56 protein-coding genes and 1 rRNA gene (1 of these 57 running past the window's edge) are annotated in these 57347 nt (G+C 39.5%); 29 read left to right on the top strand and 28 right to left on the bottom strand.

The window, feature by feature from the left end; translation table 11 throughout:
* Nucleotides 1-71: 71 nt before the first annotated feature.
* The 3 genes from rrf to IQ31_RS12025 all read left to right on the top strand — a co-directional run bounded on the left by rrf (nt 72) and on the right by IQ31_RS12025 (nt 2165).
* A 5S ribosomal RNA gene (gene rrf, locus IQ31_RS12015) occupies nt 72-183 on the top strand.
* Nucleotides 184-766: 583 nt separating this feature from the next.
* On the top strand, nt 767-1657 hold the full coding sequence (locus IQ31_RS12020; protein ID WP_244294465.1) for a DUF4886 domain-containing protein: 891 nt from the start codon (nt 767-769) through the stop codon (nt 1655-1657).
* A 7-nt stretch (nt 1658-1664) separates the two neighbouring features.
* Nucleotides 1665-2165, top strand: a complete 501-nt coding sequence (locus IQ31_RS12025) for a DinB family protein (RefSeq protein ID WP_145328157.1) — start codon at nt 1665-1667, stop codon at nt 2163-2165.
* Nucleotides 2166-2243: 78 nt separating this feature from the next.
* On the opposite strand, the gene sucD is transcribed toward IQ31_RS12025, so the two are convergent.
* Together sucD and IQ31_RS12035 are read right to left on the bottom strand one after the other, a co-directional pair.
* Complete coding sequence (gene sucD / locus IQ31_RS12030) at nt 2244-3116, bottom strand: succinate--CoA ligase subunit alpha (RefSeq protein ID WP_070564656.1); 873 nt, start codon at nt 3114-3116, stop codon at nt 2244-2246.
* Nucleotides 3117-3206: 90 nt separating this feature from the next.
* On the bottom strand, nt 3207-3740 hold the full coding sequence (locus IQ31_RS12035) for an RNA methyltransferase (protein WP_070564659.1): 534 nt from the start codon (nt 3738-3740) through the stop codon (nt 3207-3209).
* 113 nt (nt 3741-3853) lie between these two features.
* Between IQ31_RS12035 and rpsT the strand changes: the two genes are divergently transcribed.
* Nucleotides 3854-4108: a 30S ribosomal protein S20 gene (gene rpsT / locus IQ31_RS12040; RefSeq protein ID WP_046671646.1), complete on the top strand. Its 255-nt coding sequence runs from the start codon at nt 3854-3856 to the stop codon at nt 4106-4108.
* A 148-nt stretch (nt 4109-4256) separates the two neighbouring features.
* Here rpsT and IQ31_RS12045 read toward each other — a convergent pair whose 3' ends face one another.
* Together IQ31_RS12045 and IQ31_RS12050 are read right to left on the bottom strand one after the other, a co-directional pair.
* The gene (locus tag IQ31_RS12045; RefSeq protein WP_075991192.1) at nt 4257-5108 is read right to left on the bottom strand and encodes a 3-keto-disaccharide hydrolase; all 852 of its coding nucleotides are present in this window, start codon (nt 5106-5108) and stop codon (nt 4257-4259) included.
* A 39-nt stretch (nt 5109-5147) separates the two neighbouring features.
* Nucleotides 5148-5981: an AraC family transcriptional regulator gene (locus IQ31_RS12050; protein ID WP_075991193.1), complete on the bottom strand. Its 834-nt coding sequence runs from the start codon at nt 5979-5981 to the stop codon at nt 5148-5150.
* A 433-nt stretch (nt 5982-6414) separates the two neighbouring features.
* Between IQ31_RS12050 and IQ31_RS12055 the strand changes: the two genes are divergently transcribed.
* Complete coding sequence (locus tag IQ31_RS12055) at nt 6415-7911, top strand: succinyl-CoA:acetate CoA-transferase ScpC (RefSeq protein WP_145328158.1); 1497 nt, start codon at nt 6415-6417, stop codon at nt 7909-7911.
* 347 nt (nt 7912-8258) lie between these two features.
* Here the strand turns inward: IQ31_RS12055 and IQ31_RS12060 are convergent, their stop codons facing one another.
* Nucleotides 8259-8756 (bottom strand): DinB family protein, encoded by a 498-nt coding sequence (locus tag IQ31_RS12060; RefSeq protein WP_145328159.1) that lies wholly within the window; start codon nt 8754-8756, stop codon nt 8259-8261.
* Nucleotides 8757-9071: 315 nt separating this feature from the next.
* Between IQ31_RS12060 and IQ31_RS12065 the strand changes: the two genes are divergently transcribed.
* The 5 genes from IQ31_RS12065 (at nt 9072) to IQ31_RS12080 (ending at nt 13977) form a co-directional block, all read left to right on the top strand.
* Entirely contained in the window at nt 9072-10118 is a 1047-nt protein-coding gene (locus IQ31_RS12065; RefSeq protein WP_145328160.1) for an alpha-L-fucosidase, read from the top strand.
* Nucleotides 10119-10297: 179 nt separating this feature from the next.
* Nucleotides 10298-10609 (top strand): EthD family reductase, encoded by a 312-nt coding sequence (locus IQ31_RS12070; protein ID WP_244294466.1) that lies wholly within the window; start codon nt 10298-10300, stop codon nt 10607-10609.
* 184 nt (nt 10610-10793) lie between these two features.
* Entirely contained in the window at nt 10794-13184 is a 2391-nt protein-coding gene (locus tag IQ31_RS12075; RefSeq protein ID WP_145328161.1) for a PDZ domain-containing protein, read from the top strand.
* 168 nt (nt 13185-13352) lie between these two features.
* Nucleotides 13353-13502 (top strand): hypothetical protein, encoded by a 150-nt coding sequence (locus IQ31_RS27345; protein ID WP_158638872.1) that lies wholly within the window; start codon nt 13353-13355, stop codon nt 13500-13502.
* Nucleotides 13503-13545: 43 nt separating this feature from the next.
* The gene (locus IQ31_RS12080; protein ID WP_145328162.1) at nt 13546-13977 is read left to right on the top strand and encodes a DoxX family protein; all 432 of its coding nucleotides are present in this window, start codon (nt 13546-13548) and stop codon (nt 13975-13977) included.
* 88 nt (nt 13978-14065) lie between these two features.
* On the opposite strand, the gene IQ31_RS12085 is transcribed toward IQ31_RS12080, so the two are convergent.
* From IQ31_RS12085 to IQ31_RS12120, 8 genes are all read right to left on the bottom strand, one after another.
* Nucleotides 14066-15358: a DUF3108 domain-containing protein gene (locus IQ31_RS12085; RefSeq protein WP_145328163.1), complete on the bottom strand. Its 1293-nt coding sequence runs from the start codon at nt 15356-15358 to the stop codon at nt 14066-14068.
* A 269-nt stretch (nt 15359-15627) separates the two neighbouring features.
* Entirely contained in the window at nt 15628-16521 is an 894-nt protein-coding gene (locus IQ31_RS12090) for a discoidin domain-containing protein (protein ID WP_075991200.1), read from the bottom strand.
* 22 nt (nt 16522-16543) lie between these two features.
* Nucleotides 16544-18376, bottom strand: a complete 1833-nt coding sequence (locus tag IQ31_RS12095; RefSeq protein WP_075991201.1) for a RagB/SusD family nutrient uptake outer membrane protein — start codon at nt 18374-18376, stop codon at nt 16544-16546.
* Nucleotides 18377-18426: 50 nt separating this feature from the next.
* On the bottom strand, nt 18427-21801 hold the full coding sequence (locus IQ31_RS12100; RefSeq protein ID WP_145328164.1) for a TonB-dependent receptor: 3375 nt from the start codon (nt 21799-21801) through the stop codon (nt 18427-18429).
* 217 nt (nt 21802-22018) lie between these two features.
* Nucleotides 22019-23164, bottom strand: coding sequence for a FecR family protein (locus IQ31_RS12105; RefSeq protein ID WP_070564691.1), 1146 nt, complete (start codon nt 23162-23164; stop codon nt 22019-22021).
* 148 nt (nt 23165-23312) lie between these two features.
* Nucleotides 23313-23915: an RNA polymerase sigma factor gene (locus tag IQ31_RS12110; protein ID WP_070564694.1), complete on the bottom strand. Its 603-nt coding sequence runs from the start codon at nt 23913-23915 to the stop codon at nt 23313-23315.
* 462 nt (nt 23916-24377) lie between these two features.
* On the bottom strand, nt 24378-25781 hold the full coding sequence (locus IQ31_RS12115; RefSeq protein ID WP_145328165.1) for a M56 family metallopeptidase: 1404 nt from the start codon (nt 25779-25781) through the stop codon (nt 24378-24380).
* Complete coding sequence (locus IQ31_RS12120; protein WP_070564700.1) at nt 25778-26152, bottom strand: BlaI/MecI/CopY family transcriptional regulator; 375 nt, start codon at nt 26150-26152, stop codon at nt 25778-25780. Before IQ31_RS12120 ends, IQ31_RS12115 begins: the two co-directional genes overlap by 4 nt.
* A 371-nt stretch (nt 26153-26523) precedes the next feature.
* Between IQ31_RS12120 and IQ31_RS12125 the strand changes: the two genes are divergently transcribed.
* Nucleotides 26524-27099: a 2,3-bisphosphoglycerate-dependent phosphoglycerate mutase gene (locus tag IQ31_RS12125; protein WP_070564703.1), complete on the top strand. Its 576-nt coding sequence runs from the start codon at nt 26524-26526 to the stop codon at nt 27097-27099.
* A 196-nt stretch (nt 27100-27295) separates the two neighbouring features.
* On the opposite strand, the gene IQ31_RS12130 is transcribed toward IQ31_RS12125, so the two are convergent.
* A complete protein-coding gene (locus IQ31_RS12130) occupies nt 27296-27955 on the bottom strand; it encodes a metal-dependent transcriptional regulator (RefSeq protein ID WP_075991207.1) in 660 nt (219 codons plus the stop codon).
* 116 nt (nt 27956-28071) lie between these two features.
* Between IQ31_RS12130 and IQ31_RS12135 the strand changes: the two genes are divergently transcribed.
* Nucleotides 28072-30387, top strand: coding sequence for a TonB-dependent receptor (locus IQ31_RS12135; protein WP_145328166.1), 2316 nt, complete (start codon nt 28072-28074; stop codon nt 30385-30387).
* A gap of 67 nt (nt 30388-30454) precedes the next feature.
* On the opposite strand, the gene IQ31_RS12140 is transcribed toward IQ31_RS12135, so the two are convergent.
* Nucleotides 30455-30979 (bottom strand): hypothetical protein, encoded by a 525-nt coding sequence (locus tag IQ31_RS12140; RefSeq protein ID WP_070564708.1) that lies wholly within the window; start codon nt 30977-30979, stop codon nt 30455-30457.
* 324 nt (nt 30980-31303) lie between these two features.
* Between IQ31_RS12140 and IQ31_RS12145 the strand changes: the two genes are divergently transcribed.
* Together IQ31_RS12145 and IQ31_RS12150 are read left to right on the top strand one after the other, a co-directional pair.
* Nucleotides 31304-31543 (top strand): hypothetical protein, encoded by a 240-nt coding sequence (locus IQ31_RS12145; RefSeq protein ID WP_070564711.1) that lies wholly within the window; start codon nt 31304-31306, stop codon nt 31541-31543.
* Nucleotides 31521-31817 carry a hypothetical protein gene (locus tag IQ31_RS12150; protein WP_145328167.1) on the top strand — a complete coding sequence of 99 codons (297 nt, stop codon included), beginning with the start codon at nt 31521-31523 and terminating at the stop codon, nt 31815-31817. The genes IQ31_RS12145 and IQ31_RS12150 overlap by 23 nt, the downstream gene beginning before the upstream one ends.
* A 36-nt stretch (nt 31818-31853) precedes the next feature.
* Here IQ31_RS12150 and IQ31_RS12155 read toward each other — a convergent pair whose 3' ends face one another.
* Nucleotides 31854-32219 carry a response regulator transcription factor gene (locus IQ31_RS12155; protein WP_145328168.1) on the bottom strand — a complete coding sequence of 122 codons (366 nt, stop codon included), beginning with the start codon at nt 32217-32219 and terminating at the stop codon, nt 31854-31856.
* A 487-nt stretch (nt 32220-32706) separates the two neighbouring features.
* Between IQ31_RS12155 and IQ31_RS12160 the strand changes: the two genes are divergently transcribed.
* Nucleotides 32707-35220, top strand: a complete 2514-nt coding sequence (locus IQ31_RS12160) for a cation-translocating P-type ATPase (protein WP_145328169.1) — start codon at nt 32707-32709, stop codon at nt 35218-35220.
* Between the two features lie 61 nt (nt 35221-35281).
* On the opposite strand, the gene IQ31_RS12165 is transcribed toward IQ31_RS12160, so the two are convergent.
* From IQ31_RS12165 to IQ31_RS12180, 4 genes are read right to left on the bottom strand one after another with little or no spacing between them, the layout of a single operon-like run.
* Nucleotides 35282-36220, bottom strand: coding sequence for a glycerophosphodiester phosphodiesterase family protein (locus tag IQ31_RS12165; RefSeq protein WP_075991209.1), 939 nt, complete (start codon nt 36218-36220; stop codon nt 35282-35284).
* Nucleotides 36221-36223: 3 nt separating this feature from the next.
* On the bottom strand, nt 36224-36739 hold the full coding sequence (locus IQ31_RS12170) for a shikimate kinase (RefSeq protein WP_075991210.1): 516 nt from the start codon (nt 36737-36739) through the stop codon (nt 36224-36226).
* A 5-nt stretch (nt 36740-36744) separates the two neighbouring features.
* Entirely contained in the window at nt 36745-37929 is a 1185-nt protein-coding gene (locus IQ31_RS12175; RefSeq protein WP_075991211.1) for a BT_3928 family protein, read from the bottom strand.
* 7 nt (nt 37930-37936) lie between these two features.
* On the bottom strand, nt 37937-38479 hold the full coding sequence (locus IQ31_RS12180; protein ID WP_088163452.1) for a DUF1599 domain-containing protein: 543 nt from the start codon (nt 38477-38479) through the stop codon (nt 37937-37939).
* 305 nt (nt 38480-38784) lie between these two features.
* On the opposite strand from IQ31_RS12180, the gene IQ31_RS12185 reads away from it, so the two are divergent.
* The 4 genes from IQ31_RS12185 to cysM all read left to right on the top strand — a co-directional run bounded on the left by IQ31_RS12185 (nt 38785) and on the right by cysM (nt 41752).
* On the top strand, nt 38785-39582 hold the full coding sequence (locus tag IQ31_RS12185) for a HipA family kinase (protein ID WP_075991212.1): 798 nt from the start codon (nt 38785-38787) through the stop codon (nt 39580-39582).
* The gene (locus tag IQ31_RS12190; protein ID WP_075991213.1) at nt 39560-39943 is read left to right on the top strand and encodes a DUF3037 domain-containing protein; all 384 of its coding nucleotides are present in this window, start codon (nt 39560-39562) and stop codon (nt 39941-39943) included. The genes IQ31_RS12185 and IQ31_RS12190 overlap by 23 nt, the downstream gene beginning before the upstream one ends.
* A gap of 121 nt (nt 39944-40064) precedes the next feature.
* Complete coding sequence (locus tag IQ31_RS12195; RefSeq protein WP_075991214.1) at nt 40065-40874, top strand: serine O-acetyltransferase; 810 nt, start codon at nt 40065-40067, stop codon at nt 40872-40874.
* A 5-nt stretch (nt 40875-40879) separates the two neighbouring features.
* Nucleotides 40880-41752 (top strand): cysteine synthase CysM, encoded by an 873-nt coding sequence (cysM, locus tag IQ31_RS12200; protein ID WP_145328170.1) that lies wholly within the window; start codon nt 40880-40882, stop codon nt 41750-41752.
* Nucleotides 41753-41828: 76 nt separating this feature from the next.
* Here cysM and IQ31_RS12205 read toward each other — a convergent pair whose 3' ends face one another.
* On the bottom strand, nt 41829-42188 hold the full coding sequence (locus IQ31_RS12205; protein WP_120335287.1) for a bleomycin resistance protein: 360 nt from the start codon (nt 42186-42188) through the stop codon (nt 41829-41831).
* Between the two features lie 245 nt (nt 42189-42433).
* Here IQ31_RS12205 and IQ31_RS12210 point away from each other — a divergent pair, with 245 nt between their 5' ends.
* Complete coding sequence (locus IQ31_RS12210; RefSeq protein WP_145328171.1) at nt 42434-43408, top strand: YeiH family protein; 975 nt, start codon at nt 42434-42436, stop codon at nt 43406-43408.
* Here IQ31_RS12210 and IQ31_RS12215 read toward each other — a convergent pair.
* From IQ31_RS12215 to IQ31_RS12225, 3 genes are all read right to left on the bottom strand, one after another.
* Nucleotides 43405-43869 (bottom strand): GNAT family N-acetyltransferase, encoded by a 465-nt coding sequence (locus tag IQ31_RS12215; protein WP_088160361.1) that lies wholly within the window; start codon nt 43867-43869, stop codon nt 43405-43407. The genes IQ31_RS12210 and IQ31_RS12215 overlap by 4 nt on opposite strands.
* Nucleotides 43870-43909: 40 nt before the next feature.
* On the bottom strand, nt 43910-44368 hold the full coding sequence (locus IQ31_RS12220; protein ID WP_046673910.1) for a MaoC family dehydratase: 459 nt from the start codon (nt 44366-44368) through the stop codon (nt 43910-43912).
* Nucleotides 44369-44537: 169 nt separating this feature from the next.
* Nucleotides 44538-44969 carry an SRPBCC domain-containing protein gene (locus IQ31_RS12225; protein ID WP_075991220.1) on the bottom strand — a complete coding sequence of 144 codons (432 nt, stop codon included), beginning with the start codon at nt 44967-44969 and terminating at the stop codon, nt 44538-44540.
* A 178-nt stretch (nt 44970-45147) separates the two neighbouring features.
* On the opposite strand from IQ31_RS12225, the gene IQ31_RS12230 reads away from it, so the two are divergent.
* The 7 genes from IQ31_RS12230 to IQ31_RS12260 all read left to right on the top strand — a co-directional run bounded on the left by IQ31_RS12230 (nt 45148) and on the right by IQ31_RS12260 (nt 51437).
* Nucleotides 45148-45954 (top strand): alpha/beta hydrolase, encoded by an 807-nt coding sequence (locus IQ31_RS12230; protein ID WP_145328172.1) that lies wholly within the window; start codon nt 45148-45150, stop codon nt 45952-45954.
* A gap of 146 nt (nt 45955-46100) precedes the next feature.
* Nucleotides 46101-46505: a hypothetical protein gene (locus tag IQ31_RS12235; RefSeq protein WP_145328173.1), complete on the top strand. Its 405-nt coding sequence runs from the start codon at nt 46101-46103 to the stop codon at nt 46503-46505.
* Between the two features lie 173 nt (nt 46506-46678).
* Complete coding sequence (locus IQ31_RS12240; RefSeq protein ID WP_075991223.1) at nt 46679-47560, top strand: DUF3347 domain-containing protein; 882 nt, start codon at nt 46679-46681, stop codon at nt 47558-47560.
* Nucleotides 47561-47571: 11 nt separating this feature from the next.
* Nucleotides 47572-48003 carry a hypothetical protein gene (locus IQ31_RS12245; protein ID WP_088160365.1) on the top strand — a complete coding sequence of 144 codons (432 nt, stop codon included), beginning with the start codon at nt 47572-47574 and terminating at the stop codon, nt 48001-48003.
* 12 nt (nt 48004-48015) lie between these two features.
* Nucleotides 48016-48681 carry a DUF3347 domain-containing protein gene (locus IQ31_RS12250; protein ID WP_088160366.1) on the top strand — a complete coding sequence of 222 codons (666 nt, stop codon included), beginning with the start codon at nt 48016-48018 and terminating at the stop codon, nt 48679-48681.
* A 4-nt stretch (nt 48682-48685) separates the two neighbouring features.
* Entirely contained in the window at nt 48686-49150 is a 465-nt protein-coding gene (locus tag IQ31_RS12255; RefSeq protein WP_075991226.1) for a DUF2231 domain-containing protein, read from the top strand.
* Nucleotides 49151-49160: 10 nt separating this feature from the next.
* Nucleotides 49161-51437 carry a multicopper oxidase family protein gene (locus tag IQ31_RS12260; protein ID WP_088163453.1) on the top strand — a complete coding sequence of 759 codons (2277 nt, stop codon included), beginning with the start codon at nt 49161-49163 and terminating at the stop codon, nt 51435-51437.
* Nucleotides 51438-51816: 379 nt separating this feature from the next.
* Here IQ31_RS12260 and IQ31_RS12265 read toward each other — a convergent pair whose 3' ends face one another.
* Together IQ31_RS12265 and pdxR are read right to left on the bottom strand one after the other, a co-directional pair.
* Complete coding sequence (locus tag IQ31_RS12265; RefSeq protein ID WP_046673918.1) at nt 51817-52815, bottom strand: beta-ketoacyl-ACP synthase III; 999 nt, start codon at nt 52813-52815, stop codon at nt 51817-51819.
* Between the two features lie 306 nt (nt 52816-53121).
* Nucleotides 53122-54555: a MocR-like pyridoxine biosynthesis transcription factor PdxR gene (pdxR, locus tag IQ31_RS12270; RefSeq protein WP_145328174.1), complete on the bottom strand. Its 1434-nt coding sequence runs from the start codon at nt 54553-54555 to the stop codon at nt 53122-53124.
* Between the two features lie 219 nt (nt 54556-54774).
* Here pdxR and IQ31_RS12275 point away from each other — a divergent pair, with 219 nt between their 5' ends.
* Both IQ31_RS12275 and IQ31_RS12280 read left to right on the top strand, forming a co-directional pair.
* The gene (locus IQ31_RS12275; RefSeq protein WP_145328175.1) at nt 54775-55932 is read left to right on the top strand and encodes an aspartate aminotransferase family protein; all 1158 of its coding nucleotides are present in this window, start codon (nt 54775-54777) and stop codon (nt 55930-55932) included.
* Between the two features lie 135 nt (nt 55933-56067).
* The gene (locus tag IQ31_RS12280) at nt 56068-56481 is read left to right on the top strand and encodes an NUDIX hydrolase (protein ID WP_088160369.1); all 414 of its coding nucleotides are present in this window, start codon (nt 56068-56070) and stop codon (nt 56479-56481) included.
* 14 nt (nt 56482-56495) lie between these two features.
* Here the strand turns inward: IQ31_RS12280 and IQ31_RS12285 are convergent, their stop codons facing one another.
* Both IQ31_RS12285 and IQ31_RS12290 read right to left on the bottom strand, forming a co-directional pair.
* Complete coding sequence (locus tag IQ31_RS12285; protein WP_112373688.1) at nt 56496-57023, bottom strand: hypothetical protein; 528 nt, start codon at nt 57021-57023, stop codon at nt 56496-56498.
* A gap of 112 nt (nt 57024-57135) precedes the next feature.
* Nucleotides 57136-57347: the final stretch of an AsmA-like C-terminal region-containing protein gene (locus IQ31_RS12290; protein WP_145328176.1), read on the bottom strand. It continues 1789 nt past the right edge of the window; 212 of the gene's 2001 nt are visible here — the last part of the coding sequence; its start codon lies off the right edge, out of view; it ends in the stop codon at nt 57136-57138.

A 57347-nucleotide genomic window follows, 5' to 3' on the forward strand; every position in this document is an offset into this window, starting at 1 on the left:
CTCTTTCAATACATATGTCATTTGGCATGAATCACATGATAAGAATATCATAGATCATCCAATAAAGATTTTTAGGTGCCTATATCGGCGGTGTCTACCTCTTCCCATTCCGAACAGAGCAGTCAAGCCCGCCAGAGCCGATGGTATTGCCGTAACAGGTGGGAGAGTAGGTCGGTGCCTTTTTTTACACGGAAGCCCTTGCTGGAAACAGTCAAGGGCTTCTTTCGTTTAAGTACTTCCGTATTTCCATGTACAGGCTATTGCATATCCTCCGCCTAGTGGTTATCGCAGCACAGGACCGTCGGTGAGCCTGCTCCATCGGAAGCTGTTCCGCAACTATCCTTTACTAGCCTTGTCAAACGCTATTGCTTTTCAGCAGTATCCTATAGCTGCATATCGACAAGTACAGCAAGAGCTACTCGTAATGATTTTAGGAATACTCCTGTCCTGCTACTAGCCTTGTCAAGCTATATTGTTTTTCGTCTGTATCGTATTGCAGTATATCAATTGGCCTTGCAGTAGTTACTTGTCATAACTAATTTTATATGTTATCTGACTGTTGGGAAGTATACTGGTAGTGGTTAAAGATATAGCTATCAGAATTACATGTTATACAGCTATTTTCCACTATTATTAAGTTTTATGAGCAGATATCCCTGTCCCAGCTGCTGTCTCGATAACTTACAGATGGGAGAAAATCTCCCTTTCTAGGTATATCATTCGTATTTCTACGAGATATTATCTAATTTAGTTGTTATTGCATTATATGATGATAAAAGTAAAACAGGTATTGGTTTTTGGTTTTTTAATCGTATTCTTTTTGAGGAATAATCGATTAAATGCGCAAAATAAGTCTTTGGATGATGGTGTGCTACGAATATTGGCCATCGGTAATAGTTTCTCGGAAGATGCTATTGAACAGAATTTATATGAATTGGCGAAAGCCGGCAAGAAAAAGATAGTGATCGGCAATCTCTATATTGGGGGAGCTCCTCTAAGTTTACATGTAAGTAACGCAAAAGATGATAAGCCAGCTTATCGCTACCGGAAAATAAATCTTGACGGGCAAATGTCCGAGAAAGCAAATGAGCGCTTATCTGAAGCGCTTATCGATGAGGCTTGGGATTATATTAGCTTTCAGCAAGCAAGTCCGCTATCAGGAGATTATGATTCGTATGCGAAGGATCTGCCACCTTTATATGATTATGTAACAAAACATATTCTATTTCCTGAAACTAAGTATATATTGCATCAAACTTGGGCATATCAGAACGGTTCATCGCATGAAGGTTTTGTTCGTTATAACCGTAGCCAAGATAGTATGTATAGGGCTATTGCCAATACTTCGCAAGAGGTGTTTAACTGGGGTAATTTCGATCTGTTGATTCCTTCGGGTACAGCTGTTCAGAATGCACGTTCGAGTTTTGTGGGGGATAATTTTACACGTGATGGTTATCACCTAAATCTGAACTATGGACGTTTCGTTGCTGCCTGTACCTGGTATGAGGCGTTATTCCATGAAAATATACTGAACAATACATTTTTACCGCTCAAAGTAACCTATGTAGAGGGAGAAATTGCGCGAGCAGCAGCACATAAGGCAGTGGAATTCCCCTATGCTGTTACCGTATTAAAAGATTTTCAATTAATGAACTAGTATTTATATGAGTATCAAAAAGAGCTATTTGATCGAATTGGATCACGAAACAAAAAATACCAAACGTATTCTAGATCGGATACCGGACGATAAATTGGATTGGCGCCCGCACGAAAAATCGATGAGTTTGGGCGAATTGGCTGCTCATGTTGTCGAGTTACATAACTGGGTACACAAGGCAATACCAAAGGACGTATTTGATTTTAAAGTAGATTATAAGCCTCTCAAAGTATCCTCTGTCGAAGAGTTGAAAACAATCCTCACTCTTGGACTGGAAGAGAACAAGGCAACACTAGCGGATATCGCCGAATTGGATTGGTTTAATGAATGGGTGCTTAAAGCTGGGGACCATGAGATTGCCCGTTTGCCACGAGCGGGAGCGATACGTTTTATTGTCAATAATCATATCGTTCATCATCGTGGTCAGTTGACTGTTTATTTGCGATTATTGGATATTGCTGTACCGGGCTTATATGGACCGTCGGCAGACGAAGCAATGTCTAGTTAATGTTGTCATCTAATTATTAGGTATAAAAAAAAGGGAATCAAATTTGATTCCCTTTTTTTTATATGCTCGATGGTCTAATTATTTAGCCAATTCTTCTGCGATTGCTTTTCCAATTTCAGCTGGAGATTCAACAACACGAATACCACACTCACGCATGATTTTCATTTTTGCAGCAGCAGTGTCATCTGCACCACCTACAATTGCACCAGCGTGTCCCATACGACGTCCTGGAGGCGCTGTTTGACCTGCGATAAATCCAACAACAGGTTTAGTACCGTGTTCTTTGATCCAACGAGCAGCTTCAGCTTCCATTCCACCACCAATTTCACCGATCATGATGATCGCTTCAGTTTCAGGGTCATTCATTAATAATTCAACAGCTTCTTTCGTTGTTGTACCAATGATAGGGTCACCACCAATTCCGATTGCTGTTGTGATACCTAATCCTGCTTTTACAGTTTGATCTACGGCTTCGTAAGTTAAAGTTCCTGATTTAGAAACAACACCTACATTACCTTTTTTGAAGATAAATCCTGGCATGATACCGATTTTAGCTTCGCCTGCAGTGATGATACCTGGGCAGTTAGGACCGATCAAACGAGAGTTTTTGTCGCTCAAGTAAGATTTTACTTGGATCATATCTTTTGTTGGGATACCTTCTGTAATACAAACAATCACTTCGATACCAGCAGCGGCAGCTTCCATGATCGCATCTGCAGCAAATGCTGGAGGTACAAAAATAATAGAAACATTAGCTCCTGTAGTGTCAACTGCATCTTGCACAGTATTGAATACAGGACGGTCTAAGTGTTGTTGACCACCTTTACCAGGAGTAACACCACCAACTACATTTGTTCCGTACTCAATCATTTGAGTAGCATGGTAAGTACCTTCGTTTCCAGTGAAACCTTGAACGATTACTTTTGAATCTTTATTAACTAATACACTCATTTCTTCTTTAAATTTTGCACACAAATCTACTATTTTGCTTTCTAAAATGGAAGCAATGTGAATAGGAATGTGACCTTTATTGATAAATTTTTAATTGAAATTGCGTTTTTGGATAAAATCCCAAAGAATAATGCCAATTGCGACAGATACATTTAAGGAATGTTTGGTTCCGTATTGGGGGATTTCGATGCAGGTATCAATTTTTTCCATGACATCTTCATCTACTCCATTGACCTCATTTCCAAAAATCAATGCATACTTTTTGTCATTTTCTGGTTCAAACTGATGTAACATAACACTATCATCTGCTTGCTCGATGGCAATAATGACATAACCTTCTGACCGAAGCTGATCAACAACAGCTGTGGTATCTTTGTGGTATTCCCAAGCAACTGATTGAGTAGCCCCGAGGGCGGTCTTTTCGATTTCGCGATGGGGAGGTGTGCCCGTAATGCCACACAAGTATATTTTTTCAATAGCAAATCCGTCTGCAGTACGGAAGGCCGAGCCTACATTATGCATGCTCCGTACATTGTCCATAACGATTGTGATAGGAGTTTTTTCTTGTTTTTTAAACGATTCAACATCTGTACGTTGAAGTTCATCCATCGATAATTTTTGCATGTCGCAAATATACTAAACCTAAAAAATAAAATAGATTTTGAATATTGAAAATAAGGTGTTATTTTTGCAGTCCGAATTACAAGAAAAAATTGAATAAAAATTAGCTAAAAAAAATGGCAAATCATAAATCAGCGATCAAAAGAATTAGAGCAAACGCTACTAAACGTTTAAGAAACCGTTACCAAGCAAAAACTACACGTAACGCAATCAAAAAATTACGTCACACTACTTCTGCAGAAGAAGCAAAAACATTGTTACCACGCGTAATTTCTATGCTTGATCGTTTGGCAAAGAAAAATGTGATCCACAAGAAAAAAGCTTCTAACAACAAATCTAAGTTAACAAAATTTGTTAACGGTTTAGCGTAAGCTTTTCGTATAGATATAGAGGGGTACAGCTCGCTGTATCCCTTTTCTTTATGTTATATACTTTGGATTTCTCTTTCCAAGCGAATGGTAAATAAAAAAGCATCGATATTCGATGCTTTTTTATTTTAAAACTGACTTGGAGTGTTTTTTATTGTTGCAAATTTGGAAGTAGCTCCGCGATGACCTTTTTCAATTTGTTGGGATCTTTCATGTAAGGTTCTAAATCGTAAAGTTCCACTTTTTTAAAGTCAATGGGATGACTCTCACTCTGCAGTGAAATAGTCCCCTTACTTAAAAGCTGACCATCCTTTTTCACTTTAGGATCGAAACCACTTACATTGCCGCCACCAATTTGGGGTTTATTATACTGTAATACGACCTTGTTTTCAAGGATATGCTGCACAAGTGAGTCTCCCAATACTAAGAAATCAGCAGTTACCCATTGATCTCCAGCATAGGTTTTTGATGTTGAGCTGATGCAATGTGGTGTAAATAGCTTATTGTCGATTACAACGTTTGTGCCTGGTGTACAAAGGTTACTTGTGGTCCGTTCGTCCTTGCCATTTCCACCCAACAGTTGCCCTTCGATCGATATTGGAAAGTCTTGATCCACCCCCATGGTATTAGGATCCTGTCCATGTAGCATGGCTCCGCTATTACGCCAGGCCCAACCTTCTCCACCATTTACCTGTTCACCAACAAATCTGTAAGTGACGCGCAATAAATAAGCTGAGAATTCTTTATTGTAGAATAGATGGCCATACTGAAAATTAAAATTATCATAACCATCATATCTTACTTTGAGTAAACCGTCTTCTACACGAAATGTATTTTTATAATTATCCCCAACTTTGTGGTTTCTGATTTTTGGGGTCCAGTTCTTCAGATCTTTCCCATTAAATAACTGAATGGGTTTGGGTTTCTTATCTTGAGATTTGGCAAATAAAGAAGTGCTGAGCAATAAAATTCCAGCACTATAAATGATATGTTTGAATTTCATCCTGAATTAGGTTTATTGACCTAAATTAGGTAAACATTTTTAAATAAGCAATTCTTTTTGTTTGACGTATTCGCTTGGACGGATACCGACGACCTTATTGAATGTGTTACTAAAGGTGGGGAGACTATTGTATCCAACTTTGAGTGCAACTTCATTTACACTTAGTTTTTCGTCTAAAAGGAGCTTAAGAGCAGTCAGCATTCTGAGAATCGTGTAGTACTGGATAAAAGACATATTTAATTCTTTTTGAAATAGTCTGGCTAATGTACGTTCACTAATGTTAAATAATCCGGCAAGTTTTTTAAAGCTGACATTTTCCTCTATATTCTCTTCGAGGTAAGTAACGATATCCTTTAATTTCTGATGATTAGGATAGGGTAAGGCCAATGGAAGCTCATGCAGCGATAATTCCGGCAAGATAAGTTTAAATGCTGTAGCGATACTATATTTAGGTTCTTCGACCGGAAAGATATTGCCATTCCAGCGGTTGGTAAACATAATCAGCTCTATCAAAAGATCATTTACTGGATAGATTCCCATTTTGCTATAGAAGGGTGCGTCATTATTGGTTTTGGGAAAGTACAAATTACGCATAACGACCTCCGGTGTACTTGGATGAATACTATGTTTTATTCCAGCGGGAATCCACAAATAATGTCGGGCAGGTAGAAAATATGATTTTTCCTCTGTCTTAACAAATACGACACCGCCTTCTGTATATAAAAATTGGTCCTTATCGTGGCAATGTTCGGAAATATGATTCTCTGCAATAATGGCGTGGTGACAGTAAATGCTATCTTCAAATGAGTCTACTTCCGTCATATAATAACGGTTGACATATTTAGCATCTGTCGTTATATCTTGTGTATTCATTTTAACCTATAATACTATGTCACAAAGGTAAGACTTTTTTACTAGACCCCACCTTTACTTCTTGAAAGTGAGTGTATGCTTACGTTAAAATGGCAATTAATCGACGAGAGAGTTAGTCTTTACTTACTTTAGTTTTGCCTTTGTTATTGTAAGTTGTTTGTTATCAGTGTGATATATATTATCGATCAGTGTGATATAAAATATTTTTTTATTATGATTTGTTGTATATTTTTGATTTGTAGCGAGTTGTGTCTTTTTAGTCTCGTTTGGATAATTTTGTGTCGAATGGTAATAAATATGCAGTTTAAAAAAATGCTAAAATTGTTTGGTTAAGAGGTGGGAAAATATAACAAAGAACTTTACAAATAAGGGAAATATATAGGTTTCAATTTCTTAAGTTTACAATAATGGAATAAAATCAAACTATAACAATATGGCTTACGAAAGAATAAAAGTTCAAAGCTTACATGATAAAGTGATTACAGCGGAAGAAGCTGCTAAGCTATTTCAAAACGGAATGGTCGTTGGATCGAGTGGTTTTACTAAGGCTGGAGACAGTAAGGTTGTGTTACCAGCCTTGGCTGAACGTGCAAAAGTGGATCCATTGAAAATAACCTTGATTACTGGGGCTTCGTTGGGACATGGAACAGACGGTAAATTGGCGGAAGCGGGGGCACTATCCAAGCGGATGCCTTTTCAGGTAGATCGTATTTTACGTAATAAAATTAATGCCGGGGATGTGCTGTTTATTGATCAGCATCTAAGCGAAACAGCCGAATTGCTGCACAATAAGAATTTGCCTCAGGTGGATATTGCTGTTTTGGAAGTAGCAGCAATAGAATCAGACGGAAGTATTGTTCCAACGACTTCTGTGGGAAATTCGGCTACTTTTGCTGCATTGGCTAAGCAGGTTATTTTGGAGGTCAATACTGCGATACCGATGACGATTAAAGGGATACATGATATTTACCAAGCAGAAGATTACCCTCGCCGTAATGTTATTCCGATTGTAGCACCTGAAAATAAAATTGGGCGTAAAACTATTCCTTTGGACGCAAGCAAGGTGGTGGGAATTGTGTTTACGAATGAGCTTGATAGCCCAGCCGATATTGCTGAACCGGATACCAAAACTACAGCGATAGCGAAGCATATTTTACAGTTTTTCGAAAATGAAGTAGAGCTAGGTCATTTGTCAGAAAGCTTGATGCCCCTCCAAGCGGGTATTGGAAAAGTAGCTAACGCTGTTCTAACTGGATTTATACATAGTAAGTTCCGTAATCTAACGATGTTTTCTGAAGTGTTGCAAGATAGTACCTTTGACCTTATCGATGCTGGAAAACTGGATTTTGCTTCTGCTTCTTCAATTACTGTTTCGGAAGAGTGTTATTCAAGAGTGTTCGATCATTTGGATCGATACCGCGATAAAATTGTATTGCGCCCACAGAACATTTCCAATACACCTGGACTGATCAAACGTTTGGGAATTATAGCAATTAATACAGCCATAGAGTTTGATATTTATGGAAACGTAAATTCTACCCATACTTCGGGAACAAATATCATGAATGGTATCGGTGGATCGGGTGACTTTGCACGTAATGCTTATTTGAGCATCTTTGTTACACAGGCAGCCTCTAAAGGGGATGCAATTTCTCATATTGTTCCTATGGTTTCTCACGTAGATCATACCGAACATGATGTCGATATTTTGGTAACAGATTATGGTTTGGCAGATTTGCGTGGTTTAGCGCCTCGTGAGCGAGCGAAAGTAATTATTGAGAACTGTGTACATCCCGATTATAGGGAGCAGCTATCAGACTATTATAACCGCGCTTGTAAAAGGGGAGGGCATACACCACATTTGTTAGAAGAGGCTTTTAGCTGGCATATTAATCTTCGTGAAAAAGGAACAATGAAAAAAGATCACTAACCGAGGGCGCGCGGTTATATATAGATTAAATGTATAAAGAAAGGCGAGGTTTAATGGTAGACTTCGCCTTTCTTGATGTATAACTATCACAAAGAAAATCACGTATTCATTTTATTGGCACGTTCGCCGATGATATCACAGACGTACCATTGATTGCCCATGGTAGCATAATTTCCCTGGCCGCAAACTCCAGAAGTGGAAATCGAACTTTCTTTTTCAGTAAACACTCTTGTAAGCTTAATATAAGGCATTCAATACTGGATTGCTGTCCTTGCTGTTTCGCCGCTGCGACAATTTCTCGGATTTGTACTTTACTGGTAATTTGGTCCATAGCGCTGCTCGAATCCCTATTGTTGATCTTTATAAATATTCCAATAATTAAAGTCTGTCATTGGGGCATCCGCAATTCCAATAGCTCGGCCCATTGTAACGATCTGTCCCCTATGATATGTTCCGTGGAGGATCAGCTGTTGTATGTATTCGTACTTTGTGAAATCGCATTGAAACCATGGTGATTCCACTTTGATATTTTTTTCAAGATCCAACTCAGATAGCTTGTGTACATAATCCACAAGTTGAACTGAATTTCTTCTTAGTGCTTCAAATATTTCTTCTTTTGTGGTTCGCTTTTTTTCAAAATCGAAATCATTGCTTTCTGAAATGTGGCTCCACCAATATTCTTGTGTCTGCAAGATGTGGTTTAAGGTTTTCAAAATGGTCGGGAAGCTTGAAGGTACCTCCTGGTTAAGTTGGTCGTCCGATTTATCAGCCAGCCAATTGATGTATTTATTGACAACCCAGTCGTTATACTCGGCACTTTTTGTGATTAAGGTCTTTAAACTCATAATTTCAATCTATAGTATGGTTTTTAATGAAATATTTACTAAATATAAATCCTTTTTGGAAAGAATTTATATTAAATTTCATAGCAGATAGACTGTTTGAAAAGCTGCTTTGGAAGTTTTCATTTTTGTAAAATTGAGGCAGGTATAGCCCTATAAGCTAAGCGTAACTTCTTTGCAATAAATAAAAAGTGTTGTTCATATTTTTTATATTTATTTTGCAATAGCAGAATGGTTTAGCATTTGTCGAATGCGCAAGATACCAATAGAAGATTCGACAGCCGCTTGAGCTTGTTGGATTAACCAATTATAATAAATATGATAAAAGCAACGCATTGTATTCTTTCTCTACTAGCCATGTTGTTTATGAACATGGGAAACGCCCAAGTTAATAATTTACAGGAATCCAAAAAGGATTTTGATGAACGGATGCATTGGTTTAGGGAAGCAAAATATGGAATGTTTATTCATTTTGGGCTTTATAGTCAACTTGGAGGGATATATAAAGGGAATTCAACCAAAGGATATGCCGAGTGGATACAATCGGAAATGAATATTCCGAAGGCAGCCTATTCGGAGCTGATTAACACATGGAACCCCAAGGACTTCAATGCAGATCGTATTGTTCAATTGGCTAAGGATGCTGGAATGAAGTATATCGTCCTGACGACCAAACACCATGAGGGCTTTTGTCTGTGGGATTCCCCCTACACAGATTATGATATAGCTTCGACCCCAATGAAAGGAAGAGATCTCGTGCGGGAGTTGTCCACAGCTTGTAAGAAAGCTGGGATCAGATTTGGTACCTACTACAGTATTATCGATTGGCATCACGATTCGCAATATGTCGATCCCAATGGTAAAGGAGATTGGGGCCAGATCCTCATCAAGCCAGAACAGAAAGCTGCTTATATTCAATACATGAAAAATCAATTGAAAGAATTGGTTGTAAAGTATGATACTGACATCCTTTGGTTTGATGGGGACTGGGTGAACTGGTGGGATATGGCCGCAGGAGAAGATCTTTATCAATATCTACGCAAATTGAAGCCCTCTCTTATCATTAATAACCGCGTAGCAAAGCGTGATCAATTTAAGCGAGATTTTGGAACGCCTGAACAAGAACATCCTGGAGCATTACTGGATTACGATTGGGAAGCCTGCTATACCCTGAACAATTCTTGGGGATATAAAAAATCAGATAATAATTGGAAATCTCCCACAGAAGTAAATACTAAGCTACGAGAGATAAATGAAAAAGGTGGAAATTTGTTGCTCAATATTGGACCTGATGCTAACGGAAACGTGCCGGTTGCTAGTAAAGAAATTTTGTTGAAAGCAGCCACAGAGCGCAAAAAGAACTAATCTAAGCAATATTCGCTGCTTGTTGACTCATGGCAAATGTTTTTGGAAAAAAGAGTGTTATTTAATCTTACTTATCAACAAATATGAAAACAAAGATCATTTTAGTTATGGTTTTGATAACCATGCTGTAGGGCTTTCAGTGCAATGTAAAGGCAGATCCACCTTTTCATAAAAAAGGGATGATCAAGGTATCGATTTTTTATCGTAATGGACCTGGAAAGACATTTGATTGGGATTATTATCTCTCGAAACATATTGCGCTTGTCAAAAAAGTTTACGGTAAAGCACTGAAAGGCGTAACCATTGATAAAGGGCTTTCGGGACGTAGCTCAGCAGAAGGTCCGATTTATTTGGCCATTTGCCATTTGTATTTTGATGCTGTTGCAGCCTATCAGGATCCTTTAAAAGAAAATGGGAAAAAGTTTGCTGAAGATTTTCCAAAGTACACGAATATTGCGCCAGAGGTACAGATTAGTGAAGTGATTCAATAGACCCTTCGTTAATTAGGCGAAATACTATTGTTTTGTGAAATATAAATCTGATTGAATGAAACACGAACTGAAAAAGTCGTTTGTGCATAGCAAACGACTGTATTTTTATGGACTTATAGACCTAACTATATAGCAGGTTTATAGTCGATGTAATCTAGCTAAAACTATATGAACGATTAAAATTATGAAGATATCTTGTATGCTATTTCCTAAATTATTATTTATTGGCCTTACCGGTGTCACTTCGCTTAGTGTGCATGGGCAACAGGCTGGCTCGGTCAAACGTATTTATGTCAGTACAAAAGGAAGTGATAGAAACCAAGGAACTATGGCCAGTCCCTATGCCACAGCTGAAGCCGCATTCCGATCGGTAGAAAAACAGAAGCAAGGGAAAAATACACCAGGCATCGAAATCATCTTTATGGCAGGCACCTATCAGCTGGATAAACCGATTGAATTGTCTGCTGGGATATCGGGTACAAGAAGGCAACCCTTGCGGATTAAAGCTGAGGATGGAGCACAAGTTACGCTGAGTGGTGCCAAATCGCTTAACCTCAAATGGAAACAGGGCGATCATGGTATTTGGGAGGCTAAGGTCCCAAGAGGATTAAACTTCCAAAGTCTATATGCTAATGATAAGCATCTTGTCCGAGCACGTTATCCAAACTACGACCCCACTGTCTTGCCATTTCAAGGCTATGCTGCAGATGCATTAAGTCCCGAACGTGTTGCAACCTGGAAAAACCCTAAGGGGGGAATTGTACATGCTTTGTATGCTGGTCGCTGGGGAGGATTCCATTATAAGATTACCGGAAAAGATGGCTTATCAACAGTTACACTTGAAGGTGGACAGCAAAATAATCGTCCCAGCAAAATGCACGAGACCTATCGCTTTGTAGAAAATATCTTTGAAGAACTCGATACCTTTCAGGAGTGGTATTTGGATGAGGAGAAGGCACTCTTGTATTATATGCCTGCTAAAGGAGTTGATCCCAACCAGCTGAAGTTTGTAGCGCCACAATTGGAAAATCTAATCTATCTTTCAGGTTCATCTTCCAGACCAGTGCATGATATTGAGGTTAGTGGCCTTCGCTTCATGTATACTGCTCCTACCTTTATGAAAACAAGCGAACCACTCTTACGTAGTGATTGGACGATCTATCGACAGGGAGCCGTAAAGATTGAAGGTGCGGAAAACTGTATCTTCCGCGCGAATGATTTTATCGCTTTGGGTGGCAATGCAATATTTGTTAATAATTACAATCGCGGGGTCAAAATCGAAGGCAACCGGATTGAACAGATCGGTGCCGGAGCGATCAATTTTGTAGGAGATCCAGCAGCAGTACGCTCACCGGAATTTCGATATGAAAAATTTGTTCCGTTTGACCAAATGGATACCATCAAAGGGCCAAAAACCGATAATTATCCTATGGACTGTGAGGCGAGTGACAATCTGATTCATAACATTGGATTGATCGAAAAACAAGTAGCAGGTGTACAGGTCTCTATGGCTGAATCTTTACGAATTTTGCATAATACCATTTACAATGTGCCTCGAGCAGGTATTAATGTAGGTGATGGAACCTGGGGCGGTCATGAGATAGCTTACAATGATGTTTTTAATACAGTCCTGGAAACCAGTGATCATGGAGCCTTCAACTCATGGGGGCGCGACCGATTTTGGCATCCCAATCGAAAGGAGATGGATGAACTGACGGGGAAACATCCCAATTTAATATTGCTGGATGCCGTCAAAACAACTAAAATTCATGATAATAGATTTCGCTGTGATCACGGTTGGGATATTGATTTGGACGACGGATCGTCCAACTATGAAATTTACAACAATCTTTGTTTAAGTGGGGGACTAAAACTAAGAGAAGGATTTTATCGCAAAGTGTATAACAATGTGATGATCAACAATGGTTTTCATCCACATGTCTGGTTTCAGAATAGTCACGATGTATTCCGTAATAATATTGTGATGGAGTCCCATCAGGATATACAGGTCAAGTATTGGGGGGAAGAGGTAGACCATAATATCTACGGAAGGCAGGATGACCTAGACAAGGATCGGGCGAAAGGCATAGAAAAACATGGTCGTGTTATTCAATTGAACTTTACGAATCCTGCAGATGGCGATTTCCGATTGAAGAACTGGAAAGATCAGGATTTTAAAAATTTTGACATGCTGCATTTCGGGGTTATGAGTAAAAGACTTAAAACTCTTGCCGCTAGTCCTGAAATACCTCAGTTGATCCAATCCGAAGCAGAGGAACAGGGGAGCAGATGGGCCTGGAAGTCGGGCTTATTTAAATCAGTGGAGACTTTGGGAGAGCAGTCGGCTGCGGGCCTACCCTCGATAAACGGCGTGCTGCTACTTCAGTTGGATGAAAAAGGCAATCTTTATAAAAGCGGTTTGCGTGTCGGTGATGTTGTGTTGAATTACCAGGGCGAGAAAATAGATCAATTAATAGACTTGCAACAAGCGATTAAAAAGCATGTACACGCAGACCAGCCGAAGGTGTTAATTTTTAGAAACCAACAGCAGCAGGAATTAACGCTGCAGCTGTAGCAAATAGTTTTTATTTCCATTAGGACTATTGAGCATCTTGGTCGTCATTATAACAGTGTGTTATCATTTAATGGAGTAGAACATGATATTAAATTCTTATTCGTATTAATTGATGTCTAAGGCTGTACAGCACCCATGTGCTGGCAGCCTTATTGATTTAACTGTGCAATGGATTTAACCACAGGTGATCGCCGAACGATGAGCGAGGAAGTTAAGGTACAACACTGGTATGACAATGAGGGAAGTCTTTGTGGGTATGGGATGGTTGAAACAAGTTTCTTAAACTGGTTTAAGTTTGGACTGTTTTTGTTCTCTTAAATTTGATTTATATCGTTTATACCATATTTATATAATTTATACCATGTATAATCAACTTTTTGTACGTATAGCTGTATCGACAGCATTTTTGTCTGCTGTTGCAGATCGTTTGGGGCTGTGGGGGGCACCGGGGGCATCACATGTTTCCTGGGGAAATTGGGCGAATTTTGTAGCCTACTCAAATACCCTTAATTTTTTTGTGCCTGAATCTTTCGGTAATATACTTGCTATAGGTGCAACATTATTAGAGGTTGTCTTAGCAATCCTATTGCTGATCGGCTATAAACTGCGTTTTACGGCATTCGTTGCCGGGATTCTACTGATCAGCTTTGCGATAGTGATGACACTCTCGTTGGGAATTAAATCGACGTTCGATTATTCGGTTTGGGTAGGAGCGGCGGCCTGTTTTCTACTGCGTACTGCCGATAATTTTCCTATTAGCATAGACCGCTATATTGAACTTCGAAAAAAGTAAATGGATAGATGATCTACTCATTTTAGGAATAGATCTCAAAAAAATAAAAAATGCCGTTAAACGAGTCTGTTTAACGGCATTTTTAGGATTACATTTCCTTTAAGTTTACCTCTTTCTTTTCACCGTCTTTGTCGATGGTAACGTGTTTCTCAATATTGGCTTTGTCGACATAAGATGATCTTGCCGTACCGTAATTTGTCGTGGAACCTGTATACCCCCAATAGTTATAATAATTGGTGTAGCCTGATACATAGGAATAGTTGTAAGAATTGGTGAAATCGAAGCTCGCCATAATCACGTATGCGCCTGGCATGAGATCTGCAAATTCGAAATGCCCCTCATCATCATACACTTTTGCTTTTTTAACCGCATAGCCAAAATCAGGGTCTAATGGAACTTCCTGGACCTTTTTCTGTTTTCGGATCTTTTTATTGACTTCCAGCCATTCTTCGTAATAGGCAGAGTTGGCGAATAGCGTAATTTCTGTCCCTTTTGGAGCATATTGCTTTTTGGCAGTATTCACGAGCCCGCCAAGTTTTTTTCCGGAGCTAGATCGTGCGTAAGCCGTTCCGATAATAACACTGTTCCCTTGAGAAATCTGTTGGGCAGACTGTTCTTTGTTGAATCTATTTTTAATAGGTTGATAGTCCAGTTCTTCGTTTACGGTAATTTCCCACTTTCCGTTTCCCATGGACATTTCCCTTTGCCATAATCGGCGATCTTTCTTATCGATGACATAATTGTAGATGGCTCCGGTACTTTCTTCTAAAAGTGTAACCAGCCAACTGTCGTGCTTACCTGTTTTTGGGGAACCATAACTGTAGCTTTTTACTTCTTTAATGGTATAGTCTTCGACAAAAATGTCCGAATCACTATTGTAATAAAATTGCGGGATGCGCGCTTTATACCCTAGATCTAAAGGTAGAGTTGAAATCAGATGATCTGTCCAGTTAAAATCTACAAAAGGTCTAGTTGGCTGTAAGTTGATCTTTTTTTCCTTTTTAGTTTTCTTCGAATAATAATTACCTGTAATTGTTTCTGCAAAGTTGAGGTTTACTTTTGTTTCCTTGCCATCGCTCGCGTAGCTGATGGACCGAAGTGTTTTTGCGTCGGCAATCGTTGTGCGGATCGAAGTCCAGGCATTGTCTTTCGGAACATAGGTATTGGTTAAGGTCAGCTGATTGTTGGCCGCTACGATATCGTAGGTCAATGATCCTTGTTTGTCCCAGGTGTTATCTTTAACATAATATACCGTATACAGTGATTTTTCTGGTTTGATATAGTTGGTATTGATATCGCTGCTACCAGGGGTGACGGTCTTTTGACATAATCCTACGGCCGGAAGTAAGCCTACTCCCAAAACAAAGGCATATAATTTCATATATGTGAACTATAGTTAATGAAAAACAAGTTGTTTTCTTGTTCGATTTATTTATCTAAGGTAATAAAAAAGTTTTTTATTTTTTGCTGGGGATAGCCTCGTCGAATAGGCTTATGCTATAGCGGAAATTTGACCTCGTATCCCTATTGGAGCTTGTTCGAATATTGATGATATACCGATGAAAAAAATAAAACGGAGGTATTTCTACCTCCGTCGTCATGCTCTTTTGAGCACCAGTGATGATTAGAAAATAATCTTTGTGATAACAATCAATAGTTATCTTCAGCTTCTTTTTCTTTGTCAATGATAGAAGAGCGCATCCGGTAGACATTCATTTCACCTAGATGGGTGTAACTTTTTCCACCGTTTTTAAGGATCATTAGCCGGAAAAATTTGGACTTATAGTTTTTATCAAAAGCCAAACTTTGCTCTTCAGCAACATTTGATGTGGGAAGATTATCTTTTGATGTAAAAACTCTGGTCCACTGCTTGCCGTCTGAACTTATTTCTATTCCCCATTGTTTCGGACGCCCGGCTTCATCGCTATTGTTTTGTCTGAAGAAGTATTTTATGGCGCCAATCTCTTCTTCCTGAGGGAAATTGAGTTGGATCCAATGCGGAAGCGGGGCTGTATTTGCTGACCATGCTGTATGCCAATATGTATTTTTATCGCCGTCAAATAAATTCTTTTTCGGACCCTCGCTGCTTTCCTGTGTATAGGTTTCTACCATATTATCGGTCACCTGTATTTTAGTTAATTCGTTCGGGAAATAGGTCACTTCCGAAGGCCTGACGATTGGCCTAACACTATTGCTGCTTATGATATCTCCGCCAATGCTTGTTTTCTTGTCTTGATTGAACAATTGGACGTTGAAGACATATTCATATTTATTGATCAGCCCATCTATACGCATCGTGTCGGCAAAAGAACTTATATTGATTTTATAGATTTTATCGGGATCTTTTGATCCCGCTTTTTTATATGTAATCTGTCCATAAAGATAATTGTTGTCTGAAGGAAGTTTCCATTTCAGGAGAGTCCCGCCAATACGTGGTTCTGCTTCAACCGAAACCAGTTGTGGTGGTTTGGTCATTTTTATTTCTTCTTTTTTACACGCTATTGCTAAAAAGAGTAGAGCGAATATTCCGATATTGTATTTCATCTTGTGCAATTCATTAAATTAATTAATAACCGGGATTTTGTACCAATTCCTCGTTTTTATTGATCTCTTCCTGTGGTATAGGCATTAAATAATTACGCTGACTAAAACTACGTGGAAAAACGACCGTTGTTATTTTGAAAAACTCTGTATCGGTAGCTCCTTGTATATTCATTCCTTTCGCCTGTTGGTTGAGGTATTGATCGGCGATCATCCAACGTCTTAAATCCCAGAAGCGATGGCCTTCCAAGTAAAGTTCAATGGTACGTTCTTGTCTGACGATGGAACGTAGTGTTGCCTGATTATTTGCGCCGCCAATTGGAGCCCATGCGACATCAATTGTTGGAATGCCCGCACGGACCCGAACGCGGTCAATATATTGTTTGGCAGTATTCAGATCCTGACCATATTCGATTAGCGCTTCCGCGTAGTTCAGGTACAGTTCTGCTAGACGTATCACCGGCCATGGATAATTGACGGAGACCTGCAGTCTGCTTTGGTTCAATTCAGGTGCAATACCTTTTTTGTTGAGATATCCTGTTGGAGAGTAGTTATTAGACCGTCCTTGGATACCGCAATTGTCATTTTTCCTAAACTGAACAAGGATTTGATTGGCACTCCCCCTAACCACTTCATAGTAGCTGTTGTGATAGGCAATCCAGGCATTAAAGCGCGGTTCTCTGTTTAGATTTAACGATAATGTATTACCATTTGGCGTATTTGTTACGCCGTATCGTCCATTATAGTCGTAATTGGGATCTTTGTCAATCGGTAAACCATTTTTACTATAAAAGGATTCTATCAGGGTGAGGGTCGGGGATACCCCATTATAGGACTCACCTTGTGCGCCACTGAGAAATGGAGTAGATTTATTTTGAAAATCGTAAAGACCTTCCCGACGTGTTTCCGCCCAAATCACTTCTTTTGTATTGGCTTTGTCAATAAAAGTAAGGCGTAAGTCCTTTTCAATAGGATTGGCTGGTAGTGCTGTATTGTAGGTACTGTTTTTATACAGCGAAGCTCCACTTTGTTCAGCTGCATCAATGGCTTCTTTAGCCGCTAGAGCTGCACGGCGCCATTTTTCTTTGTCGAAGGTTGTACTGATCAACGCTGTGCCATCCAAGTTTTTGAAATCGGCATAGAAGCTCTGTTTATCACCTCCACCACCGTTAAAGAGCGGTGAGGCTGCATAAAGCAATACTCTAGCCTTTAGCGCCTTGGCAATAACCGAGGAAGCACGACCCCATTCATCCGCGGCTCGAAGAGCAGGTAACTGTCCAGCTGTCTCATCCAGCTTTTTGATAATAAAATCAATACAGGCATCATAAGTCGACCGTTTCGGATACGCTGAAGAAGGTGCGTTGACATCAAACTCTTGGTCTGCAATAACAACTGGACCGTACATGCGGACTAATAGGAAATGATAAAAGCCGATCAGGAAGTTGGCTTCAGCTTTATATTGTGCCGCCTCCTGTGGATCTATCCCGGGAACCTTATCTACATTGCGAATTAAGATATAGCATTGTCGTATTCCTTTGTAAAGGTTATCCCAGTAGGAAATGACAGGACTTGACGCTGTATATTGTCCACGGGGAAATCGAGCAAAGGTTTCATGTTCAAAAGCAGTTGTTACTTCGTCGGAAGTCATCAAATCAATGGAAGAGGTGCCTACCCGAGAATTTGGAATCCACGCATAGCAGGAATACAAATAACCTTTGGCTGAATTTGGATCACGAAAGGCGTCTGCTTCCGAAGGACGTTCATCAGGGACGATATCCAAGAATTTACTGCAGGAAGTGGTAGTCAAAAAAGTCGCGCATGCGAATAATGCAAGGTAGCCTATATATTTTCTTTTCATCTGATAAATCATTTTAAAATTCTATTGATAGTTTTAATCTTGAAGTTGTTTTAATTGAAACGAAGTTGGACTCCGAGATTGAATACTTGCTGTGTCGGATATCCCAAACCATTGCCTCCACCTTGTTCAGGATCCCAAAGTTTGAACTTAGAGAAGGTCAATAGATTATAACCACTTAGAAAAATGCGTGCAAATTTGTGCGAATATCCAATCTCAGCACTTCTGAGTTTTAGGAATGCCCCATTTCTCAGCCAATAAGAAGAAGCTTCAGTATTGTTGAGATTGTCCAATTTGCTCAGTCGTGGATAGGCAGCAAATATGTTAGGATTTTCAGGACTCCAGCGGTCCTCGGCAATAAACTGCAATACATTGCGTACACCTTGATTTCCAAATGGATGGAAACCACTGATCATAAAAGAAGTTCTATCAACTCCCTGTAGGAGGAAAGAAAAATCAAATTTTTTGTAATTGATGGAAGTACTCAAACCATAGACAATTTCAGGTGTTGTTGGATAACCCATTCGAACTCTATCATCGCTATTGATGAGATTTAGACCATCAATATCATTGGTTAGATCTTTATATTTGATGTCTCCCGGAGCGACAAAACCCCCTAGCTGTTGTAATGGACTGTTATCTATTTCGGCCTGATCAATAAATAAGCGTTCAGCAAGATAGCCTAGGTTTGTGCCAATAGAATACCCAATTTGCGAGAGGTTGCGGTATTTGGTAAAGGCTGGCTCATTATTTTTCAGTACGGTGTTATGTGCATATGTAAAGGTTCCACGCATAGATATTCCCCAATCTTTTTCACTTTTGTTCCATTCTAGGGAGAAATCAAATCCCCTATTTCTTACCTCACCAACGTTGCCATACACTTTCGTTCCTGCAGTACCAAATACGTTAGGGATTGTTGCCGAACGATCAACGAAAATATTGGTTCTATCTTCCTGGTATAGGTCGAAAACAATATTGAACTTATTGTTAAGAATACCGAGGTCCACACCAATGTTTTTCTTCTCTGCAACTTCCCAAGAGATCATTGGGTTTGCAAATTGTAAGTAAGTAGGTCCTGTATAAGTCGTATTCTGATCGATACCTGTTGTAAACGATGCTCCATCCAATTTGAGGTCCGAAAGATAAGGAAAACGTCCTCCGCCAATCTGATCATTACCAACCTTACCCCAGCTCCCTCTAATTTTTAAATTACTGACAGCAGGAAATAAATCTGTGAAGAACTTTTCGTTACTGAGTACATAGCCCAAACCAACGGAAGGGAAGAAGCCAAAGCGACTTCCAGTGGCAAAGTTTTCGGAACCATTGTAGCCAAAGTTGACTTCGGCAAGATATTTATTGGCGAAACCATATGTTGCACGTCCCGTAATGCCCTGGCGTCTACGCGGTAGCGAACTGATTAGATCAGCCGGATTATTGACATTGAAATCGGTGGTATTGTAAAGAAATAAACCCGATACGGTGTGATTACCAAATGTTCTATTGTATTCGATGGAGGGCTGGAAATAGATTTCGCGATCACCGCTAGTGCCCGTTTCGGTTCCCAGGGAAAGATTTTGTGGCTGCCCCACCATGACTAGATCGTAGGTATATCCACCTGCAGGATCGGGTGCATAGCTGTTAATCATGTATTGATTGTAGCCACTGGTTCTTTTTGTTGTTGTGTTGCTCCAGTTTTTAAAGGAAACCAAGGCTTTAAATTCTAGCCCTTTTGTAATGAAATCAAGTTTTTGAGCTCCATCAATTGTAGTCAATAAGGTACTTTGGAAACCATTTTGATAGCCATTGACCATGCGGGCAAAGGGATTGATAAAACCATTGTTGACTGTACCACCAGCTTTTCCTCCGTATTGAACGTCTCTTCTGTCAATACCGGTAAATGGAAACATAATAGGGAAGTCCACTGGATTGGCATTCATGATGTCGCCAAATACGCTTGGAGCATCTACACCGGCACCGTAGTAATCACGAAGTTGTGCATTGAGCTTTAAAGCTATTTTGGTGGTTGAAGTAAGGTTAACATTGATATTGTTCTGAAAGCTATACCGTTTGACAGAGACATTGTTGTCAAAAGAGTTGAGGTCAAATTTACGCAATAAACCGTTGCTAATGTTACCGGTTGCACTGAGGAAATAGCCTATTTTGCTGCCACCACCTTGTACATTTAGATTGAGCTCGTTGTTGATGGTACGGGACTTAAACATTTCATTATACCAGTCAACATTAGGATATACATAGGGATCCAAGCCTAATCTTGTGCCGTTTATTTTATCTTGGGAATATAAAATTTCACCAGTACCGCGACCTGTAACCGCTTCATTGAACATCTCCATATAACTTACACCATCAACAAATTTTGGTATGGAAGTAGGTCTTGAGATCTGTGATTGTGCACGTGCTGAAATACGCGGTTTATTGAGGTCTTTACCTGTTTTTGTGGTGATAATTAGGACGCCGTTTGCTCCCCTAGTACCAAATACGGCAGTGGCAGTAGCATCTTTAAGGACTGAGAAGCTTTCGATAACTTCTGGTGCCAATGCGTCCAGGTCGCCTTTGGAGATTGCTACACCATCCAATAAGATCAGGGGATTGGTGGCTCCGCTAAATGTCGATACACCACGAATGAAAAAGCTAGCCCCATCTGCACCGGGTTCGCCCGAACGTTGTACTGCGATTACACCCGAAAGTCTTCCTCCCAATGCATTGGACAGATTGGCCGTTGGGATACGTAAGGTTTCTGGTTTTACTGATTCCAATGCTCCCACGACACTGGTTTTTTTCTGTGTTCCGTAACCGACAACAACAACTTCACTTAAGCTCTGATCGGGACTTAGCTGCACATCAATGCGACGTTTGTCGGCAATGGCAATTTCCTGATTGGCGTAGCCGACATAGGAAAATATTAGTGTCGAATTTGCGGGAACCACAAGAATGTATCTTCCATTGCCATCTGTTGTTGTACCGATTGACGGGCTGTCTTTAACCTTGACACTAACACCATAAAGATTGTTTCCATCATTTTTCACTGTACCTACAATCTCAACCTTATTGTTTTTTTGAACGGTGGGGGCGAGGGGTGTTTTTTTTTCTCTATCCGAAATCACAATGATGCCATTGTCAATTGTAAAGACCAAAGGCTGATGTTCCAATAATTTTTCAAGGGCCTGTTTTAGTGGCTTATTCTGGATATCTATGTTTTGAATAGGCCTTACTTTGTCGAGTTGGCTTGTCTTAATGATAAAATCGACGTTAGTCTGTTTTCTGATTTCTTGAAATGCTTCGGACAATGTAATCTGCTTGTGTTTAAGGGTAACATTTTGAGCAGAGGAGACATGTGTTAAAAAGATAAATGCTGTTAAGAGGACCGCAACTTTTGTAGATCTGTTGCATAATGATCCGATGTATCGCATAGCTTTAATAAAAAAGACAATGCAATACTTACTACATAAATAATAATGCATATATTTATAAATTGGTTAACTGGTTTGATGTTGAAATGAATTCTTGTTTTCCAAGTAAAAAATTAGTCGAGAGTGCTGGCAGGCATTTTCGGCTATTTTTTTGGAAGAAATGTTTAAGCTGGACTGGTTTCTTTCATAATCAGTGGTTATTAATGTGTGTTATAGTTTATTGCGATATGTACAGTTTATTGTTTCGTATGTTATACTTGATGGAACCGGAAAGCTGAAGTGCTCTTAATACATCGTTTAATCGTTTTTTTCTAGAAATTTGAGCGACATAGGTTTCCTGTGAAATGGGACCTTCAAAAATTACTTCAATGTTATACCAGCGCGAAATTTTACGCATGATTTCCTTTAAGTTGTTATTGGAAAAGTTGAAATCACCATTTTTCCAATCTAATACTTGATCCAGGTTTATTGATCTTACTGCGATATTTTGATCCGTTAACGTAGATTGTTGTCCTGGTTTTAGTAAGGTTGTATTGTTTTTGCAACTCACTCTTACAGACCCTTCTGCAAGGGATGTCTGTGTGGAAGATTCATCATCGTAGGCATTGATATTGAATTTAGTCCCTAAGACTTCGACCTTTTGAAGCGAAGTTTCGACAATAAATGGTTTTTGTTTATTTTTTGACACTTCAAAGTAGGCTTCACCCGTCAGTTCTACACGGCGTTCAGAGGTTGAAAATGCACTTGGATATTTAAGGCTGGAATTGGAATTTAGCCAAACTTTTGTGCCATCAGAAAGGGTTATCTGGAATTGCCCGCCCTTTGGTACATTCAAAAGATTCATAGCGATGCGTACATCGGTATTTCCCTCAATTTTATAATTAATTCCGCCTTTTTCTGTTTTTTCAATTGTTGTGCCGAGCTCTTCCGTTAATTTTCCATTCGCAACATCCTCCAGTACGATCGTTTTACCAGAAGAAAGCACAAGTGTTGCTTTATCGCGACCAGGTTCGATAATGGTTGCTGTATGATCATTATATGTGCTGCGGTTAAGAAATAAATAAGAGATAGAGATAATCAGTATGATGGCAGCTGCAACGCCTGTAGTTTTATACCATGTAGGACTTTTGAAATTTTGTGGTTCCGTGTCAAGATCAATTTTACCAAAAACACGGTCTAAAATCATCTTGTCTATAAGTTCTTCCTTATCCCGAGATTCAAGTTGGTTCTCGATCATCTGTTCAAGCGCCTCCTTGTTATTCGTATCCTGAAAATATTGAAATAGCTCCGCCGTCTCTTCTCTTGAAGCGTGGTTATTGAGATATCTTTCAAATAATAGTTTTATATGTTTTGAATCTTTCACTGAGTAGCTATTTATATATAATACGGAAAATTAGAGCCTGTCCTCTGCTCTGATTTTAAAAAAAAGTAAAAAAAATTAAAAGTGTTTAAAAAGGGCTGTTTGAATACCTATGGGAGTGACCTGTTTGTCGATAGAAACAGCGAGTGTCTTATTTTTGATTTAATACGGCACTGATAAGAGCAATTAACAGGGACGGTGTAATTTCCTTGCTCAAACAGAAGCTCTGAATCTGTTTTGTAGCCTTCACGATATGGTCACTGATCGTAGAAGTGGAGATACCTAAGGAACTACTGACCTCCTCATAGGTTTTCCCCTCTATTTTGCATAAGGTATAAATGAGTTTGCGTTTTGGAGATAAGTTTTCAATGGCTTGATTGACAATTTTTTTAGACTCTTTGTACGCATATTCCTCCTCAATGTGGGAATAGTCTGATGTTGAAATGGAAATAATCAACTCTTTTAGATTTCGATTTTTGATCTCTTTATGAAAGAAATCATACACGAGGTGTTTAGCAATAGTGAAGAGATAAGACTGAAAGGACTTGTCGGGGTCTATTTCACCGCGCCTCTCCCATAATTTCTGAAATACATCCTGAAGGATTTCTTCTGCACAGGCAGGTATTTTGACTAGGTTAAGTATATGACGGTAAAGTCTAGGGCTATAGCGATAGTAGAGCACCTCAAATGCCTTATGATTGCTTGACTTAAGAGCGAGCAGTAAGGCCAACTCATCATTTTTACATGCCTCCATAATTTAAACTTGTATTTAAAACCAAATTCCTCCTGATCAGAATTTAATAATTGGGTATCATACCGTATAGTAGCAGTATTATCTTAATGATAGCAGATGAATACAACAAGTATATTAGAAGTATATTGTTGGTATACTACTGGTACTCTTCTACAATGTTACCGATTTGTTATTTGGTTTTTATACAATTTTTTTACGCAAACGATTGCTTTAAAAATAAACTACAGTAGAATTTATCGTTTTTTAAACCCGAATCCAATCCTTAATTATATTTTGGAAAATACTGATGTTTGTTTTTAACTTGATTTTAGATTATATCACTATCTATAAGAAGAGTTGGTACATTAAATTTTGAATGATCTAAACAACATTCTGGTTTATAGGTGAGTAATTGTGAGGGGGAGACATATCGCAATAAGAGGAATTGTATTCCTCTTATTGTATTCCGAAGAATTCTGCTATCTATTTTTTATTTACAGATTTTACTTCTACTTCGGGTTTCATTTTAAGGACGATCTTTGCGGGCGTTTCCTCCTTAACTTGAATATCTTTTTGATCTTGATTTGAACTGACAGTCGCATTCGCAGAAAGATTGATACGTTTTGGTTGACGCGGTTGAATATTCTCGACCTTGACTTCCTCAATTTTAGGTGCTACTTGCACTTCTTCGACTATCGGTGAAACTCTTTTTGATGGAGTAGACTCTTTTTGAGGCTCCGCAAATTTGATTCGCTCAACATGTACCTCATCGATTATTTTTGGGGAATTTTGAGGTGGAGCAGGTCTTTTCCGAGGTTCCGGGGAACGTACATTACCTTCTTGTTGGGAAGAAGACCTGCGCTGGGATATCATTGGCGGAACCATTTCTTTTGTCGGTGATTTAGGAGATCTTCCACTAGTTTTAGGAGCGGCTGGTTGCTTTGATGCAGCGGGCCTTATTGCGGTGTTGGTAGCCGCTGCTTTTTTTGTCGTGGTCGGCGTTGTTTTCTGTGCTTCCACATGTGTTGAAAACAATGTAGATATCGCTACTGTCAGTAATAAAGTAAGCCCGGGCATTAGCAAGAGTTTACTTCGGGTTGTTCTTTTTTGTAACATAATTAATCGTTTTTTTGTTGTTAAGAAATTAAAATTACTGGCCGGTAATGTGTTTATATCAGGGGTGGACATGCTCCACTCGATAATCAAATGTTGGTATCTTAACTTTTCATGAATCTTGACTACGGCATTATCTGCAAGGTATTCATGAGTTTGTCGGATCGATTTCTGAATGAGATAAATGAAGGGATTGAACCACAAAAATATACCCAAAATCTGTATGAAAAGTACATCCATCGAATGGCGTTGATTGGCATGGGCCCGTTCGTGAGTTATAATTGACTGATCAATACCGCCCTGTTGATAGGCATCTTTGGGAACATAAATTTTTTGAAAAAAGGAAAAGGGTGTTTTTAAACCATGTATACAATAAATGGACTGTTCATGGGTTGGTGTGGCACTTCGGATATAATATAGGAATTTGCGGTATAACCATACTTGTCTCAGAAGTAATGCAATGGTGACAATTACATACATCAGCAGAGCGACATCGTACCAATCGACGTGATAATTATTGAAGAGCGCTGAATCTGTTGCGGGCTGTTTAATGATCGGCCCCGCAGGGGTAACATCACTGTTTCTGTCGTTCAGTAAGTTGAAAACATCAAATGGGACAGCGATCTGTAACAATGGAATGATGACAGATAGGGGGATAATCCCGAGTAAATAACAACGGTTGAATAGCAGTAGTTTTTGGTTGCGTAGTATTGACCAATAAATAAGATAGAGTAAACCCGAACAGGCTATCAGTTTTCCAATATATAGCATCATGTCTCTTTGTTTTTAATTTCGGAATCAATTATATTTTTCAGTTCCTCCAATTGCTCTTTGCTCAGCTGAGATTGTTTAGTGAAAAAAGAAGCAAATTTTAATGCTGAATTGTCGAAGTAGCTTTCTACGATATCATTTACATGTGCTAAATAATAGCTGTCTTTATCAATTAGTGGATAATACTCTCTCGAATTTCCATAAAGCACATAAGATATCGCTCCCTTTTCAGTCATTCTCTTCAATAATGTAGCAACAGTTGTTGGCGCCGGTTTAGGTTCAGAATACGCTTCCATAAGATCTTTCATAAAAGCTTTTTTCATGTCCCAGATGTAGCCCATCAATTGTTCTTCCGTAGCTGATAATTTATTCATACTACAAATACAGAATGTATTCTACATTGTGTAGAATTAAAGTATGTTAAATAATTTATTATTTTTTTATTTTGTTGATTTATAAGTGTTTATTTTTTTTTTTTTTGAGGATGGAGATAATTTTCACCGTAAAATTAGTTGCTGTTCCCAGATATAACCGATAAGCTTATACAAATAATAGGGGAGCTGAATATGTCCGTATATTGTTTTAACTAAGGGATCTGTCGTTGGATATTGAAGTACTTCGGTCCCAGGTTTAGATGATTAGACAAGGACTAAGTGGTATAAATAAAACAAAATGGAATGTATCGCTATTATATATGATGTTGGGTGCGTAGTGAGATACCGTTTAGAAAAACTTTGGATAAATAATGGCAAAACTTTTTTTAGTCCGGCATGGACAGTCGCAATGGAATTTAGAAAATCGCTTTACGGGATGGCAAGATGTTGATATTACTGAATTGGGACAACAGGAAGCTCGGGAGGCGGGACTGGCTCTGGCAAACGAACCAATTGATATAGCATATACCTCGACACTTATAAGAGCGCAGCATACGTTAAAGATTATTTTGCATGAAATGGGCGATCCTCACATCCCCATTGTTATAGACGCTGCTTTGAATGAACGAGGTTATGGAAAGCTTGAGGGCTTGAATAAGGCCGAAACAGCCGAAAAATATGGTGCTGAACAGGTGCATATCTGGCGCAGATCTTTTGATGTGCCTCCGCCTGGAGGTGAGAGCCTTAAAGATACATACGAACGTGTTATTCCATATTATGAACGTTTTATAGCACCCAAACTGAAAGAAGGTAAAAATGTACTCATTGTTGCGCACGGCAATAGCCTAAGGGCGCTGATTATGTTTTTGGAACATCTTTCTCCGGAACAGATATTGGAACGGGAGATTGCTACCGGGCAACCGATCAAGTATCAAATTGAAGAATAAACGCTCAATTTTTACAAATTGATAGTTGAACTGTAGAGACTGATAATTTATCGTATTTCTATAGATTCTCCGGGTTTAGCATTTTAAAGATTTACTTGTTTTTGTTAGTTGTATCTAACAATTGTTTTCTTAACAAAGAGAAATAACAGTAGATTTCATTTCAAAAAATAACATTTTGATCTCATTCTCTCCTAGTTTAGGCGATAAGGCGTACAAGTAGTGTTGCGGTGACTTTGCTGCTTAGGACTTCTATTGGCCTGTCTTTGTATTCCACTGTGATGCTAGCATCGAACGGTTCTATTGATTTGATTGTTAAAGTCGTACCGAGCTCGAGATTTTTCGCTGTCAAATATTGTAAAAGCTCCTTAGAAGATGGCTGAACCGCCATTAATGTAACTATATCACCTACTTTACAACTATTTAGAAACACATAGTTTTCCAAAGGCATAACCCCATTAGAATCGGGAATTGGCGACCCGTGGGGATCTACCGTCGGATAACCCAATAACTCATCCATTTTACTGAAAAATTCGGGCGAATGTATATGCTCAATCTGTTCAGCAATCTGATGGACTTCATCCCAGGCAAACCCCATTTTCTCAACCAGATACATTTCAGTAAGTCGATGTTTCCGGATAATAAGGGCGGCTTCTTTCTTTCCTTCTTCAGTTAGCCGCAATGGTTTATAGCTTTCATAATGAACGAAACCTTTGTCGGCTAGTTTTTTCATCATACTATTTACTGTGGGCATCTTGATGTCGAGCCTTTTACTTATTTCATTGACATTCGCATCACCCTTTAGGTAAGTGAGGTTATACAATGCTTTTAAGTAATTCTCTTCGGTCTGTGAAATCATAAGACAAATTTATTAAATATTAGCCGTGTCTAATAATTATGTTATAATTATTTTGTTAGTCTAATCTAACTTGTTAGATTTGCTTATCTAAATTTATAAATATAAAAAAGCAAAACATGATGAAAGTGTACAGTGCTCATTTGACAATTGCCATGGTGCTTACAGGATTTATTTCCTTTGGACAGACAGGTAAGATTAATGGTAAGGTTTACGATAAGAATGGTATGCCGTTAGGAGCAGCATCCGTTGTTATTCCAAAATTACAGATAGGTGCCAAATCGAACAACTCAGGAAGATATATCGTTGAAAGTATCCCCCATGGTACCTGGGAAGTGGAAGTAAAACACATTGGATTTAAGGAATTCCGTGATTCAGTAAAAGTCGGTCCAGGGGTATTGACCAAAGATATTCAGTTAGATTGGGCTGAACTTTTACTGGATGAAATTGTGGTAACGGGTACCAAAACATTTAAACGCAAAACAGAGAGTTCTGTAATGGTAAATATTTTGGATAGCAAGACTTTGGACAATCTACAAGTGTGTAATCTTTCGGAGGGTTTGAAGTTTCAACCCGGATTGCGCGTAGAAACAGACTGTCAGACCTGTAACTATACGCAATTGCGGATGAATGGACTTCAGGGTGGTTATTCACAGATTCTGATTAACGGTCGGCCAATTTTCAGTCCGTTGATGGGACTCTATGGTATGGAGCAACTACCGGTCAATATGATTGAAAAAATTGAAGTTGTTCGCGGAGGGGGCTCCTCATTGTATGGTTCAAGCGCAATTGGCGGAACGGTGAATGTGATTACAAAGCTCCCACGGGCAAACAGCTATGAAATCAATTCTTTCTATCAGCGTATAGGTGGGGGGACAAATGATTTTAACCTCGGGGGTAACGCAACATTGGTCAACGAGAAAGGGAATGCCGGAACTTCATTCTTCTTTAACAAGCGGGATCGTGGTTTCTACGATGCAAATGGTGATAATTTTTCTGAAATGCCCAAAATTGAAAATACCTCTGTAGGAATTAATTCATTCTATCAGTTTTCAGATAATCAAAAATTAGAAGTCTCCTTAAGCAACCTGAATGAATATCGGTTCGGTGGTGAAATGACCGATAAACCTGCGTATTTAACACAGCAGTCAGAAGAGCGACATCATAAAATTTGGATGGGAAGCACGGATTATCAGATTAACTTCAATCAAGATAAATCGGCATTCATCGTCTATACAGCTTTTCAAAATACCAATAGAAAACATTATACCGGCGTATTTCCAGATGATCCTGAGGCGATTGAAAACCATCTCAAGCATCCACCTTATGGGGATTCTAAAACAACAACACTTCAGGGAGGTTTTCAATTGAATCATGAGATCCGCAATTTCTTTAATGGTCGTAATGTATTGACCATTGGGTCGGAGTACGTTTCTGATAAAGTTTATGACGAAATTCCGAGTTATAATTATCTCGTGGATCAGCATACCAAAGATTGGGGAAGCTTCTTTCAAAGTGATTGGGATTTGGCGGCTAAGTTTAATGTATTGTCGGGTGTTCGGGTTGACAAACATAATTTATTGCATAAAGTTGTTGTCAGTCCGCGAATAGCACTCCTTTATAAATATGCCCCTACAACACAATTTCGATTAAGCTATGGAACCGGCTTTAGAGCGCCACAGGCATTTGACGCCGACCTGCATATTGCGTTTGCTGGTGGCGGCGTATCGCGTGTACAGTTATCCCCTGATTTAAGGGAGGAGCGTTCAAAAAGCCTGAGTGGTTCGATAAACTACGACAAAGCAACTGAAACGTGGATAGCAGGCTTCACCTTGGAAGGATTTTATACGCACCTGAATAATGCATTTGTACTTGAGGAAATCGGTGCAGATAATTTTGGGAAGATTTTTGAAAAGCGAAATGGAAACAACGCAACTGTAGCCGGAGGAACATTGGAATTACGTGCAAATTATGCTAAGAAGATTCAGTTGGAAACTGGATTGACAGTGCAGCAAAGCAAGTATGATAGTCCGGTGTCGTATTTGGAAGGAGTAGCTCCAATTCGATCATTTTTGCGGACACCCAACGAATATGGTTTTGCCAACCTCAATATTACAGCAAGTAAACCCTGGACAGTCAATTTAAACTATGTTTACACGGGAAATATGCGTATTGCCCATGTCGGGGGAGCAGATAATTTTCCTGACGATCAAATGGTACGGACAGGAGCCTTTTCGGAGCTCAATAGTAAAGTAGCTTATGCATTTAACTTACCGAAATACAAAAATATCATTGAGCTTTATGCAGGGGTAAAAAATATTTTTAACGCGTATCAAACTGATTTTGATACCGGGAAAAATCGCGATAGCAATTACATTTATGGGCCCAACATGCCAAGGACATACTTTGTCGGTGTAAAGATAAAAACACCTTAATGGTGAAAACAAAAAATCCTGCACACCGATGATGAGCAGGATTTTTGTTATTTGTATTCGCGTTATGCTATTTCAAAACGAATTTAAATCCTAAAGAAAAACGCGATGGCTCGAAATTAGAACCATGAGAAAGATTCCACCAAGGTTTCCAGTCGAAATGCATGGCCAATGGTGCAGAAGGTATTTTGAACTCTAGACCCAAAGCTGGACGGATCGCAAAATCAGTATGTGTTTTTCCATCTTTCCAATGGTAGTCGTCATACCAGTCGTCGTGCCATTTACCATAATCAATAAATGATACTTGTGGACCAACACCAATGTACCATGAAAGACCTCGAGATCCAGGAATACGTTTGTTGTATGAATAATCTACGCCGATAACAGTAATATTGTCTCCAAATAATACTTGTGCATTTCCAGCGTCATTTCCACCAAAATTGTGTTTTATCTGTGGACCGAATAATGTTTGACCATCGCCGACGTCTATTCCAAGACCAATGGCTGTCCGATAGGGAGTTTGTGCGTTTGCTTGCTGATGAGCAACAAATAGTAGCGTAAAAAGTGTTAGAAAAGGTAGAATTACTTTTTTCATGATAATTTAAAAAAATATAAGTTGTGTGCTTCCGATTAGAAAGCTTTCGCTGTTCAAACAAATAGTTTGCCAAAGATTTTTTTAATATTTTGATAAACAATAAATGATATGTAACTACCTCTTTTTTAGTTGATTTTTTTATGGATAATCTAAAAAAAAAATCAACCATATATATTAAAGTATTGTTCTTATAATAGAGAGCTGCTTTTTTAAGGTTTAATAGTGCTCAGGCTATTTTTTATTGATGGCTATTATAATTTTAATCGGTGAGGTGTTATTAAATGTTATAAAAAGCAGCATTTAAAATACTACAAAATACAGCAGATGGAGAAACTACAAATTAATACGGAAAGGATCGAAGAATGGATTGCAGCGGGATATGATGTTCTTCAAGATGGAAAATTAATAAAAGTCGAAGGTGATCTGCAGGAATTTCTAAAACAGTTTGCTGATGATACAGCAGATGGAGGACCAAAAACATATCTGTTGAAGGAGCTGCTTACCTGGCCAGAGGAAGATTTAAAAAAAGTAGAAATGGGTTATGGAACAGATGAAAATAGCTGAAGATAAAATTGTACCATTGGATTTTGATTCAGAAGAATTACCTTTTGAAATTCGTGAGCTACGTCCCGTTGTATTTAGAGAAGAAACGTCGTATTGGTGTTTACTGGGGCCCGATCCGCATCAAGGCGTTTTCGGAAACGGTGAAACGGCTTTAGATGCTTTAGCCGACTGGCTAGAAAATTTACAGGTACGTTTAAAAACTGGGGACGAAAATGATGAAGTAGCGAATTATGCTCGGGAAAGTCTTCGGGCATCGAATCGTGATGTCTGGTAATATTCCGTAGTTATATTAAAAGTCTCCCCATACAGATTAATTACGATTGTTAATCGTCAGTCGTTTGACCCGCAACAGGAGTTCTTCTGGGCTAAACGGTTTCACCATAAAATCTGAAGCGCCAAGGTCAAAAGCTTCAATGACGACTTCCTCTTGTCCCATGTTGGAAAGTACAATAACCGGGATTTTTTTCTCGAGCTTTTTTATGGAAGAAAGGACTTCTATCCCCGAAGCAAATGGCATCATAATGTCAGTAATGATTAGATCCGGATCGATTGTACTAATCTTTTCAATTGCATCTTTTCCATTGTTGGTAGTGATAACCTCGTGACCTGCCTTGATCAGTTTGTATTGAACTGTCCGTAATATCAATTCATTATCTTCTGCAATTAAGATGACCATCTTGTTTTTATTATTAATATACTATTATGGAGGCCACAGCAAGTTTAGATGCTATTCCATATCTAACGATAGGTACAGAAATATTTTAACAATATGTTTAGTTTCTAGCTTCTATTTGTGTTATACATGATCTGAAAACATAGGTAGCAAAGAAGGACTTCAATCGCAAGAAGCTGTCTTGGCATTACTGGAAAAATGATCGTAAAATTGCTTTTGGCTAATATGAAATTCAAAGTCCCCAAATGAATTTCTGCGCAAATATATCATTGTAATAGAAATATGCAATAAAAGAAAAGTATTAGAAGGTAAATTTTATGCTAATATGTTGCTGATAAGTCATGTAGCCTTTCTTTTTTACAAAAAGTAAAAGCTGTAAATAAAAGATTGTAACATGATGTTACATGTGAAGGAGATGATCGTCGACAGATGATTTAACTCCTGGATACAAGAATTATTCATTATATTTAGGTAACCTAGTTCATTCGATATGTCATATAATATTCCCGATAATCTGAAGGGTCTTTCCACAACCGAGGTTAATGCCTCTCGCGCTAAATATGGTTGGAATCAATTGAGCGATAATCACAAGAGTACCTGGTTTGAACTGCTTGTGGATATTTTGAAGGAGCCTATGCTGATTCTGTTGATTATCATCTCGATGATTTATGTTTTTGTGGGGAATTACGGAGAGGCTGTATTTATGTTTGTCGCTATTGTTGCTGTTACGGCAATTTCTTTTTATCAGGATAATCGTAGCAAAAAAGCGCTGGAGGAGTTGGAAAAGCTGAACGAACCATTAAGCACCGTGATTCGAAATGGGAAGGTCAGTGAAATTCCAACACATGAGATTGTTGTGGGGGATCTCTGTATTACAGAGGAAGGTCGAATTATAAACGCTGATGGTCGTATTTTACATAGTAACGATTTTTCTGTTAATGAATCTTCGTTGACGGGGGAGAGTTTTTCCGTCTTTAAGGACAATAAATCTGAAGATAATCTGGTCTACGGCGGGACGGTTACGGTCTCAGGGCTGGCTGTGTTTGAAGTTACTAAAATCGGTAAAGAGACCCGTGTTGGAAAAATAGGTGAATCGATAAAAAATATCAAGGAAGAAATTTCACCATTGCAGGTGCAAATCCAAAAATTTGTAAAGGCAATGGCCATTGTCGGTATCCTAATTTTTTTGATCGTATGTCTATACAGTTTTATTGACAGCGGTAATTTAGTGGCAAGCTTGCTCAATGGACTTACTTTGGCCATGTCTGTATTGCCGGAAGAGATTCCTGTTGCGTTTACAACTTTTATGGCGCTTGGCGCATGGAAACTCATGCGGGAGGGGATTATAATCAAAAGAAGCAGTATTGTTGAAACTTTGGGCAGTACAACAGTGATTTGCACAGATAAGACCGGGACTATTACAGAGAATTCCATGCAATTGAAATACCTCTATAGTTATGCTACGGATTCATCTTATGATCAGGAAAGGTTTGATGAATCCGATTTAAGAGAGCTTATCGATTATGCGATGTGGAGCAGTGAGCCTGTGCCTTTTGACCCCATGGAAATTACGTTGCATAAAATATATGAAAAAACGCAAAAACAGGACCTCAGAAAGGAATATGCATTATTTCATGAATATCCATTAGATGGTAAACCGCCGATGATGACCCATCTTTTCGAAAATACAGGAAAAGATCGGATTATTGCTGCCAAAGGGGCACCGGAGGCTATACTTAGCGTATCCAAGCTGCCCGATAGTGAGAAAGATAAAATTAGGGCTATTGTTAAATCCTATGGAGAGCAGGGCTTTCGTCTATTGGGTGTGGGGAAAGCGAAATTCGAAGGCAATAATTTCCCCGCGAAGCAACAGGATTTTGAGTTCCAATTTTTAGGGTTGACCGTATTTTATGATCCCCCCAAAAAAGGTATCCAGGAAGTGTTCCAAGATATTTATGATGCCGGGATTAAAGTCAAAGTAATTACTGGCGACAATGCCGATACGACTAAAGCAATAGCGGCTCAGGCCGGAATTCGTATTTTGTCTCCACCGATCAATGGCAGTGAAATAGTCAATAGGTCCGGGGATGAAATTATGTCGATAGCGGAGCAAACAACTTTATTTACCAGAATGTTTCCGGATGCTAAATTGGCTATTGTAAATGCCCTGAAAAAGAAAGGGGAGGTTGTGGCGATGCTTGGTGATGGAGTAAACGATGGCCCAGCATTAAAAGCGGCCCATATCGGCGTTGCTATGGGCAATAAAGGTACTGAAATAGCAAAATCAGCCGCGGCGTTAATTATCACAAATGATGATCTACAAAAGTTAATCATTGGTATAGCAGCCGGAAGAAGGATTTACGCAAACATCAAGAAGGCGGTTCAATACATCATTTCTATTCATATCCCCATTATTTTGACCGTATCACTACCTTTGTTTTTAGGCTGGGTATTTCCGCAGATTTTTAGCCCTGTGCATGTGATCTTCCTCGAATTGGTCATGGGGCCCACCTGCTCGATTGTATATGAAAATGAACCTATTGAAAAGGATACGATGAAACGACCTCCTAGAGCTATGGGCGACACTTTTTTGAGTATAAATGAGCTCGGAATAAGCATTGTTCAAGGCCTGATAATCACTATAGGAATTCTATTTGTTTATCAGTTTACTGTTCAGCAGGGGGGGACTGAGGAAAAAACGAGGGCTATGGTTTTCGCCACTTTAATCTTTGCCAATGTTTTGCTGAGTTATGCTAACCGATCTTTCCACTATAGTATCCTTGAAAGTTTTAAAAACCGAAACTTGCTGCTCGTGGGTATTTCGATCGCTGTGCTTCTATTTTTAGCCGTGATATTATATGTCGCTCCGGTCGCCCAATTTTTTACTGTAGCAGCCCTGAGCGGATATGAATTGGGGATAGCGCTCTCCGTGGCTGCAGCATCCGTGTTATGGTTTGAGGTCTATAAATTGATCGGGAGAATTGTACGTGCTAAAAAAGATTGAAGGGATATATCGAGATAATCCAAGTATTAAACGAATAGAATTAGGCGCAAGTCCAGGAATCTTACTGAATAAATTTCGAAGTAATTCCTCTTTTCTTGATGTAGAAATTCAGCGCTCGCCCTGCCTCTGTAGGTCGATCTGTACTTAATATATCTGCACCGCGATCAATAAATCCGGCATAAACTTGAAAGCCTTTTTTGTCGGCCTGTCTGTCTAAGTTTCCCAGTGTACCCAATATGCACATGATTCCATGGTCATGTAGTACTTTGGTTAATGCTGGGTCTGCTTCACGTGTTCCGACGAAGGCTAACAAGCGATTGTCGGGGATATCTTTTTCATTTAGACGAGCAAGGTCATCCAGGTTATTGACCGAGGCCGAAATCATGATGTCGCTAGCCAGACTGTGCACTTTGGCCGCCTGGTTGGCACTATACGTGATGATGACTACGCTAGATTCTGCCCTTTGTTTGCGAATAGCATTGATAACGGCTTCATAAGGGACATCATTTTTAATGTCTAAGGTGAAGATTACCTTTCCTTTTCCCCAAGAAAGTGCTTCTTCGAGCGTGGGGATCCTATATGGCGTTATCTTTTTGTTATTGTCCAATAGACGAAGCTTTTTGAGCTCAGTTAAACTGCTGGCGTTCACAGGCCCTCTGCCGGTGGTTGTTCGGTTTAACGTATTGTCATGCATTAATATCAGCGCTGAGTCTTTACTGATGCGAACATCACATTCAACAAGGACTGGCTGCAAGCTCGCATTATAGGAAAATGTTTCGATTGCATTTTCGGGGTATCCAGATGCGGGGCCACCACGATGCAAACTGACCAATGGATAACGATTATCATCATAGGTCAAAAACTGATATAATTCCTCCACATTTTGGAGCTGTATACGTTTACCCACTGGCAAGCCATCCGTATTGGCTCCGTTACGAAAGCAACTGCTTACGATAAAGCAGATCAATAAAAGGAAGTAGTGGCGTATACGTATATTCATTGTCTATCTATTGTGCTGATTAATCAGATCGGCTAGTGCCTCGACACTGGTATTTAATTGGTCGATTGTCAGATGCGCCTGCGTATAATAAGGTTCTCTTTCGCTCAACTTCTCTTCGATAAATAGCCGTAGTTCCTCAGGTGATTTTCCGATTAGAATGGGCCTTTTGTGTAGTTTAGATTGAGAAAGACGGTCAAAAAGTGCTTTGGGTGACATCTGTAAATAGACGGCATATCCATTCGCCCTGATCCATTCCATGTTGTCAAAGAAACAGGGGGCACCACCACCTGTAGATATGACGGCAGCATTCTCAGAAAATTTACGCAATTGCTCGCGTTCTAATGCCCGGAATGCGTCTTCACCATGTTGACTAAAATATTCGGTAATGCTCATGCCAATTTGTTTTACGATCTCCTCATCTGTGTCGATAAAAGGGAGTTCGAGTTTAGTGGCAAGTTTCTTACCCAGGGTAGTTTTTCCACTTCCCATATAACCAATCAAAAATATAGGTTTAGGCATAGGTACTATTTGTCTTTACTTAGAAATTTATCTTCAATGGTTTTGGCATCCGGAAAGTTATTATAGTGCCATTTTCCGACGACGTTGCCTCCTTTTAGGAGCAGTACACCAGGATTTGCCCTGACCATGCTTTTTAGAGGAATGAGATCGGCATAGAATATCTCCGCAATTAATTGCATTTTATCACTCAGATATTGGGCGTCTTTGGATGCCGAAGCAGTCAATAGCACAACACGAAGCCCATTATAATCTTTTGTTAATTGGATGGCGGCCTGATTGATCTTTTGGATAGCATCAATATTGGTCGAAGAAAGATCCTTTGCAACGATAACAAGATTGTAATACGGATTAGCAATGATTTCTTGCGTATGGTCCGCTCCGTCAGCATCCGTAATCAAGAGATCAGGAATAGGAATATCATATCCCTTTTTGACCAATTTACTCTCAGGTTCACCTATAATTTCCCACGATTCATCTTCCCATAGCTTGTCAGCCATATAGACCTTGTCATTGACCTTTTTTGTTTCACCCGTCTTTTTGTTTTTCATGGTATAGATTTGCTCAAACAAATCGCCTTGTTTGCCTTCAGGGAGCACCATTAATGAAGGTAAGTTGTTGCCAACTTTGTAGGGTAAGAAATCAATAAACGGGAGGTAGTTTACGGTATAGATACCAATACCTAAAGAGATAATCGCTGTAATCACAGTAGCAACGAATTGATTGCCTGATCCTTTGATAATTGATCGTAATTGCTTTCGGTTAAAAAATATAATAAGGATCAACGCCAAGAGCACCAGATCTTTAGAAAATGATTGCCAAGGAGTAAGTGGGATGGCATCCCCAAAACAGCCACAAGAGGTCACAACCTCAAAAAATGCCGAATAGAAGGTTAGAAAAGTGAAAAATAGAATCAGTAGTAGCAGGCCCCAGGCAACGGTATTCGCATAGACCCCCAATAATAACAGTGCTCCTAACAAAATTTCAAAACCACAGATTACTACAGCGATGGCAGTAGCGTATTCATTAAAAGCTGTGAGATGAAAGACCTCAAAGTATTCCTGAAGCTTATAGCCAAACCCTGTCGGGTCATTTGCTTTAATAAAACCTGAGAATATGAAAAGAAGTCCCGTAAAAATCCGGCAAAATCCTAAAAGATAATTTGTTTTGGTACGCTGCTGTGTAGCTGTCATAATCCGATTATTGTTGTGCGATTCCTAATTTAATTAATGCAAAAACTGCGTAATTGAGCATATCCTGATAGTTGGCATGGATGCCTTCAGAGACCAGGGTTTGTCCATCGTTATCTTCAATTTGTTTGACGCGATGTATTTTCATTAAGATCAGATCTGTCATGGAAGAAACACGCATATCGCGCCATGCCTCACCGTAATCGTGGTTTTTGGCAAGCATGAGATCTCTGGTCTCGGTAACCTTTTCTGTATATTTCTGATTCACAAAGGTTGGATCCAAATTTTCTTCACCATCTTCACCCAAATCAATCTGAATCATGGCCATGACACAGTAGTTGATAATACCGATATATTCGTCAACAATTCCTTCGCCCACTTTGGAAACCTTTTTGATTTCTAGCGTGCGTATACGTTGCGCTTTAATGTAAATCTGATCCGTAATGGAAGATAGGCGCATAATCCGCCATGCCGTTCCATAATCTTTTGTTTTTTTAATAAATAAATCCTGACAATGTTTGATAACACTGTTATATTCCTGAATGGTATCCATATCGTTGATTGAAGAAACTTGATGAGACAAGTTGTGATTACACTACAAATATAATTAGAAAATAATACTTCCAACGGTCAAATGAATGTACAATTTGTGCTTTATTGCTAAAATATAAACAATAATTTTGGATATTACCACAATTAAAAGTTCGCAGGGGCTAGGGGCAACAGCATCGTGCAAGTGCATGGCGTGAATTTCTCGTTTCCCATATCCTCAAACGTTTAAATAGCGGTAACTTTAGATAAGTTTGATCAGTTTGCAAGGTGTATTGCCAACTTTGAAGATAGTAAAAATATAAATTCATGGATTTTCAACAACCTGTTATTAGAGAAGTAGAGATCATCCGATATGTTCAGCCATTTCGGGAAGGGGGGTCTTTACCCGCATTAGTCGATGCCGATGATGGCTTTAGTTATGTTATAAAATTTAGAGGGGCAGGTCAGGGACGAAAAGCATTGATTGCGGAATTGATCGGTGGAGAGCTGGCGAGATTGCTCAAATTAAGAGTTCCCGAAATTGTATTTGCGGAGTTGAACGAATCCTTTGGCCGTACAGAACCCGATGAAGAAATTCAGGATCTGCTCAAATTTAGTGTGGGCAAAAATCTGGGACTTCATTTTCTGAGTGGAGCAATCACATTTGACGCGAATGTCGATGCTATCGGCGCGGAGGAAGCATCGAAAATTGTTTGGTTAGATTCACTCTTGATGAATGTAGACCGTACTGTGCGGAATACAAATATGCTGATATGGCATAAAGAACTTTGGTTGATAGATCACGGCGCTTCCTTATATTTTCATCACAGTTGGGATAATTGGGAAGAACAATCCCTAAAACCATTTGTTCAGATTAAAGATCACGTACTGCTCAAAAATGCAAGTATGGTGGAGAAAATAGATCAGGAATACCGTTCCGTTTTTACGGAGGCGGTATTTCGCGGAATATTGGCGGTGGTACCCGATGAATGGCTGGAAGATGCCGAACGTGAGCTCTCTGCAGCCGATGCGCGCGAAGTGTATGTTTCTTTCCTGAAACGGCGTGTAGCCAATTCATCCATTTTTGTAAAACAAATAGAAGATGCCAGAAAAGACCGTATATGAGTATGCTGTGGTACGTTTGATACCACGGGTGGAGCGAGAGGAATTTATCAATGTAGGCGTAGCTCTTTATTGTCGTAAGTATCGTTTTGCGAAGATGGTTTATCTTGTTAATGAACAGAAGGTACGGTCGCTTTGTCCGGATATTGAATTGGAATTGATCGAAAATCATCTTTCATCTTTCCAACGAATCTGCCACGGCGAAAAAGATGCCGGCAAACTTGCTGCACTGGATATCACCGAACGCTTTCGATGGCTGACCGCAAAGCGGAGTACCCTGATTCAATGTTCGGCATCACATCCCGGATTATGTGAGGACCCCGAAGCAACATTGAAGGAGCTGTTTGAGCGTCTGGTTCTGTAAATTAAAAGATGTGCACCCTTGATCATGGGACAATACGTGATGGTCAAAGGGGCTAAGTTTTGATAATAAGGCTTAATCTATCAATATTGTATAGTATATTTGTTTTAATAAACTAGTGAAGATGCATGATTTTTATCAACATATCTATGAACAGCAACTTGCTGTTCTAGAAATGCCTTCTAACAAGAAGATCTGTGGCTGGGCTATCCGAATTGTGGATGTGCTCTTCCCCGAACGAAATTCTAGCGAGATGAAATCGGTCGATGATGTGAAGCTCGCTTTTGAACAATTTGAATTAGAACTGGAGCAACTCCTGAGCAAATCCAAAGCTTGTCAAAGCTGCAATCACTCAGAAGTAGCGCACAAGTTTTTTGAACGGATTCCACAGCTTTATGAATTGATGTGCTGGGATGCAGACGCATTGATGGATGGGGATCCAGCAGCACAGAATAAAAGAGAAGTCGTACGTACTTATCCCGGTTTCTTTGCCATCTGTATCTTCCGAATGGCCAATGAACTGCATCGCTTGGGTGTTCCTTTGATACCGCGCATATTGACGGAACATGCCCATTCTAAAACAGGTATTGATATCCATCCCGGAGCAACGATAGGCCATCATCTGCATATTGATCATGGCACCGGATTAGTCATCGGTGAAACCTGCACCATTGGTAATTACGTGAAGCTTTATCAGGGTGTAACCTTGGGCGCGCTGAGTGTTGATAAGGTGTTTTCCAATGTAAAACGCCACCCGACAATCGGTGATCATGTCATTATCTATTCAGGGGCCACCATCCTCGGCGGTGAAACACACATCGGCCATCATTCGGTCATTGGCGGGAATGTTTGGTTGACAAGTTCTGTAGAGCCTTATACCACCGTATATCATCAGGCCACATCAAAATTTATAGATTCGAAACCAATAATATAGATACCATGGGAAATATCATAGATACCATAGGAAATACGCCTTTAGTCGAGATAACACAATTTCATACAAATCCCAAGGTGCGGATATTTGCGAAAATGGAGGGGAATAATCCTGCTGGTTCGGTGAAAGATCGTGCGGCACTAAATATGATCCGCTCGGCGATGGAGCGCGGTGACATTACAAAAGATAGCAAATTGATTGAGGCAACGAGTGGAAATACCGGAATCGCACTGGCTATGATTGCAGGTATATATGGACTTAACCTTGAGCTTGTGATGCCGGCTTCTTCAACACGGGAGCGAACACTTACGATGGAGGCTTATGGCGCTAAAGTCACCTTATTGGAATCCATGGAAATATGCCGCGATTATGCAGAAGAAAAGGCCAAAAAAGAAGGTTATTTTATATTGAATCAATTTGCAAATCCGGATAATTATGAAGCACATATAAAGACAACAGGACCTGAGATCTGGCGCGATACAGACGGAAAGATTACACATTTTGTAAGCGCTATGGGCACTACAGGTACAATTATGGGAAACTCCATCTATCTGAAGGAGAAAAATGCAGCTATTCAGATTGTAGGTTGCCAGCCTACTCCGGAATCCTCGATACCAGGTATACGGCGTTGGCCCGAAGCGTATCTACCCAAGATTTTTGATCCGAGCAGGGTAGATCGTGTCATCGATATATCCCAACAGGAAGCAACCGAGTTTGCGCGGGAGCTTGTCAAGCGCGAAGGTGTTTTTGCCGGAATGAGTACCGGTGGAGCTTTTGCCGGAGCACTTAAAATTGCAAATGAAATCGAAGCAGGCCTTATTGTCTTTATTGCCTGTGACCGAGGTGATCGTTATTTGAGTTCAGACCTTTTTGGCTAAGAACCCATACGAACAATACCAAGCCCACCACAGATCTTCGCTTATTTTTAGCAATCTTTAGTGGGCTTTTCAATGTTTAAGCATCGGCGCCAAAGGTTAGTAGATTGCTGTCGGGATCTAAAATCGAAAACTCACGCTGACCCCAGGGCTTCATCTCAAGTTTACCATTGGGATGGATCTCAACGTTATTTTCTTGAAAAGATTGATACAGACAATCAATATCGTCTGTGCGTATATAAACCATACCATAATTTTCTTCGGGTGGAAGTTCTTGGAATTCAAAAAAATGAATTTCAATATGGTCCTTTTTTAGCATCAGGTAACCGTCGTAATCGACTGGTCCACATAATGAAAATCCAAGTTTATGTAGATAAAAATCCTTTGTGATGGTTTTGTTGCGCATGGGCAGTTTGGGATGAATGGCTGTCAGTTTCATCGGTATATAATTATTAAGTCGAGTTTAATCCATATGTTTAGTAACCTATTTGAAATATAATCATTTATCGTAATATTTTAATGTTCTAACAATAAGGATTATTTCATTTTTATAACGTATTCTTTAGCTATTTTGGCTAAAATGTAGTTGTTTGTTATAACCAATTGTTATGACTCATTTATAATTGTGTATTTTAAAATAATTGAGAGTTATTCAATTTTGTACCAAATCAATGTATCATTGTCATGGACAAAAAAATAAATACGACAATTCGTTATAAGCAGCTACTCAATCGAAAGGTCTCCGTTCGGGAAATCATTTTTATGCTCTTATTTGTATTATGTCTTACCCCATTTGTTTCAGCTCCGCTTGCCTTACTTTTGGGTATTATTGTGGCACAATGGATCGGTCATCCCTTCCTGGCAGTCAACCACAGGGCAACACAGATTTTGTTACAGATTTCTGTCGTTGGACTTGGCTTTGGAATGAATATCGATACGGCTATCCAAACGGGTAAGCAAGGGTTTGTGTTAACCGTTATTTCTATTCTCGGAACATTATCATTGGGCTATCTATTGGGTAGGTTACTCAAGTTGGAAAAGGTAACCGCTTATTTGATTTCTGTCGGCACTGCCATTTGTGGTGGAAGTGCTATTGCGGCGGTTTCACCAACTATAAAAGCCAATGAGAAGCAAGTAAGCGTGGCGCTAGGGACCATATTTGTACTGAATGCCATTGCTTTATTTGTATTTCCTGTTGTCGGTCATTTGCTTGATCTCAGCCAGACGCAATTTGGTTTATGGTGTGCGGTTGCTATACAGGATACCAGTTCTGTCGTTGGTGCAGCGAGTAAGTATGGTAATGAAGCACTACAGGTCGCGACAACCGTAAAATTAACTAGAGCTTTATGGATTATTCCGATCGCCTGTTTAAGTGCTGTAGCATTCAAGACCAAAGGGACGAGCATTAAAATACCATATTTTATTGGTCTATTTGTATTGGCGGTTATCTTAACAAGTTATATCCCTTTTTTTCAGCATATAGGAGACTATGTCGTCTATATTTCAAAGATGGGGCTTACCTTAACTTTGTTTTTAATTGGAGCAAGTTTGTCTAGGGAGGTTTTGTTGGCAGTAGGTTTTAAAGCAATACTACAAGGAGTAGTGCTGTGGTTGGGATTATCAATACCGGTACTTGTCTATATTTATTTTTGCCTTTAGGCATTTAACGTATACTTCAGCATAATCATATCTTTCAACAGTTGACCATTTTCATAAATAGGCAGCTCATAATTTTCGATGAAAAAATCTTTACGGATAGCGTATTTAACAAAGCCATTTCGTTCATAAAAACGAATTTGAGCCAGACCACAATCTGCGGTACCCACAATCAGGTTCGGGTATTGCTGGTAGTTCTCCTTGATAAAATCAAGTAGTTGACTTCCGAGGCCCATGCCTTGAAACTCTGGTGATACGGCGATGTTTTTAATCTCTAATGTTTCCGTATTGACCGGATATAAACAGAAAACAGCGATAGGTTTTACCATTTCATAGACAACATAAACCATCGATTCATAGAGGTATTTGTCGATTGCATGAATGGTTTCGTCTGCTAAAAGCAACAAATCATAAGGATAATCCTTATGATTTGTAATAAGTTTTATTTGAAAGCTATTGCGCATGTATAAGAATTCGCCAATGGCCTATAGTCTAATGTTGGAATTAATTGAAATGATATAAAAAGATAACATCACCCACGTAAGCCGGTTTTGCACTGTCTTTGATTTTCAATGTAGCTTCAATGGTAACTTTAACAACCCCTCTCAAATTGACCACCGATTTTACTTGTGTATGTAGCTGTACAGCATTGTCAACCAAAACGGGTTGTGCAAAACGTAGGTTTTCAATCCCATAATTGATTTCCATTTTGACATTTCTTACTTCAGCAATTTGTTTCCATAAATAAGGAATAAGGGACAAGGTCAGATAGCCGTGGGCAATAGTTGATTTGAAAGGACTATCCGTTTTGGCCTTTTCGCTATCTAAATGAATCCATTGGTGGTCTAGTGTTGCATCCGCAAATTGATTAATTTGTTTTTGATCAATAACATGCCATTGGGATTCGCCTAATGATTTTCCTTCAAAGGCTTTGTACTCTTCATAATTGTTAATTATTGTCATATGTAATCTTTTTATCGCGTTTTGTTGGTATCGTTCCCCGCTTTTAATGGAGAAGGGAAGATGAATTAGTGGCTAAATATAACTATACTTTTAAGAATCCTAAGCATATCCTTTATTTAAAAGATGATCGCATGAAAAGACAAGCTAAGTTTGTTCATCATTCATACGATTACCCGAGTTGTGTCGTTGCATAGGTGTTTTCAACGTAGGATCTGAAATTTTCGAGTATGGCCTGCCATCCATTACGCTGCATATCAATTGGATTTTCCGTTTCTGCATCAAAAATTATCGTGATATCCGTAGCAGACTTTTTTGCATTGAAGTTGACTTCAACATGACGGCCATCAGGCATAACATAGGCTATTTTTTTAAAGGGTTCAAGTGCGGTGTAGCTGCCTTCAAAATCAAAGCCCATAGATCCGTCTTTTGCCTCCATGCGGTTTTTGAACTTTCCGCCAATGCGTAAATCATTGATTGAACTTGTACAGTGCCAATCGTCTGAAGCATGGTTCCATTGCATGATATCCTCGGCTGAGTTATACGCATTCCAGATCGTTTCTACGCGTACGTTGATATGGGTTTCAATCTTTATCTGTTCCATAAAATATATGATGTTTTCTAAGTTAATAACAGGAAAATTTGGGTTTTGTTATATCTGTTGTCAGATAATTATCAATATATAATAAAAAGTGTAAAGTTGAAACTTATTTTGGTGCAACCAAATGGTTTTGATTGAGTTTTGTTAACTTTAAGCTATTTAACACTTAAACACGATTTATATGTCCTCCAAATTGCTTATTATCTTCTTTTTTCTGTTTTCACCGAGTTTGATTTTTGCGCAGCAAGATAAAACGACAACCGACGTTGCCTATTGTAAACCTGATGAACCAGATTCTTATAAGAAAGAACGTTGTAAATTGGATATCTATATCCCGACTGATCGTAAAAATTTTGCTACCATCGTATGGTTTCATGGAGGTGGACTAGAGGAGGGAAATAAATTTATTCCACTTGAACTCAAAGAGAAAGGTGTAGCGGTTGTAGCGGTAAATTATCGGCTAAGCCCCAAAGCGAAAGCGCCGAGTTATATTGAAGATGCTGCTGAGGCTGTTGCATGGACATTTTCACATATTGCCAGCTATGGTGGAGATCCCTCAAAAATTTATGTGTCGGGGCATTCTGCAGGTGGATATCTGGCTTTAATGGTTGGTTTGGATAAGCATTACCTTCAAAAATTCGGTGTTGATGCAAATAATATAAAAGGGCTGGCACCGATTAGTGGGCAAACAAATACACATTATACAATTAAAAAGGAACGTGAGCAATCTATGGTGATCCCCCAGATTGATCAGTTTGCACCACTTTCTTTTGCACGAAAGGATGCACCGCCAATTCTCCTGATCACTGGCGATCAACAATTGGAAATGGCCGCACGGTTTGAGGAAAACGCACATTTAGCAGCGATCTTAAAACAGGTTGGGCATACCAAAACCTCGTTGTACCAACTGCAGGGTTTTGATCATGGGGGAGTGTATGCACCCGGCTGTCTGTTGATGCTTAACTGGATCAAAAGACTTGAAAAATAGTTTTTATGTGGTCAGACGGAGAATCGGAAATACAGCAAATCAAAATATTATAAACAAAATAAGAAATATTACAATTGTACATTCGTAAATTCTACCGAAATTTACCTCCAAAGTAGCACATCTCTACTTTTCAAATTTAATTCGTTATGTGGGCAAAACGCAATATCGTATTTATAATCTGTATGCTGGGGCTTTTTTTAGCACCCTATAGGTTATTTGCCTGCCACGAACCGTCCGAAAAGCCAAAACAGGAAGAACAATCCTGTTGTCTTGATGAAAGACAACAGGTAAAAGACGTCGGAACAGAAGATTGTTGTAAAGATGAAAGAGCTGAATCGCCAAAATCAGATCACCATGGGGATGACTGTGGTAAACATTGTAGCGAAAAATCATGCCGCACCTCCCTGCAATGTAATCCTATTGTTTCAGTTATAGAAGCTCAGCTTATTTTACCCTTGCATGCTGATGCATTAAACGCTTATGCGCGTTATAAACAACCTTATTGCGCAGATGCCTATTTTTCCATTTGGCAACCTCCTCAGATCGCTTAAAGTTAGACTGATAGCCCATGCTATGTCTTTTTGGATCGGTTTCTCTATCCAAAATCTCGTTTATTTAACTTATGAAAATCCCTTTGAATCTATCGGATTCAATACGCAAATACAGTAAATCGCTGTAGAAAGGTTTTTCGTCAGTATTCTTTTATATACTACATATCATAATCATGAGATTAATTTCATTACTTGGTTTGGTAATCCCTGTATTACTATCCACCCAACATACACATGCACAAATTAAAAATGCAAAGACAGCGACTGTAAAGATTTTTGGAAACACTCCGGCTGTTAAAACGATCATTGAAAAAGAAGGCAAGGACAGACAATTTGCTAAAGTTGACTGGAATCAGACAACCAAGCTAGCAGTTGTTACCTACGACTCTTCAAAAACAAGCGCGGATGAGGTCCTTAAGCGTATTGCATTGGCGGGGTTCGACAATGAAAAATTTCTGGCTCCAGATGATGCTTATATTCAATTGGCAAAAGCTGAACAATATGAACGAATCCTAAAACCAGCATTAAAAAATGGCACTGAACATCAGGTCGATCATACGAATCATAGCCAGGGCTTACAAACGATAATTCAACCTTCGGCGAGCACAAAATCAGCCGATGAAAAGACCGCATTTGCGCAGTTGACAAATCCTTATTTTGCGCTAAAGGATGCTTTGGTGAAGACGGATGCGGTGGTAGCTGCAGCTCAGGCAGAGGCATTTCAAGCAGCAATCAAAGCTGTCGATATGAATAAACTTAGCCACGATGAACATACCGTATGGATGAAGGTTATGGATAAGCTGGCAACCGATGCGGCAGGTATAACTAAAAATAAAGATGTGGCTAAGCAACGTGTGGCTTTTGCATCTCTTTCAACTACGTTGTATGAGCTTCTGAAGGTGAGTAAAGTGGATGGACCTATTTATTATCAGCACTGCCCCATGTTTAATGAAGGCAAGGGAGCGCATTGGTTAAGTAAGGAGAATGCCGTGAAAAACCCATTCTTTGGCGTACAAATGATCAGTTGTGGAAGTACAGTAGAAACGTTAAACTAATCGGCTGCGTTATGAATTATTTCCTAGCTATCCTATCGGTTGTTGTGTTGTCTTTAACGGCCTGTGGTAGTTCACAAACGAATACCAAAGCTGAAGATCGAATAGCTTCTACTGATCCTGCTATCGGTTTGCCTGTACAGTCCGTTCAATACAAGGTGGGCGATCTTGTGCCTACAGCACAAGTTTGCATGGTGAATGATGCTTTTATGGGGAAAAAACAATTGCTGGTCAGACACGAGGGTAAGGATTATTATGGCTGCTGTGAAATGTGTAAAAAGCGCATACCCCAAGAAGCTGCGATACGTGTGGCTATTGATCCTTTTTCAAAAAAAGAAGTGGATAAGGCAACGGCTTCCATCGCAATTACCGGCGATCAGGGGGAAGTTTCCTATTTTGAAAACGAAACAAACTATCGAAATTACATTAAAAATCTAAACCTATAAATACACTTAATTATGAAAAAGGTTATGCCAATTGTGGCAGTCGCTCTGATATTCGTTGCATGCAAGAATTCAACATCGAAAAATACACATGCAGATCATATGGTCACTGTTGCTGCGGATACCGCAACGATAGCTGTCGACAAAAGCAAAGGCGATACCGCTTTGAATAAAGAAGAGACCGCTGGCGTAAGTAATACGGCAGCAAAAATAGAATCATCCACTGAGAAAGTTGATCTAAAAACAGTTAGCAATCCTTTTGCAGGCTTATACAGTGCCTATTTCGAACTGAAAGATGCATTGGTTAAGGATAATGGAGCGGCAGCACAGACAGCTGCGAAAGGAACCCAGGCTGCCATTGAAAAACTTGATAGCAGACAATTAAATGCTGTTCAAGGAAAACTTTGGAAGGAATACCAACGGAAATTGGCTTTCGATACAGAGCATATTGCTGGAATTAAAGAAAATGAACATCAGCGTGAGCACTTTGTGACCCTTTCCAAAAATATGTATGTGTTGATGAAATCTGTCAAACCTGAAGTTACGGTATATTATCAGCACTGCCCCATGTATCGTGATGGAAAAGGAGCCAATTGGTTGAGCACACAAAAGAAAATTGAAAATCCTTATCTAGGTCAGTCAATGCCCACCTGTGGATCTATCGTAGAAACTATACAATAAAACAATGAAAAGCTTATTCGAAGGACTGCCTAGTCTACATCCGCTATTGGTGCATTTTCCGATTGTACTCTTGTTGACGGCGTTGATCAGTCATATAGGTGCCTTATTGTTTAAAAAACATCGACGTCCTTTCACTGTGCTGACTTTTGGATTGTTGTTATTGGGAACACTTGGAGCTTTTGCTGCAATTCAGACCGCAAACCATATTTCAGGCGATGCCGATGAAGGAGCCTTTGCGGTTTTTGAGATCCATCAACGTTTTGCCTGGATTAGCTTTTGGCTTGCAAGTGGCACAACGGTCCTGCATTTTGTTGGATTGCGGAAAGATACAGGTGCCTGGATAAACTATTTGATATTGATTTTGTTGATAAGTTTATCGGTGACACTATTTGTCACAGGACATCACGGGGCTAGACTGGTCTACCAATATGGCGTAGGGCCGATGGGAAATGGAATACTAATCAATTAAATGAATGAACATGCGTAAAAAGAGTAATATATTAACGGTTGTTTTATTATTGATGACACAACTGACAGTGCTGGCCCAGAAAGTGGTTCGTCATGACCTTTATGTACGGGATACCATTGTCAATTATGCCGGTAAATCAAAACGGGCAATCGCTGTAAACGGACAGATTCCGATGCCTACCCTGACTTTTACTGAAGGAGATACGGCGGAAATTGTTGTTCACAATGAGTTAAAGGAGAGCACGTCGCTACATTGGCATGGTATTTTTCTGCCGAACAAAGAAGACGGAGTGCCACACCTGACGCAGGAACCTATACAGCCGAATTCGACTTATACTTATCGCTTTCCGATAATCCAGCACGGTACACACTGGTATCATTCGCATTCCGGCTTGCAGGAACAGATCGGTATGTATGGTAGTCTTATTCTCAACAAGCGTGTAGATGATAAGACTTTCCGCAAAGGAATTGATGATTTACCCACGATTCCGGTCATATTGAGCGAATGGACAAATTATAACCCCGATAACATTCAGCGGATGCTACACACGGCCAACGATTGGGCCGCGATAAAAAAAGGCGCTACACAATCGTACGTTGAAGCTATTAAAGAAGGAAAGTTTAAAACTAAAGTTACGAATGAATGGAAACGTCAGCTGGCAATGGATGTCAGTGATGTGTATTATGATAAGGTCTTGATGAACGGGGCTCATTCCACGGATTTAAAATCGGTGAACGGTAAAGCTTTGAAAGCAGGAGATAAAGTGCGTTTGCGAATTTCCAATGGTGGTGCTTCGTCTTATTTTTGGCTGCGCTATGCAGGTGGCAAAATTACCGTTGTTGCCAATGATGGGAATGATGTGGTACCGGTGGAGGTCGATCGATTGATGATTGCCGTATCGGAGACTTATGATGTCGTTGTAACAATTCCAAATGAAGGCACAGCTTACGAATTTATGGCAACAACAGAAGATCGAACACAATCTGCAAGTTATTTTGTCGGAAATGGTATTAAACAGTTGATTTCTCCACTTCCCCGCCTTAAATATTTTGAAGGCATGAAGATGATGAACGATATGATGAAGATGAATGGGGATCTCAATGATATGGGTATGAAGATGAGTCTGAATCAGATGGATATGAATGTGGTGATGTATCCCGAAATTACAGGTGATGGAAAGAAAAAAGAAGATCACAGTAAACATAGCGGTATGGATCATGGACAAATGAAGATGGAAGAAGATCCCAATCGTTATAATGCCAATGCATTGGGCGATATTGTAACGCTAAACTATGCGATGCTGGAGTCTCCTCAAGCGACTGAATTGCCTAAAAAAGCGCCGATACGAGATCTTAAATTTACGCTTACGGGAAATATGAGCCGTTATGTATGGAGCATGGACAATAAAATTCTCTCGGAAACGGATAAGATACCGGTAAAAAAGGGCGAGGTATTGCGCATTACCATCTATAATAATTCGATGATGCGTCATCCAATACATCTGCATGGCTTTGACTTTAGACTGTTGAATGGAAAAGGATCAAAAGCGCCATTGAAAAATGTGGTGGATATCATGCCAATGGAGACGGATACGATCGAATTCTTAGCAAATGAAGAAGGGGACTGGTTTTTTCATTGCCACATCCTGTATCATATGATGGCTGGGATGAATCGTGTGTTTGCTGTGGATGATTATAAAAATCCCAATCTTCCAGACAAAGCCAAAGCCTACAAGGAATTGCAAATGGAAAGTAATATGACCCATTTTATGGCGCAAAATGATTTTGCGACCAATGGAAATGACGGTCAGGCCATGTTTCAGAATGCGCGTTGGCAGCTCGGTTCCGAATGGCGATTAGGGTATAACGATATGCATGGCTATGAGGTGGAAACCCACCTGGGTAGATACTTTGGGAAGATGCAATGGTTTATGCCATTTGTAGGTTTTGATTATCGTTATCGCCGTATGGGGGAGGATGAACATGAGAAAAATATCTTTGGACAGGCCAATAAAAAAGATAGTCGCAAAGCTTTGAGTCTAGGTTTTATGTATACTTTACCTATGTTGGTCAACTTTCAGGCGGAGGTATATCACGATGGTATTGTCAGATTGCAGCTGATGCGCGAAGATATTCCGATCGCTAGAAGAATCCGTGGTGATTTTATGGTCAACTCGGACCTTGAATATATGGCCGGACTAAATTATGTCATCACCAAAAATATGGCGTTTAGAACGCATTATGATAGTGATATGGGGTTTGGTGTGGGCCTGTCATTAAATTATTAAAAGCGTAGATCTTATTTGAGTTAGGGGGCTTTGCAGTGCAAAGCCCCCTTTTCTTTTGCCATTAAAAGAGAGAATAAATGGAGGACATCTTCTGAAATGATACAAACTTTATTGAGACTTCATTGGAAATTAAATCGGACTTTAGACGCTTTCATCCGAATGAGGTCCCTATAAGGTCCGTATAAGCTCCCTATAAACTCCCCAGTATTTATTCCTTTCTTCTTCACGGTGCTGCCTGTAAAAAGAGGATAGGTTCGATTCTTCTTGCGCAATGGCGATCCTGTTTTTGGTGGCGGGAAATAAAGAAAAACCCCAGAAATCATTGATTCCTGGGGTTTTATTTTAGTGTGAATTTATGACGACTAAAGTTTTTGATCGCTTAAATCATCCATTTAAATATGCTGGCTCCCCAAGAGAAACCGGCACCAAAGGCGGTTAACATGACTAAATCACCGGTATTTAATTTTTTAATATTTTGCCAGATACATAGTGGGATCGTGGCAGCAATGGTATTTCCTAGGTATTCGATATTACTTAACGCTCTATCTTCTGGTATATTAAGACTACGCCCAACGGCATCAATGATGCGCTGATTAGCCTGATGTGGGATTAACCAATTGATATCTTCAATCTGTAGGTTGTTGCGTTGCAAAACCGTATTACAGGCATCGCTCATAGACTGCACAGCATGTCTAAATACAGTTTTACCATCTTGTTTCAGGAATCTGTTGTCGTTAACAGGAAGATTGCTGTCGATTGGATACAAAGAACCGCCGGCTTCAATTTTTAAAAATTCTTTTCCCGCTCCATTGCTACATAGATAGGCATCCATAATTCCACCTTCTAAAGATGGCTCAAGCCATATCACACCAGCGCCATCACCGAAAAGAATATTGGTTGAACGGTCTTTTAAATCGACATAAGTACTGATGTTGTCGGCTCCGACTACGAGTACATTTTTATAACGTCCAGTCTCAACGAGAGCAGAAGCCATATCTAAGGCATATAAAAATCCAGAGCACGCAGCATTGACATCAAAAGCCCAAACATTGGTAAGACCTAATTTTTCTAAAATGATATTTGCTGTTGCCGGCATAGGCATATCAGGTGTAGAAGTCGCCACAATTAGGGCATCTACATCGTTCAGATTTTTATGATATTGTGTTGCCAAATCTTGTATAGCTTTTACAGCCATGTCTGATGTGGCAAGATTTTCTTCTAAAATTCTCCGCTCCTTAATACCTGTGCGTTTGATAATCCACTCATCGGATGTATCGCAAAACTGCTCCAAATCTGTATTCGATCTTTTATTCGGTGGAATATATCCGCCAATACCAGTTATTGCTGCATATGGCCTGCTGGGTATTCTCTCAGTCATAAATTAATGTACTCTATTCTCTCTCTTATTATATAGCTATCCTATTAGGAATTACTCGTGTGTCTTTTGCGCCGTAAAACTACGGTTAATTTATGCGATTAATAAGTGAAAAAATTGATTTTTGACAAAATAATTACGTTTTATCAGCATTTTTAACTGTTTTTTACGTATTACCTATACTAATCTTTTAATCGGTCTTTATGGGGCGGAATTAAATATTGAATGTGCTTGTTTTTTCAGAATTTTAATCTAATGAAGTCCGTCCGAATTGGAAAATAGTCTAGTTGCTTTTTGTGTTTCAAACCATTACGTGGAGAGTTTTGCCTGTTCCAAAAGTTCAGCCAAAATGACTATTCCTTCTTCGATCAATTCCTCTGATAAGGATCCGTAGCCAAGCCGTATACCGCCAAAAACATTTTCTCTGCCGTAGTTTTCGGGATGCGGTATATCTACTGATCTTTCCTTTAATTTTTGAAATAAAAATGCCCAGTCGATTTGATGTTTAAAAGATAGCCAAACCGCCAATCCCCCTTGTGGAGAGGTGTAGTTCACATGATCCTGCAGATGTTTGTCCAATTGGGCAATCATAAAATCACGTTTCCTTTTGTAAAACTGTGTTGCTTTTCGGATATGTCTACGAATTGTTCCATCCTGAATGAGTTCCAGTACAGCTTGCTCCATAATATTGTCACCTTGGATATCGATGATGTAGCGAAGTTCGGTAATCTGCTGGAGCAAAAGCTCGTTTCTCGTCGCAAGATAACCGATACGGAGTGCTGGTGCGACAACTTTGCTCAGCGTACCAATGTATACTGTATTGATCAGCTCCTGTTGTGAAGCGAGCGGATAATAGGGAACTTGTTCAAAATGAAATTCGTAGTCGTAATCATCCTCAATGATCGTGAAGTTATATTGGTTGGATAATGCTATTAATTGTGATCTCCGTTCTTTGCTTAAAGTGACAGTGGTTGGATATTGTCGATGTGGTGTAAGGTATAGCGCCTTAATGTTGCTCTTTTTCAATAAATGAGGTAGCAATTTTTCAACGATAAGACCATCGGTATCTACGGGAATAGGAATCAATTTCGCGCCGGCTTTTTCAAAGATCTTCCAGGCTGAATGGTATCCAGGGGACTCTACAAAGATATAATCATCGCGCTGCAATAGGCATTGGGCGACCAGGTACATGGCCATTTGGCTTCCACGACTGATGCATAGCTTATTTTTATCGATGTGCATGTTGCGTTCGATGTTGAGCATATTGGCGATTTCTTCACGAAAATCTAGATGACCTCGGGGATCGGCATATCCCATCATTTTCCAACGTGCGCTGCGTTTAAAAATTTGGCGATAAGCCCGTCCGAGCTGTTCTACCGGGGCAATCTTACTGTCTGGATTACCGTCATCGAATATAATACGTGTTGGAGGCTGAAGATCAGATAATTCGATCTTTTGTGCAACATATAGGTTCGAGCCATAAGGTAATTGGGCCGCTACAAATATACCTCTACGTGCTTGACTAACCAGCCAGCCTTCACTCAACAGCAACTGTATGGCATCAATTACCGTGTTTCGGTTTAATTTTAGTTGGGCTGCAAGAGATCTGCTACTCGGTAAGGCCGTTCCTTTCGGCAATCTACCTGATTGAATATCAGCAGCAATGTTATCCGCTATTTGGATGTAAATCGCTTTTGAAGAGGATCTGTCAATATCTATCGTTAAATTCCAAGGTCTAAGCATGAGGCTGTTGTATCGGGTAATTGTTCAAATATACAATTGTTCTGCAGGATTAAAATACATTCGATAGATGGCGCATGAGCAGTGCTGCGCTATTCTATTTAAGATGAGTTATTTTGTTTATTGCCTGTTTCGGCTGGACTAGGAATAAATAACCATCTTGGACTAGGAATGAAAGGGGATTTAAGTGGATTTTTGAGTTTTACTAATTCTAAGTCATTCATGAAACCATTTCCCGTTTTTGAGAAAGTTGATATTGCGATCGAACGAGCTCTTGGTTGCTTTGTCTATGATAAACAGCAGCAGGCCTATCTAGATCTCTATGGTGGTCATGCCGTTATTTCTGTTGGGCATAGCCATCCGCATGTTGTTGAGCAAACTATAAAACAGATGAACAAGATCGGATTTTATTCAAATGCAGTTACAAACGATCTTCAGGATCGTTTGGCCGAACGCTTAGGCAGTGCCTGTGGTTATCCGACGTATGCTATTTTTTACAGTAATTCGGGAGCTGAAGCAAATGAAAATGCACTGAAGTTAGCTTCGTTCCATACGGGAAGGAGGAAAGTATTGGCGATGTCCAATGCGTTTCATGGGAGAACCTCAGCTGCGGTTGCGGCAACGGATATCCAGTCAATTCGTGCACCATTAAATGAAAGTGAACAATTTGTCTTTACACCTTTCAACGAGATCTCCAGTTTGAAAAAACAATTGGAAACGGAAGAATATTGTGCGGTCATTATTGAACCTATTCAAGGTGTCGGGGGAATTCATCGGGCAAGTACTAGTTTCTTACAGGAAGTAAGAGCAATTTGCACGAAAACTGGGACCATGCTTATTTTGGATGAAATTCAATGCGGGTATGGGCGCACGGGACTTTTCTTTGCACATCAGCATGCAGGGATAGAAGCCGATCTAATTACTGTGGCCAAAGGGATTGCAAATGGGCTGCCGATGGGGGCGACAATTATTTCGCCTAAAATAAAGCCGGTCATAGGACAATTGGGGACTACTTTTGGCGGAAGTCATGCGGTCTGCGCGGCGGCTCTGGCTGTACTTGATGTAATTCAAAAGGAGCAATTGATTGATAATGCCGCAGTTGTAGGTGAATTTTTGTTGACAGAATTAAGAAAAATTCATGGCGTGAGTGAAGTTAGAGGGCAAGGTTTGATGATCGGCGTAGAGTTTGAAAACGATATTCGACAACTGCGGAAAGAACTTCTGTTTTCTGAAAAGATTTTTACAGGATATGCAGGACGCTATACGCTCCGTCTATTACCGCCGCTGTGTTTTACCATGAATCATGCGGAGACTTTTTTGAAGAGTCTACGGAAGCTTGTGCTCAAAGAGAAACTAGCCCATGATGTTTCGGGATATTGATTAGCCTCTCTATTGATTTTGTGCTAAGTTTTAATGAAGGATTCTCCAAATTAGCTGTCGCGCTTTGATAAATGTCGTAAAAGAAGTAATTTCACATCTAGCGTATTTAATCAGTAATAGTTTATAATAGATTTCATGACAACAACAAAATGTTTGCCTACAGCGGGTTTAGTGAGTATTAAGGAGGATAAATTATTATTAGCGTATAGCAACAATAGAAAGGCATGGTATCTGCCGGGTGGAAAGATTGATGCGGGGGAGGAAGCTCTGCAGTCCCTTCGTCGTGAAATTTTGGAGGAGCTAAATATCAATCTGGATCCGGATAAAATCTCCTATTATTGCCATGTTACAGCCCCGGCATACGGGCTTGTGCCAGAGGTTATCATGGAACAAGATTGTTTTCTGTATCCATTAACAGAGCAGATCGAACCCAGTAATGAGATTGGTGCCGTTCGTTATTTTTCACACCAAGAGTACCAGGAAGAACCGATCCAGGTCATTGGCGTTTTGCATGTGTTTGACAAGTTGAAGGCTGACGGATTGATTTAAAAACCCTGTCGCTACTAGATGCCATAGCCTTCATTGAGACAGCTTATACCTTTTGTGTCTTTTAAAGGTATAATTTTCTGGCTTTTGGTATCCATACGCCATGCCTTGACGATTTTGTCGAAATATTCTTTGCTTTCATCGACCCGGCTAATGGCTATAATTTCACTGTTTGGTTTGTCTCCTTGCTTGCAGTTGCATAAGCTAAGCTGCTCGTTGGACTTCAGTTTTTGGATATTGATGGTATCCAAAATCTTGTATTTGACTTTACCTTTGCTATCATCGGGTAACAATTCCTCTAAAATACAAACACCATTTTTGGCATTTGTAAAATAGCCGGCAGCAAAGCGATAATCGCCCTGTGCATTCTTGTCGGTTTCAATAAGTGCGCCAGTTGTGTAGGTATAAGATTTTAATTCAGCAATTTCATTGATCTCACGGAATACTTTCCCATATAAGGGGTTTTTCTGATCGTTAACGGTATTGAAACTGGACCAACTGCAGATGGATAGAACCGCAATCGGTATAATTAGTATATATCTCATAGTTTTCAACAATTAAAAACGTTATTAAGTTAACAAATCTTTCTGTTAACTTAATAACGTTTTTAATTCAGCACTATTGTGTCGACTGAATTTACTAAAACTAATTACGCGTTTACTTAGCCTGTGTTTCTTGCACTTTTTGAGATTCTTTATATACTTTACTGTCCTCGTCATCCATGTCCATGTCGAGATCCTCTTCTTTGTATTTTCCCATTTTTAAATGAAAGTTATCTGGAGTGCCCGTAATTCGCATAGGTATCCCAAAGATTCCAAAAGGAGGTAAGCCCAGTCTAAAACCCAGGTTCATCCGTCCGTCTAAGGTTA

Source organism: Sphingobacterium siyangense, assembly GCF_007830445.1.
Classification (GTDB): domain Bacteria; phylum Bacteroidota; class Bacteroidia; order Sphingobacteriales; family Sphingobacteriaceae; genus Sphingobacterium; species Sphingobacterium siyangense.

What these genes read in the sequence shown, in the direction of transcription:
- IQ31_RS12020 (WP_244294465.1), top strand. Translation starts at nt 767, where the DNA reads ATGATGATAAAAGTAAAACAGGTATTGGTTTTTGGTTTTTTAATCGTA.
- IQ31_RS12025 (WP_145328157.1), top strand. Translation starts at nt 1,665, where the DNA reads ATGAGTATCAAAAAGAGCTATTTGATCGAATTGGATCACGAAACAAAA.
- sucD (WP_070564656.1), bottom strand. Translation starts at nt 3,116, where the DNA reads ATGAGTGTATTAGTTAATAAAGATTCAAAAGTAATCGTTCAAGGTTTC.
- IQ31_RS12035 (WP_070564659.1), bottom strand. Translation starts at nt 3,740, where the DNA reads ATGCAAAAATTATCGATGGATGAACTTCAACGTACAGATGTTGAATCG.
- rpsT (WP_046671646.1), top strand. Translation starts at nt 3,854, where the DNA reads ATGGCAAATCATAAATCAGCGATCAAAAGAATTAGAGCAAACGCTACT.
- IQ31_RS12045 (WP_075991192.1), bottom strand. Translation starts at nt 5,108, where the DNA reads ATGAAATTCAAACATATCATTTATAGTGCTGGAATTTTATTGCTCAGC.
- IQ31_RS12050 (WP_075991193.1), bottom strand. Translation starts at nt 5,981, where the DNA reads ATGAATACACAAGATATAACGACAGATGCTAAATATGTCAACCGTTAT.
- IQ31_RS12055 (WP_145328158.1), top strand. Translation starts at nt 6,415, where the DNA reads ATGGCTTACGAAAGAATAAAAGTTCAAAGCTTACATGATAAAGTGATT.
- IQ31_RS12060 (WP_145328159.1), bottom strand. Translation starts at nt 8,756, where the DNA reads ATGAGTTTAAAGACCTTAATCACAAAAAGTGCCGAGTATAACGACTGG.
- IQ31_RS12065 (WP_145328160.1), top strand. Translation starts at nt 9,072, where the DNA reads ATGATAAAAGCAACGCATTGTATTCTTTCTCTACTAGCCATGTTGTTT.
- IQ31_RS12070 (WP_244294466.1), top strand. Translation starts at nt 10,298, where the DNA reads ATGATCAAGGTATCGATTTTTTATCGTAATGGACCTGGAAAGACATTT.
- IQ31_RS12075 (WP_145328161.1), top strand. Translation starts at nt 10,794, where the DNA reads ATGAAGATATCTTGTATGCTATTTCCTAAATTATTATTTATTGGCCTT.
- IQ31_RS27345 (WP_158638872.1), top strand. Translation starts at nt 13,353, where the DNA reads ATGGATTTAACCACAGGTGATCGCCGAACGATGAGCGAGGAAGTTAAG.
- IQ31_RS12080 (WP_145328162.1), top strand. Translation starts at nt 13,546, where the DNA reads ATGTATAATCAACTTTTTGTACGTATAGCTGTATCGACAGCATTTTTG.
- IQ31_RS12085 (WP_145328163.1), bottom strand. Translation starts at nt 15,358, where the DNA reads ATGAAATTATATGCCTTTGTTTTGGGAGTAGGCTTACTTCCGGCCGTA.
- IQ31_RS12090 (WP_075991200.1), bottom strand. Translation starts at nt 16,521, where the DNA reads ATGAAATACAATATCGGAATATTCGCTCTACTCTTTTTAGCAATAGCG.
- IQ31_RS12095 (WP_075991201.1), bottom strand. Translation starts at nt 18,376, where the DNA reads ATGAAAAGAAAATATATAGGCTACCTTGCATTATTCGCATGCGCGACT.
- IQ31_RS12100 (WP_145328164.1), bottom strand. Translation starts at nt 21,801, where the DNA reads ATGCGATACATCGGATCATTATGCAACAGATCTACAAAAGTTGCGGTC.
- IQ31_RS12110 (WP_070564694.1), bottom strand. Translation starts at nt 23,915, where the DNA reads ATGGAGGCATGTAAAAATGATGAGTTGGCCTTACTGCTCGCTCTTAAG.
- IQ31_RS12115 (WP_145328165.1), bottom strand. Translation starts at nt 25,781, where the DNA reads ATGATGCTATATATTGGAAAACTGATAGCCTGTTCGGGTTTACTCTAT.
- IQ31_RS12120 (WP_070564700.1), bottom strand. Translation starts at nt 26,152, where the DNA reads ATGAATAAATTATCAGCTACGGAAGAACAATTGATGGGCTACATCTGG.
- IQ31_RS12125 (WP_070564703.1), top strand. Translation starts at nt 26,524, where the DNA reads ATGGCAAAACTTTTTTTAGTCCGGCATGGACAGTCGCAATGGAATTTA.
- IQ31_RS12130 (WP_075991207.1), bottom strand. Translation starts at nt 27,955, where the DNA reads ATGATTTCACAGACCGAAGAGAATTACTTAAAAGCATTGTATAACCTC.
- IQ31_RS12135 (WP_145328166.1), top strand. Translation starts at nt 28,072, where the DNA reads ATGATGAAAGTGTACAGTGCTCATTTGACAATTGCCATGGTGCTTACA.
- IQ31_RS12140 (WP_070564708.1), bottom strand. Translation starts at nt 30,979, where the DNA reads ATGAAAAAAGTAATTCTACCTTTTCTAACACTTTTTACGCTACTATTT.
- IQ31_RS12145 (WP_070564711.1), top strand. Translation starts at nt 31,304, where the DNA reads ATGGAGAAACTACAAATTAATACGGAAAGGATCGAAGAATGGATTGCA.
- IQ31_RS12150 (WP_145328167.1), top strand. Translation starts at nt 31,521, where the DNA reads ATGGAACAGATGAAAATAGCTGAAGATAAAATTGTACCATTGGATTTT.
- IQ31_RS12155 (WP_145328168.1), bottom strand. Translation starts at nt 32,219, where the DNA reads ATGGTCATCTTAATTGCAGAAGATAATGAATTGATATTACGGACAGTT.
- IQ31_RS12160 (WP_145328169.1), top strand. Translation starts at nt 32,707, where the DNA reads ATGTCATATAATATTCCCGATAATCTGAAGGGTCTTTCCACAACCGAG.
- IQ31_RS12165 (WP_075991209.1), bottom strand. Translation starts at nt 36,220, where the DNA reads ATGAATATACGTATACGCCACTACTTCCTTTTATTGATCTGCTTTATC.
- IQ31_RS12170 (WP_075991210.1), bottom strand. Translation starts at nt 36,739, where the DNA reads ATGCCTAAACCTATATTTTTGATTGGTTATATGGGAAGTGGAAAAACT.
- IQ31_RS12175 (WP_075991211.1), bottom strand. Translation starts at nt 37,929, where the DNA reads ATGACAGCTACACAGCAGCGTACCAAAACAAATTATCTTTTAGGATTT.
- IQ31_RS12180 (WP_088163452.1), bottom strand. Translation starts at nt 38,479, where the DNA reads ATGGATACCATTCAGGAATATAACAGTGTTATCAAACATTGTCAGGAT.
- IQ31_RS12185 (WP_075991212.1), top strand. Translation starts at nt 38,785, where the DNA reads ATGGATTTTCAACAACCTGTTATTAGAGAAGTAGAGATCATCCGATAT.
- IQ31_RS12190 (WP_075991213.1), top strand. Translation starts at nt 39,560, where the DNA reads ATGCCAGAAAAGACCGTATATGAGTATGCTGTGGTACGTTTGATACCA.
- IQ31_RS12195 (WP_075991214.1), top strand. Translation starts at nt 40,065, where the DNA reads ATGCATGATTTTTATCAACATATCTATGAACAGCAACTTGCTGTTCTA.
- cysM (WP_145328170.1), top strand. Translation starts at nt 40,880, where the DNA reads ATGGGAAATATCATAGATACCATAGGAAATACGCCTTTAGTCGAGATA.
- IQ31_RS12205 (WP_120335287.1), bottom strand. Translation starts at nt 42,188, where the DNA reads ATGAAACTGACAGCCATTCATCCCAAACTGCCCATGCGCAACAAAACC.
- IQ31_RS12210 (WP_145328171.1), top strand. Translation starts at nt 42,434, where the DNA reads ATGGACAAAAAAATAAATACGACAATTCGTTATAAGCAGCTACTCAAT.
- IQ31_RS12215 (WP_088160361.1), bottom strand. Translation starts at nt 43,869, where the DNA reads ATGCGCAATAGCTTTCAAATAAAACTTATTACAAATCATAAGGATTAT.
- IQ31_RS12220 (WP_046673910.1), bottom strand. Translation starts at nt 44,368, where the DNA reads ATGACAATAATTAACAATTATGAAGAGTACAAAGCCTTTGAAGGAAAA.
- IQ31_RS12225 (WP_075991220.1), bottom strand. Translation starts at nt 44,969, where the DNA reads ATGGAACAGATAAAGATTGAAACCCATATCAACGTACGCGTAGAAACG.
- IQ31_RS12230 (WP_145328172.1), top strand. Translation starts at nt 45,148, where the DNA reads ATGTCCTCCAAATTGCTTATTATCTTCTTTTTTCTGTTTTCACCGAGT.
- IQ31_RS12235 (WP_145328173.1), top strand. Translation starts at nt 46,101, where the DNA reads ATGTGGGCAAAACGCAATATCGTATTTATAATCTGTATGCTGGGGCTT.
- IQ31_RS12240 (WP_075991223.1), top strand. Translation starts at nt 46,679, where the DNA reads ATGAGATTAATTTCATTACTTGGTTTGGTAATCCCTGTATTACTATCC.
- IQ31_RS12245 (WP_088160365.1), top strand. Translation starts at nt 47,572, where the DNA reads ATGAATTATTTCCTAGCTATCCTATCGGTTGTTGTGTTGTCTTTAACG.
- IQ31_RS12250 (WP_088160366.1), top strand. Translation starts at nt 48,016, where the DNA reads ATGAAAAAGGTTATGCCAATTGTGGCAGTCGCTCTGATATTCGTTGCA.
- IQ31_RS12255 (WP_075991226.1), top strand. Translation starts at nt 48,686, where the DNA reads ATGAAAAGCTTATTCGAAGGACTGCCTAGTCTACATCCGCTATTGGTG.
- IQ31_RS12260 (WP_088163453.1), top strand. Translation starts at nt 49,161, where the DNA reads ATGCGTAAAAAGAGTAATATATTAACGGTTGTTTTATTATTGATGACA.
- IQ31_RS12265 (WP_046673918.1), bottom strand. Translation starts at nt 52,815, where the DNA reads ATGACTGAGAGAATACCCAGCAGGCCATATGCAGCAATAACTGGTATT.
- pdxR (WP_145328174.1), bottom strand. Translation starts at nt 54,555, where the DNA reads ATGCTTAGACCTTGGAATTTAACGATAGATATTGACAGATCCTCTTCA.
- IQ31_RS12275 (WP_145328175.1), top strand. Translation starts at nt 54,775, where the DNA reads ATGAAACCATTTCCCGTTTTTGAGAAAGTTGATATTGCGATCGAACGA.
- IQ31_RS12280 (WP_088160369.1), top strand. Translation starts at nt 56,068, where the DNA reads ATGACAACAACAAAATGTTTGCCTACAGCGGGTTTAGTGAGTATTAAG.
- IQ31_RS12285 (WP_112373688.1), bottom strand. Translation starts at nt 57,023, where the DNA reads ATGAGATATATACTAATTATACCGATTGCGGTTCTATCCATCTGCAGT.